Consider the following 56354-nt stretch of genomic DNA (forward strand, 5'->3'; position numbering starts at 1 on the left):
GACCGCCTTGCGCGACCTGCTTGACCGCTGCAATCTTGAATTCCTCTGGATACCGCTTACCGCTCATATCTTCTCCTTGTGTCCGCTATTATGGCTCAGGAGTGTCTACGATAGTCGTGGCGATTCAATTTGACCTTTGAGCTCGACTCCGAGAACGTCTTCAACTCGCTCAAGTTCGACCGGTATGGAACTGGGAAGGAAGTATTCGACGGAACGGTGCGCAAGACGCTCAATCCCCTGAACGATAGGATTTCGGACCCCAAGCTTTTCTACGGATACAACATCGTGATCAGCACAAGGACTAAAAACTTTACGAAGGAATCCGATCCGGGCGAGCGGCTGAAGTACGAATTCATGATGCCGCAAGCAGCCGTGCGAAATTATAAGAACAAGGACATTTCGGGACAGAGGTTGATCGACGAATCAGTCGTGCTGTTGAACGACGAACGGATCGACCTGAAGTTCCAATAAGCGCCCCGCCCGGTTGGGCGCATTGCCAGGAGCTGGAAACCGTTCAGCTCCCGCTGATCTCCCGCTGCAGCTTCTTCGTCAACTTCCCGAACACCAGCTCATACGACCTGCGCAGCAACTGCGCCGCCTCCTCGTCGCCCAGCGCCTTCGCATCCTCGACATACACCCACTTGGCGCGCGCCAGGTAAGGCGCCGGAATGATCCCCGGACGGTCCGTCAGCTCCAGGAAGCGGTCGTCGTCGACCTTGAAGCTCATGCCGGTCGCCTCGCCCAGGTTGGTCACGGCGAACATCTTTTCGCCGATGGAAAAGACGAGGTCATTGTCCCACTTGGTGTCTTCGGTGACGCCGGGGAAGGAACGGCAGAGGGTCTTCGCTTCGTCGAAATTCATACGCAACTTTCCTTTTGCAGGGCAAGGGTGTGGACGGCAACGATTCTATATCGCCGCCATCCACTGCATGCATTTTGGAAAGAAAAAAGAAGTGCCCGTGCGGGATTACTGGGGCTTGCGCATCGCGTAGTTCGCTTCACGCTCGAGGTACATGGCGAAGTGCACGATCATTGCGCCGTTAAAACCCTGCGCCACGATGCGGCCGGTGACCCTGTCCTTGCCCGACATGCCCATCTCCAGCGCGCCCGAGAAGGCGCCGCTCTGCACGAACGGCAGCGTGATCTTCGCATTGCCGGGCGAGCCGTCGATCTTCAGGGCCGAGGCATTCGCGTCGGCCGCCTGTTCGACCGCATGGATGGTGATACTCGTGCCGCGCAGCTCCGCAGGCGTGAGGACAGCCTCTTCGTTCGGGCCGACGATGAATGAGGTGGAAAACAGAACTTCCTTGCCGTTGACTTTAACCATGATTCCTTCGATGACGTTATGCCGCGACTGTTCGCGTTAAGCAAATGCTAACACAGCAAGTGGATATTGCTGAGTTCCGCTGGCGTGCGGGATGGGGGGTGCAGCTTAGTGGAGGGCGGCGCTGCCATAGGTGCGGCGCTGGTCGGGATGGGCCAGGACGCGGCGGGCGACGGTGAAGGGGACGCCGGCTTCGAACAGGGAGCGGGCGGTGGCGTACATGCCGCGTGAACGGAGGTCGTTGATCGTGGTGTCGATCAGTTTGGCGGTTTGGTGGTCTCGGCGGGTGCGCATGGTTTATGAGGATGCGGACTGCATGGAGCGTTGGGTAAAAGATACGCGAAAATGGGTGGGGGGACAACTGGGGGGGAACTGCTGAGCGTGGGGAAATTGTTTTGGCCGGACGTCGATATCTCGGCTGATCATGCAGGAGGCGGAAAGGCAAAAAATCGCTGTGCGATTTTCCTTAGTCAGGCGAATCGGAGAGACTTTGCGCCCGGAGGCGCAAAGTCGCTCGCAGGCTCGCCGCTCGCGCGGCTCGAAATCCCTGCTCGCCCCGCGTCCGTACCGTCCGCAGGTCCGATTCCAGACGCCTAAACAACACCGTATAAAAAACACAGCCCCGCTGGCTTGCGCCAGCGGGACTGTGTTTTTTGTACGGTGGTGGAGGCGGCGGGAATCGAACCCGCGACAACTGAGCATTCATGCGGGTTTCAGCAGGTATGTTGTCCGCAGGTTGTCATTTAACAGCTTTTCACTCTTTTTTGGTTCCCGATCCGAAGAACGCAACAGCGCCTGCCTTTAAGCGGCCAGCCCATCATCATGTACCATACCTTAAGAACAATTTTTGGAGGCTCGCGTGCCGTCAGATCCGATAACAGCAGTAGCGGAAGCAGTGCAAGAGGTAGCGAAGGTGACCGGAAAGGGAATCGAAGCAATAACCGAACTAAGCCATTTCGTGTCTGAGTTCACGCGAGCGCCTTTGGCCGCTGGCTTCGGCATCGTTGCGGATAGGCTGACATTTATGCGCGCGGAACGGCAGCTTCGATTTCAGGTGCGCACACGGGAACTCTTGAGCGAATTGGGGATTGCGCATCCCACGCGCGCTGTCCCCTTGAAATTCGCAGTGCCGCTTCTTGAGCAGGCTTCACTCGAGGAGGACGATTCATTGCAGGATCTGTGGGCCCATCTGCTCGTGAATGCGGCGAATGCCAGCAGCCCGGTCGAGATGCGTCGAGCATTCATTTCTATTTTGGAACAGCTGACGTCGCTCGACGCCCTGATTCTTCTGAAGATCTACTCTCTGCTGCCAAACGAGAATCAGCGGGAAGGGGTAGTTACTGGCGAGTTGCCACAGCGTGCACGCAACTCCATCCCAGGTGAGACCGTTGACAACTGGGCGCAGCCGTCGCTAGACGTGAAGCTTTCGTTGGAAAATCTGGAGCGAGTCGGCTGTATCGATATCGGAGATACGTTCGGGGGGCCGAAGTTTTATCCAATGGTTCAGCCGACCGTGCTCGGACGTGCGTTCGTTGATGCCGTGACGCTGCATCGTGTAGCCGTGTAGCCCTGCAGGCCTTCCCCTGGCGTGGCCAGCTCGAAGCACGGCTGACTTGTAAGCGCTGGAGTATCATTGAACTCTAGAAAGGTCTTGAGCCAAGGTTCGAGAACCTGTCTCACAAAATTACAGGGTGAAAATGAAGGTAATTCAGAAAGACCTCGAGCGAGATCAGATTCTCCTTGGCGATCTGAACAATCTGGCCAAGCTCAAGGAGATTGTCAACCCAAGTCAGGACGACGTCAGGCTGTATGCATCTACAGTGCGGCGCCTTTTGCTAGACGGAGTGCTTCCATCAGCAGCTGGAAGCCGTCGAATGCCTCTTACCTTCCTCGTTCCTGATGTTAAGCCTATCGCCAGTGCAGCTAGAAATAGTCATGTGGTGTGCTTCATCTTGGGTGGTCTGAAGGCGTTTGGTGTTCAGATATCGCGAGGGGTGGTTTCGGTAGGTGCTCAAGCCCCAGCTATGGACTTCGACGCATCGAAGCTCATTCCTCTCAAGTTAGACAGTTTCCTTAAGCAAGTAGTTGGCTTCATTAACGGAACCGAGATAACTCGACGGGAGGTTATAAGCTACGTTGCTAATAAAGCTGGAGGAGTGCATTACGATATGACGCCCTCTAACTCGTTGCCTGAGAAGAAGCTTAAGGCTATGGGTCAACTTCGTCGCAGTTTGCGTCTTGGAATTCAGAACGGCGGGGCAATTTTCAACTGTGATATTTCGGGTTTGGAAGATCAGTCGGAACAATTCCGATATGAACCTGAGTTCCTTGACGCAGTGTTCATGGAATTCCTTGCTAGCATCCAATTTATTGTTGAGAGTCCAGATGTAAACAATTTGAAGGCCGCGATTATCCACGACCTGACGAAATAGCCAGACAGCCTTTCGATTTCTACCAGTCACCTCATGCGGCCAATGATGGTTGTCCGAAAACGGTTTCAGTACGGGAGCCAGCAAGCTGATCTGCGTCGGGCATCCATTTTCCATAAGTACGAGCAATCATCGTCCAATCTGCGTGCCACATCTGTTTTGCGACCCACATTGGGTGTTCGCCGGCGGAGAGCATCATGCTGGCGTAGGTGTGTCGCGTTTGGTACGGGTAGCGGTAGCGAACCCCGCCTTTCTTTAGTGCCCAGGTCCATAGCGTTTTGCGGATCGGCTGGTCGCCAGCCCATCGAGCCTTGGTCTGAGGATTTTGGAACACTTCAGCGCCTGCGAGCCAGGTGTGCGGCTTCTGTGCCTGTAGCGCCTCGAGCGCGCCGGCTAAGAGCTTGACCTCTCGCCGACCGGCGTCGGTCTTCGGCACCTCGGCAGTTTTCGATTGCTGCGTCATCGCGCGAGATACTACGGCGACGCCGCGGACGAAGTCGATGTCGCCCCAGTCGAGCGCAACCAGCTCGGACGTACGCATGCCGGTCCAGAAGGCGAACTGGATCAGGTTGCGGCCCTGGCCCTGCAGCTGCTGCAGGATGACCGCTTGCTCGTGCTTGGTGAAGGGGGCGATGGTATCGCGCTCCCTCATTTCCTCCCATCTTGGGCAGTAGGGTCAGCGTAGCAGGGTCAGGTCTGACATTCGGACACAAGCTCCGCGAGACACAGCACGAGAGAAAAAAGGCAAAGGCAAAAAATCGCTGCGCGATTTTCCTTAGTCAGGCGAATCGGAGAGCCTTTGCGCCCAGGGGCGCAAAGTCGCTCGCAGGCTCGCCGCTCGCGCGGCTCGAAACCCCTGCTCGCCCCGCGTCCGTGCCGTCCGCAGGTCCGATTCCCGACGCCTAAACAACGCCGTACAAAAAACACAGCCCCGCTGGCTTTCGCCAGCGGGGCTGTGTTTTTTGTACGGTGGTGGAGGCGGCGGGAATCGAACCCGCGTCCGCAAGCACTCTACAGACAGTTCTACATACTTAGCACTGCCATTTAATTTAACCGGTACAACGGGGACGTGCACCCTTTGTACAAGCGAGTTACCTTAAATTTCGGAAGCAACCAAGTAACCCGGTTGAGTCCTAGCCCCTGTAAATGACTCTACTGCCTTGCGGCCACCCCAGGGGCGAGGTGTTGTAGAGCTAGCAGCAATTAAGCTGCGAGTGCGTACGAGTTATCGTTTGCAGTTATTGATTTCTGGATGTATTTACGAGGTAACCAGTCCTCGGTATGCCCTGCGCTGCTTTGCAACCCACGTCGAAACCAGGTCGCCCCCAACGAAGAAGCTTCATTGTACTCCAATCGCGGCTCGTGTGCAGTGGCTTGGGTGGTCTCGAGCCGTTGCTGGCCCGTGGGGTTACGAAGTGTTGCAAATGCCTGTGAGGATGACGCCACAGGTGTTCTGGCGGTAAGACCGCGTGCGCATGAATGCGCACCCTGCGACGCCACGAAAAAAACCGCAGCCAGTCCTGCGCTGCGGTTCAACCAAAACAATCGGGGCTTACTGGCCGTTGCTGTTGCGCTTGGCGATTTCGTTGCCGAGGTAGCCGCCGCCGATGACGCCGGCGAGGGTGGCGAGCTTCTTGCCGTTGCCGCCGCCGACCTGGTTGCCGATCAGGCCGCCGACGACGGCGCCGGTAGCGATGCCGACGTAGCTCGGCTGGGACGGCGCTGGTGCCGGTGCCGGGGCGACAGGGGCCGGGGCAGGGCGGTAGCTTGGCTCTTCGTAGCGGGCCACCTGCTGGGTCGGGCGGTAGATCGGCTCTTCATGGCGCACGACCTTCTGCACAACCGGCTTCTGCACGACGACCGTTTTCTTGACGACTGGCGCCGGCTCCTGCTTGACGACCACGACCGGTGCGGAAGGGTGGTTGGCGGCTTGGACGTAGGTGGTCGTGCCGGGCGCGGCGCTGACCACCAGCGGAGCGGCGGCCGGTGCGGCTGCCGCGTACTGCTGCGCTGCCAGCGGCGGCACGGCGGTGGTTTGCACCTGGCCGGCTGCCAATGGTGCCGCCAGCGGCATGCCGGCGGTGGCCGGGGTGAGAGCCGGTTCCGCCGCGCCGCGCGAGGTCGGCAGGAGGCCGGTGATGGCGGCGGCGCCGGTCAGGCTGACGATGACCACCGATACGGCTGCAGCGGCCATCAGGGGATGAATGCGGGAAGCGGTTTGGGTGGTGGTGTTCATCTTTTGCTCCATCATTGTTGCGTTGTCGATGGGTGCAGATTACCGGCCGCTTCAGTTACACGATAGACAGAAGCCTGTTTCAGTTGTAATCAGTTGTTAATGCTATGCGTCAACAGTCGTAGCATGCGGCGCGAGCTTGCGCAGCACGTCCAGCAGCTCGAGCGGCGTATTGCAGAGGTAGTCGGCGCCCCAAGTGGTGGGGGCGATCTCGCCGCAGTAGCCCCAGCCACAGGCGACCGTCACCATGCCGGCAGCGCGGCCGGCTTCGATGTCGCGCAGGTCGTCGCCGACGTACCAGCACAGCTCAGGCGCGATGTCCAAACGTCGGGCTCCCTCGAGCAGCGGCGCCGGGTGCGGCTTGGCGTGCGGCATGGTGTCGCCCGAGACGATGCAGCCGGCGTGCGCCAGGCCGATCTGCGGGATCAGCGGGTCGGTGAAGCGCGCCGGCTTGTTGGTGACGACGCCCCAGGCCATGCCGGCCTCTTCGATGCCGTGCAGCAGTTGATCGATGCCTTCGAACAGGGTCGTTTCCGCGGCCATGTTCGATTGGTAGCGGTCGAACCATTGCAGTCGCAGTTCCTCGTAGCCTTCGTCGCCCGGCGCCAGGCCGAAGGCGGCGCCGATCATGCCGCGGGCGCCGGCCGAGGCGGTCGGGCGCAGCACGCTGTAGGGCGTCGGTTCGAAACCGCGCTCGGTGCGCAGCCAGTTGACGGCGGCGGCCAGGTCGGGAGCGGTGTCGGCCAGCGTGCCGTCGAGGTCGAACAGGACGGCACGCGGTGCCAGGGTGAAGGCAGGGGAGGTCATCGTGGGGCGCTTAATTCAGGCTTGGTTCAGAGAGGCTTGGAGCACGCCACCATGTAGTTCACATCGGTGTCGTTGTTGAGCGAATAGATCTTGGTCAGCGGATTGTAGGTCAGGCCCTTCATGCCGTCGACCTGCAGGCCGGCTGCGCGCATGAATTGCGACAGTTCGGCCGGCGTCAGGAACTTGCCGTAGTCGTGGGTGCCGCGCGGCAGCATGCGCAGCACGTATTCGGCGCCGATCACGGCCAGCAAATAGGCCTTCGGGTTGCGGTTGATGGTAGAGAAGAACAGCTTGCCGCCCGGTTTGGCCAGGGCGGCGGCGGCGCGCACGATCGAAGCCGGGTCCGGCACGTGCTCGAGCATTTCCATGCAGGTGACGACGTCGTACTGGCCCGGTTCCTCGGCGGCCATGTCTTCGGCGGCGATGAGCTTGTAGCGCACGTCGACGCCCGACTCCAGGCCATGCAAATCCGCCACTTTCAATGCCTTCTTCGACAAGTCGATGCCGGTCACTTTCGCGCCCTTGCGCGCCATCGATTCGGACAGCACGCCGCCGCCGCAACCGATGTCGATCACGTTCTTGCCCGACAGGGGGGCGCGCGCGTTGATCCATTCCAGGCGCAGTGGGTTGATCTCATGCAGCGGGCGGAACTCGGAAGTCGGGTCCCACCACCGGTGGGCCAGCTCGCTGAACTTGTTGATTTCTAAGGGGTCGGCGTTCGTATTCATAGGTCGGAATAATAGCGGGAAATAATAAGCTGCGACGGACAAAATATGCAGGACGCGCAAGGGCGAAAAAAAACCCCGCCGTAGCGGGGTTCTTTGTAACGCAGCAGGAATTACTGCTGGCGGGTGCGGGTACCAACCACTTCGATCTCGACGCGGCGGTTCTTCGCGCGGCCAGCCGAGCTCTTGTTGTCGGCGACCGGCTGCTTCTCGCCCTTGCCTTCGGTGTAGATGCGTGCGGCATCGACGCCCTTGCCTTGCAGGTAGGCCTTGACGGCTTCGGCGCGGCGGATCGACAGCTTCTGGTTGTAGGCATCGGTGCCGATCGAGTCGGTGTGGCCGACGGCGATGATGACTTCCAGGTTCATGTCGCCCAGCTTCGAGGTCAGCTCGTCGAGCGATGCCTTGCCGGCAGGCTTCAGGACGGCCTTGTCGAAGTCGAAGAAGGCGTCAGCCGAGTAGCTCACCTTTTCCGAGGTCGGGACCGGTGCCGGTGCAGGCGCTGGAGCCGGTGCTTCGGCCACTGGCGGCGGTGGTGGCGGTGGCGGCGGAGCGACGCACTTGCCGTTTTCGAGTTTTTCAGGTGGGACGCACAGCGGTGCGTCGCAGCCAGGGACCGCGTCGGCCGGGGTCCAGTAACCGGTACGCCAGCAGAGGCCGAAAGGATCGCGCGCGATCACGCCGCGGCTGTCCTGGACGTACGCGCTGTACGGCTTGTTCGCCTGGATGTCGGTCGTCAGCGGTGCATAAGGTGGTGCGCTTTGGGCAAAGGCACTCCCAGCCATCGCTGCCGACGCGGCCAGCATGAGGGTTGCAATCTTCTTCATCTTTTTCTTCCTTTCGGTTTTATATCTTTTCGTAGCGAAACGATTAGTCATTCGCGGTAACGTAGGCAGAATATTAACAGCGATGTGCCCGCGCCCGTTTCGCATTGCGAAACATGCAATTAACTTCTCGGCCATTTTGCCACATACGCCACATCTGCACGACCGCCTGAGTGCGCAATCGCCGTGCATGGCGTGGCGTCGCGTTGTTTCTGCGCAACAACGGATTAGCAGCGCACGCTAGCTTGACGAATGTTTATGACGCGCTTGTGTCAGATCAACAATTGTGTGCGGTCGAGGCCCCGGCGCGCTCTGCCTGTAAATGTCGCAGCGACTAGTGGTGCATGGTAGAATCATTGGCTGGAACTCATAACCATTAGCCTGAAAGCAGTCGACCCGCCCAATGGATCAATTCGCAAAAGAAACAGTCCCTATTTCCCTCGAAGAAGAGATGCGCAAGAGCTACCTCGACTACGCGATGAGCGTGATCGTGGGCCGCGCGCTGCCGGATGTGCGCGATGGCCTGAAGCCGGTGCACCGCCGTGTCCTCTTCTCGATGCACGAAAGTAATACGACGCACAGCCGCCCGTACGTGAAGTGCGCGCGCGTGGTCGGCGACACCATGGGTAAATACCACCCGCACGGCGACTCGTCGATCTACGACACGCTGGTGCGCATGGCCCAGGACTTCTCGCTGCGCTACACGCTGGTCGACGGCCAGGGCAATTTCGGCTCGATCGACGGCGACAGCGCGGCGGCAATGCGTTATACGGAGTGCCGCCTCGACCGCATCTCGAGCGAACTGCTGGCCGACATCGACAAGGACACGGTCGACTACCAGCCTAACTATGACGGCAAGGAAAAGGAACCGACGGTCTTGCCGACCCGGATTCCCAACCTGCTGATCAATGGTTCCTCGGGCATCGCGGTCGGCATGGCGACCAACATCCCGCCGCACAACCTGGCGGAAGTCATCAACGGCGCCCAGCACCTGCTGCGCAACCCGGAATGCAGCATCGACGAGCTGATCGAGCTGATCCCGGCGCCGGACTTCCCGACCGCCGGCATCATCTACGGCGTCTCGGGCGTGCGCGACGGTTACCGCACCGGCCGCGGCCGCGTGGTGATGCGCGCCAAGACCCACTTCGAAGAGTATGGCAAGGATGGCGGGCGCGTCGCGATCATCATCGACGAGCTGCCGTACCAGGTAAACAAGAAGTCGCTGCTCGAGCGCATCGCCGAGAACGTGCGCGACAAGAAGCTCGAAGGCATCAGCGACATCCGCGACGAGTCCGACAAGTCGGGCATGCGCGTCGTCATTGAACTCAAGCGCGGCGAAGTGCCGGAAGTGGTGCTGAACAACCTGTACAAGCAGACCCAGCTCCAGGACACCTTCGGCATGAACATGGTGGCGCTGGTCAACGGCCAGCCGAAGCTGCTGAACCTCAAGCAGATGCTCGAGTGCTTCCTGTCGCACCGCCGCGAAGTGGTCACGCGCCGCACCGTGTTCGAGTTGCGCAAGGCGCGCGAGCGCGGCCACATGCTCGAAGGCCTGGCCGTCGCCCTGGCGAACATCGACGACTTCATCGCCATCATCAAGGCCGCGCCGACGCCGCCAGTGGCGAAAGTGGAACTGATGCAGCGCGCCTGGGATTCGTCCCTGGTACGCGAAATGCTGCTGCGTACCGCCGAGGGCAACACCATCGGCGGCATCGAAGCCTTCCGTCCTGAGCACCTGCCGAAGCACTACGGCATGCAGCAGGACGGCCTGTACAAGCTGTCGGACGAGCAGGCCCAGGAAATCCTGCAGATGCGCCTGCAGCGCCTGACGGGCCTCGAGCAGGACAAGATCGTCAACGAGTACAAGGAAGTGATGGCCCACATCGCCGACCTGCTCGACATCCTGGCCAAGCCGGAACGCGTGACGACCATCATCAGCGACGAGATGGTCGCGGTCAAGAACGACTACACGGAAAACGGCAAGGACGCGCGCCGCTCGGCCATCGAGCACAACGCCAACGAGCTCGAAACCGAAGACCTGATCACCCCGCAGGACATGGTGGTGACGCTCTCGCACACCGGCTACATGAAGTCGCAGCCGATCGCCGAATACCGTGCGCAAAAGCGCGGCGGCCGCGGCAAGCAGGCGATGGCGACCAAGGACGAGGACTGGATCGACCAGCTCTTCATCGCGAACACGCACGACTACATGCTGTGCTTCTCGAACCGCGGCCGCATGTACTGGCTGAAGGTGTGGGAAGTGCCGCAGGGTTCGCGCAACTCGCGCGGCAAGCCGATCGTCAACATGTTCCCGCTGCAGGACAACGAGAAGATCACGGTCATCCTGCCGCTGTCGGGCGAAAACCGCACCTTCCCGGAAGACCACTACGTGTTCATGTCGACCTCGCTGGGCACGGTCAAGAAGACGCCGCTGCGCGACTTCAGCAATCCACGCAAGGCCGGCATCATCGCGGTCGACCTGGACGAGGGCGACTTCCTGATCGGCGCGGCGCTGACCGACGGCCAGCACGACGTGATGCTGTTCTCCGACGCCGGCAAGGCCGTGCGCTTCGACGAGAACGACGTGCGCCCGATGGGCCGTACCGCGCGCGGCGTGCGCGGCATGAACCTGGAGGACGGCCAGAACGTGATCGCGCTGCTGGTGGCCGAGAACGAGCAGCAGTCGGTGCTCACGGCCACCGAGAACGGCTTCGGCAAGCGTACCCCGATCACGGAGTACACCCGCCACGGCCGCGGCACCAAGGGCATGATCGCGATCCAGACCAGCGAGCGTAACGGCAAGGTGGTCGCCGCGACCCTGGTCGACGCCAACGATGAGATCATGCTGATCACGACCGGCGGCGTGCTGATCCGCACCCGCGTGTCCGAGATCCGCGAGATGGGCCGCGCGACCCAGGGCGTCACCCTGATCGCGGTCGAAGACGGCACCAAGCTGTCGGGCCTGCAGCGCATCGTCGAGACGGACCTGGAAGAGGTCGAGCTCGAAGCAGGGCCGCAATAAGCCCGATAAAACGCCACTCCTGCGGGGGTGGCGTTTTTTTTCGTACAATGGAACACTTCCGCCTACCTTTCCTCGCATGACCCAGGTATTCAATTTCTCAGCAGGACCCGCCGTCCTCCCCAAGGAAGTACTGCAGCAGGCCGCGAGCGAAATGCTCGACTGGCACGGCAGCGGCATGTCGGTGATGGAGATGAGCCACCGCGGTCCGGAATTCATCTCAATCTACAAGCAAGCCGAAGCCGACCTGCGCGAGTTGCTGGCGGTGCCGCCGAACTACAAGATCCTGTTCATGCAGGGCGGGGGACTCGGCCAGAACGCCGTCATTCCCCTCAACCTGCTGGGGCGCGTGCACGGTCGTGCCAATGAGCCGGCCACCATCGACTTCGTCCACACGGGCTCGTGGTCCGGCAAGTCGATCAAGGAAGCCGCGCGCTATGCCCGCGTCAACGTCGCCGCCTCCAGCCAGGCCGAGGGCTTTACGTATGTGCCGCCGCAGGACAGTTGGAAGCTGACCGAGGGCGCGGCCTACCTGCACGTCTGCACCAACGAAACCATCGACGGCGTCGAGTACAACTTCGTGCCCCGGCTCGATGGCGACGTGCCGCTGGTGGCGGACATGTCCTCGCACATCCTGTCGCGTGAAATCGACGTGTCGCAGTACGGCGTGATCTTCGCCGGCGCCCAGAAAAACATCGGGCCGGCCGGGCTGACCCTGGTGATCGTGCGCGACGACCTGCTCGAGCACGCGCTGCCGATCTGCCCGTCCGCCTTCCATTGGAAGAACGTGGCTGAGCACGAGTCGATGTTCAACACGCCGCCGACTTATTCGATCTATATCGCCGGGCTGGTCTTTGCGCACCTGAAACGCGAGGGTGGCGTGGCGGCCATGGAACAGCGTAATATTGAAAAGGCACGACTGCTGTATGCGGCGCTCGATGCCGACGATTTTTATTCGAATCGCGTGGATCCATCATGCCGCTCGCGCATGAATATCCCGTTTTATTTACGCGACGAATCACTGAATGAGCAATTCCTGGCCGGCGCGAAGGCGCGCGGGCTGCTGCAGCTGAAGGGCCACAAGTCCGTCGGGGGCATGCGGGCATCGATCTACAATGCGATGCCGATCGAAGGGGTGCAGGCCCTGGTCGATTATTTGAATGAGTTTGCGGGGCGTTGATGTTGCCGGCATAACGGCAACAGATGCGCTTGACCCGTAGGGTGGGCGGGTTTCCCGCCCACGCGTCCAAATTACGGTTGCGCAGACACGGTGCGATTTGCACGCGTTGTTTGAACGCGTGGGCGGGGAACCCGCCCACCCTACGTCCCTCCGGCAAACGATGGATGAACGCAGCCTCTCGTTAACTAAACCATGACAGACAAACTCACCCCCCTGCGCGAGCAGATCGATGCGATCGACGCGCAAATCCTCGCGCTCCTGAGCCAGCGCGGGCGCATCGCCCAGGAAGTCGGCCACGTGAAAGCCGAAACCGACGCCCCGGTGTTCCGCCCCGAGCGCGAAGCGCAGGTGCTGCGCGGCGTGGCCGAGCGCAACCCGGGTCCGTTGAAGAACCAGGACGTCCAGACCATCTTCCGCGAAGTGATGTCGGCCTGCCGCGCGCTGGAGAAGCGCGTCACGGTGGCCTATCTCGGCCCGGCCGGCACCTTCAGCGAACAGGCCGTCTACCAGCAGTTCGGCAGCGCCGTCGAAGGCCTTCCGTGTGCGTCGATCGACGAAGTCTTCCGCGCCACCGACGCCGGCACCGCCGACTTCGGCGTGGTCCCGGTCGAGAACTCGTCGGAAGGCGCGGTCAACCGCACCCTGGACCTGATGCTCGCCACCACCAGCGCGATCAGCGGCGAGGTGTCGATCCCAGTCCACCACAGCCTGATGAGCAAGACCGGCAGCATGGAGGGCGTCACCGTCATCTGCGCCCACTCGCAGGCCCTGGCCCAGTGCCAGGTCTGGCTCAACCTGCACCACCCGGGCATCGAGCGCCGCGCCGTGGCCTCGAACGCGGAGGCGGCCGTGATCGCCAGCCGCGATCCGTCGGTGGCCGCCATCGCCAGCGAGATGGCGGGCGAGCAGTACGGCCTCGGCGTGGTCCAGGCTCACATCCAGGACGACCCGCACAACCGCACCCGCTTCGTCGTGATCGGCGCCCTCGAAACGAATCGTTCGGGACGCGACCGCACCTCGATCGTGCTGGCCGTGCCGAACAAGGCCGGCGCCGTCTACAAGCTGCTGGCGCCGCTGGCGAAGCATGGCGTGTCGATGACGCGCTTCGAGTCGCGCCCGGCGCGCATCGGCACCTGGGAGTACTACTTCTACGTCGACGTCGAAGGCCACCGCCAGGACGAGCCGGTCGCGCGCGCGCTGGCCGAACTGCAGGACAACGCTTCCTTCTTCAAGCTGCTGGGCTCCTACCCGGTCGGTCTTTAACACCCTTTTTCGAGAATCCTTGAGGTTACCAATGTCGCAATTCGGTCCAGAGTACGTTCGTGCCATCGCCCCTTACCAGGCCGGCAAACCCATCGCTGAAGTCGCCCGCGAGTTCGGTCTCGACGAAGCCAGCATCGTCAAGCTTGCCTCCAACGAAAATCCCTTCGGCGTGCCCGAGTCGAGCAGGCAGGCGATGGCCCGGGCGGCGGCCGACCTCGGCCGCTATCCCGATGCGAACGGCTTCGAACTGAAGGCGGCCCTGAGCGCGCGCTACGATGTGCCGGCCGACTGGATCACCCTCGGCAACGGCAGCAACGACATCCTGGAAATCGCCGCCCACGCCTTCGTGCAGAAGGGCGAGTCGGTCGTGTTCGCGCAGTACTCGTTCGCTGTGTACGCGCTGGCGACGCAAGGCGTGGGCGGACGCGCGATCGTCGTCCCGGCCGTGAACTACGGCCACGACCTCGCCGCCATGGCCGACGCCATCGAGCCCGACACCCGCCTGGTCTACGTCGCCAACCCGAACAACCCGACCGGGACCTTCATTGGCGCGGCCGAGATCGAAGCTTTCCTGAACAAGGTGCCGGGCAACGTCATCGTGGTGCTCGACGAGGCCTACAACGAATACCTGGCGGCCGAGCACCAGTTCGAGTCCGCCAACTGGGTGCGCAAGTACCCGAACCTGGTCGTCTCGCGCACCTTCTCGAAAGCCTATGGACTGGCCGGCCTGCGGGTCGGTTTCGCCATCGCCCAGCCGGCCGTGACGGACCTGATGAACCGCATCCGCCAGCCCTTCAACGTCAATTCGCTGGCCCAGGCCGCGGCGATCGCGGCGCTTAACGACAAGGAATTCCTCGCCAAGGGCGCCGAGAACAACGCCCAGGGCTACCAGCAGCTGACCGCCGCCTTCGACGAACTCGGCCTGGAATACGTGCCGTCCTTCGGCAATTTCGTGCTGGTGCGCGTGGGCGAGGACGACGGCGCCGGCGCGCGCGTCAACCTGGCGCTGCTCAAGCAGGGCGTGATCGTGCGCCCGGTGGCGGCCTACGGCCTGCCGCAATGGCTGCGCATCTCGATCGGCCTGCCGCAGGAGAACGCCGCCTTCGTCGAGGCATTGAAGAAGGCCCTGGGCTAATGCTCGGCAAGGTCGTCATCGTCGGCACCGGCCTGATCGGCGGCTCCTTCGCGCTGGCGCTGAAAGCAGCCGGCGCCGCGCGCCAGGTGGTCGGCATGGAGCGCTCGCCCGAAGCCTTGGAGCGGGCGCTGGCGCTGGGCATCGTCGACCAGATCACGACTTCCGCCCGGGAAGCGATGGAGGGCGCCGACCTGGTGCTGCTCGCCGCGCCGGTGGCGCAGACCGGCACTATCCTGGCCGCGCTGCTGCCCTACCTGGAACCGGGCACCGTGATCACCGATGCCGGCAGCACCAAGGGCGACGTCGTCGCGGCCGCACGCAAGGCGCTCGGCAGCAAGGTGAACCAGTTCGTCCCGGCGCACCCGATCGCGGGGCGCGAATCGAACGGGCCGGACGCCGCCCTGGCTGAGCTCTACCGCGGCAAGAAGGCGGTCCTCACGCCGCTGCCGGAAAACGCCCACGGCGACGTCGGCCTGGTGGCGGCCGCCTGGCGCCTGTGCGGCGCCATCGTCCACACCCTCACGCCGGACGAGCACGACCGGGTCTTCGCCGCGGTCAGCCACCTGCCGCACCTGCTGGCCTACGCACTGGTGGACGACATCGCGAAGAAGCCCCATGCCGAGCTGCTGTTCCAGTACGCCGCCAGCGGCTTTCGCGACTTCACGCGCATCGCCGGCTCCTCGCCCGAAATGTGGCGCGACATCAGCCTGGCCAACCGGGATGCACTCCTCGGCGAGCTCGATGCATATCTGGCACAATTGAACGCATTACGGACGCAGCTTGCGCTCGGTGACGGCCCGGGGCTGGAGGCGGTCTACGCCAATGCCCAGCGCGCCCGCCGCGCCTGGAGCGAGGCCATCGAGACGGCCGAGCCGCCGCCACGTCCGAACCAGGAAACCGAATGACGCAATCCAAGCAGTCCAAGCACTACCCGCAGCACATCGACCTCGAACCCGTCATGCACGTCGAGGGCACGGTGCGCCTGCCGGGATCGAAGAGCATTTCCAACCGCACGCTGCTGCTCGCCGCACTGAGCGAGGGCACGACCCTGATTCACGACCTGCTGGCTTCCGACGACACCATGGTCATGCTGGGCGCGCTGCGCTCGCTCGGCATTGCATGGGAAGAAATCGACGAGCGTACGGTCCGCGTGCACGGCAACGGCGGCACGCTGCCGAACCACGAAGCCGACCTGTTCATGGGCAATGCCGGCACCGCGATCCGCCCGCTGACCGCGGCGTTAGCCGTGATCGGGGGCAACTACACCCTGCACGGCGTCTCGCGCATGCACGAGCGCCCGATCGGCGACCTGGTCGACGCTTTGAACGAAGTCGGCGCCCAGATCGAGTACACGGGCGAACCGGGCTTCCCGCCGCTGCACATCAAGCGCGGCCACATCCACGCCAACCGCATGTCGGTGCGCGGCAACGTCTCGAGCCAGTTCCTTACCGCGCTCCTGATGAGCGCGCCGCTGATGGCGCGCGGCCACGCGGTCACCATCGACGTGGTCGGCGAGCTGATCTCCAAGCCCTACATCGAAATCACCCTCAACCTGATGCGCCGCTTCGGCGTGACGGTCGAGCAGAACGGCTGGGCTTCCTTCACGGTGCAGCCCGGCCAGCGCTATGTGTCGCCGGGCAGCATCCACGTCGAGGGCGACGCCTCGTCCGCCTCCTACTTCCTGGCGGCCGGCGCGATCGGCGGCGGCCCGGTGCGGGTGGAGGGGGTGGGGCGCGACAGCATCCAGGGCGACGTGCGCTTTGCCGATGCGCTCGAACGGATGGGCGCCATCATCGAGCGCGGCGACAACTGGATCGAAGCCAGGTCGGGCGGCAACGGCGTTTTGAAAGCCATCGATGCCGACTTCAACCACATTCCCGATGCCGCCATGACGATCGCGGTGGCCGCGCTGTATGCGGACGGCCCGAGTACCCTGCGTAACATCGCCAGCTGGCGCGTGAAGGAAACCGACCGCCTGTCCGCGATGGCGACCGAGCTGCGCAAGGTCGGCGCCACCGTGGAGGAGGGCGCCGACTACATCCGCATCACGCCGCCCGAGGAGCTGCAGCCGGCCACGATCGACACCTACGACGACCACCGCATGGCGATGTGCTTCTCGCTGGCGGCGCTCGACGGCAAGGCGCGGCGCGGCAACGCCATGCGCATCAACGACCCGAAGTGTGTCGCCAAGACCTTCCCCGACTATTTCGAAGCGTTCGCATCCATCGCGCGCAACGAACTGTTTTAACCACGCTTACCAAGCGTACTTGAGGTACATCCATGCCTAACTCCCACATCCCCGTCATTACCATTGACGGTCCTACCGCCTCCGGCAAGGGCACCGTCGCGGCGCGCGTCGCCGAACGGCTCGGCTTCCACCTGCTCGATTCGGGCGCGCTCTACCGCCTGACGGCCCTGTCCGCCATCCGTGCGGGCGTCGCGCTGACCGACGAGCAGGGTGTGGCGAAGCTGGCCGAGGCCCTGCCGGCGCGTTTCGCGAACGGCGACATTTTCCTGGGCGAGGAAGAGGTGGGGGCGGCGATCCGGGCCGAGGAAGTGGGCAACAGCGCATCGAAAATCGCGGCCCTGCCGAGCGTGCGCCAGGCGCTGTACGACCTGCAGCTGGGCTTTCGCCAGGCGCCCGGCCTGGTGGCCGACGGGCGCGACATGGGCACGGTGATCTTCCCGAATGCGAAGCTGAAAGTGTTTTTGACGGCAAGTGTCGAAGCACGTGCCGAACGCCGATATAAGCAATTGATTGGCAAAGGAATTTCTGCTAACATGGACGATCTGCTGGCGGATTTGCAGGCGCGCGACGAACGCGATACCCATCGCACCGTCGCCCCGCTGGTCCCGGCAGAGGGCGCGTACATCCTCGATACGTCGGATATGTCGGTCGATGAAGCCGTGGAGCAAGTTCTCCATTGGCACGCGCTGTTGTAAAGAGCAACAAGAGTGCCCCTGTGGGTTTTCCGCCCTGGGGGTGTTGTTTTAACCTGACCCAGTTCAGAACCGCACCATCGACGGTCCTGCTGGCTAACATGTAAATCACCTATGTCTACTGCAACCACCCAAGATACCGGCATGGAAAGCTTTGCCGCCCTGTTTGAAGAGTCGCTGTCGCGTCAAGACATGCGCTCGGGCGAAGTCATCTCCGCTGAAGTCGTGCGCCTGGATCACAACTTCGTGATCGTCAACGCCGGCCTCAAGTCGGAAGCTTTCATTCCGGTCGAAGAATTCAAGAATGACCAGGGCGAACTGGAAGTCCAGATCGGCGACTTCGTTTCCGTGGCCATCGAATCGCTGGAAAACGGTTTCGGCGATACCATCCTGTCGCGCGACAAGGCCAAGCGCCTGGCATCGTGGCTGGCTCTGGAAAAAGCAATGGAATCGGGTGAGATCGTCACCGGTACCGTCAACGGTAAAGTCAAGGGCGGCCTGACCGTCCTGACCAACGGCATCCGCGCATTCCTGCCGGGTTCGCTGGTCGACACCCGTCCGGTCAAGGACACCACCCCGTTCGAAGGCAAGACCCTGGAATTCAAGGTCATCAAGCTGGACCGCAAGCGTAACAACGTCGTCCTGTCGCGCCGCGCCGTCATCGAAGCTTCGATGGGCGAAGAGCGCCAGAAGCTGATGGAAACCCTGAAAGAAGGCACCGTCGTCACCGGCGTCGTCAAGAACATCACCGACTACGGCGCGTTCGTCGACCTGGGCGGCATCGACGGCCTGCTGCACATCACCGACCTGGCATGGCGTCGCGTGCGTCACCCGTCGGAAGTGCTGTCGGTTGGCCAGGAAATCACCGCCAAGGTCCTCAAGTACGATCAGGAAAAGAACCGCGTCTCGCTGGGCGTCAAGCAGCTGGGCGACGATCCATGGACCGGCCTGTCGCGTCGTTACCCGCAAGGCACCCGCCTGTTCGGTAAAGTCACGAACCTCACCGACTACGGCGCATTCGTCGAAGTCGAGCAGGGCATCGAAGGCCTGGTGCACGTGTCGGAGATGGACTGGACCAACAAGAACGTTGCTCCGAACAAAGTCGTGCAGCTGGGCGACGAAGTCGAAGTCATGGTCCTGGAAATCGACGAAGAGCGTCGCCGTATCTCGCTGGGCATGAAGCAGTGCAAGGCGAACCCATGGGACGACTTCGGCATGACCCACAAGAAGGGCGACAAGGTCAAGGGTTCGATCAAGTCGATCACCGACTTCGGCGTGTTCATCGGCCTGCCAGGCAACATCGATGGCCTGGTGCACCTGTCGGACCTGTCGTGGACCGAAGCCGGCGAAGAGGCAGTGCGCCGCTTCAAGAAGGGCGACGAGCTGGAAGCCGTTGTTCTGGCCATCGACGTCGAGCGCGAGCGTGTTTCGCTGGGCGTCAAGCAGCTGGAAGGCGACCCGTTCAACAACTTCGCAGCCCTGAACGACAAGGGTTCGCTGGTGACCGGTACGGTCAAGTCGGTTGAGCCGAAAGGCGCCGTCATCGCCCTGAACGAAGAAGTCGAAGGCTACCTGCGCGCTTCGGAAATCTCGCGTGACCGCGTGGAAGACGCCGGCACCCACCTGAAAGTGGGCGACAAGGTCGAAGCCCTGGTCATCAACATCGATCGCAAGGCTCGCAGCATCCAGCTGTCGATCAAGGCGAAAGACAATGTCGAGACCCAGGAAGCGATGAGCAAGCTGGCTTCGGACAACAGCGCAGCGACCGGCACCACCAGCCTGGGCGCCCTGCTGAAGGCCAAGTTCGATAACAAGAACTAAGCAAAGGCTAATTTAGTCTACTGAGGCGACCAGATGACCAAGTCCGAGCTGATTGCACGACTGGCTGAGCGTTATTCTCAGCTGGTCGCCAAGGATGCCGAGTATGCTGTCAAGACCATCCTCGACGCGATGACGAACGCCCTGGCGACCGGCCAGCGCATCGAGATCCGTGGTTTCGGCAGCTTTGCGCTCAACAGCCGTCCGCCCCGTATCGGCCGCAACCCGAAGTCGGGCGACAAGGTGATGGTGCCCGAAAAACGGGTCCCGCACTTCAAGCCCGGCAAGCAGTTGCGCGAACGGGTCGACGCGATGGTCGGGCAACCGATCATCGAAGACTGACGTCGTCTGCCACGTGCAGGCAATGGAACGGCACCCGCGAGGGTGCCGTTTTTCGTTGGGTGGGCACCCCCGTGCCCACGCGGAACTGTGCGTATTGTTGGCCGTATTTCAAGCGGACCCGATCGCGTCCGTATCAACCTTTATCTCTGTGCATTTTCTCCTGCAAACACTATGCAAGCGTCCGCGTGGGCACGAAGCGCGTAACGGAGGCCCCCGGCCTCCGTTACCCCACCCTACGTCTTTGAAATAAACTTGCAGATATGCGACACTGCGCCTTTGCACTCCCCACCGCCAGGCCCACCTGATGAAATTCGTCTCCACCATCGCGGGATTTATCCTCTTCGTCCTGTTTTTCGGCTTCGCACTGAAGAACACGCAGGAAGTCGACCTGAACTTTTTCCTCGGTTACGAACTGCGCGGTCCGCTCGTGCTGATGCTGCTGGCCTTCTTCATCGCCGGCGCCGCCCTCGGCATCCTGGCCATGTCGCCGACCGTGTTCCGCCATCGCCGCGAGGCCTCGCAGCACAAGAACACCATCCAGGCGCTGCAGAGCGCGGCCGGTACCGGCGTGGCCCAGCCGACCGTCGACGCGGTTCCCATCAGCCCGCGCTAAGCGCATCATTACTCAACAATAAGAACTCCATGGAATTTGAAATCTGGTGGCTGCTGGCCGTTCCCGTCTTCTTTGGCCTCGGCTGGATCGCCGCCCGGGTCGACATCAAGCAACTCCTGTCCGAATCGCGCACCTTGCCGCGGGCCTATTTCAAGGGCCTGAACCTGCTGCTTAACGACCAGCCGGACAAGGCCATCGACGCCTTCATCGAAATCGTCACGCTCGACCCGGAAACGGCCGACATGCACTTTGCGCTCGGCAACCTGTTCCGCCGCCGCGGCGAGATCGAGCGCGCCATCCGCGTCCACCAGAACCTGCTGGCCAGGCCCGACCTGCCGCTCGAGCAGCGCACCCACGCCCAGTACGAACTCGGCATGGACTACCTGAAGGCCGGCCTGCTCGACCGCGCCGAGGAAACCTTCAATGGCCTGGTCGACAGTTCCTACAGCGTGCAGGCGCGCCGTTCGCTGCTGGAAATCTACCAGCGCGAAAAGGAGTGGGGCCGCGCCATCGAGGCCGCCACCGGCCTGCAGGCCTCGGGCGCCGGTGCCCGCCAGAAGGAAATCGCCCAGTTCTATTGCGAACTGGCCGACGACGCCCTGGTGCGGCGCGACATCCCGGACGCCATGGCGCTGCTGGACAAGGCCTTGCACGCCGACCGCAACAGCGTGCGCGCGACCATGCTGCTGGGCGACGCGCTGCTGGCCCAGGGCGACCCCGAGGCGGCGATCACGACCTGGAAGCGGGTCGAACAGCAGAGCGTGCCGCACGTGGCCCTGGTCGCCGGGCGCCTGATGGACGGTTACCGCCGCGTCGGCCGGCCGCAGGAAGGCGTCAACCTGCTGCGTTCCTACCTGGCCGAAGCGTCCTCGATTGACCTGATCGAGGTGGTCTTCAAGGCCGTCATTGAACTCGACGGCGTGGACGCTGCCAAACAGCTGGTGGTCGACGAGCTGCGCCGCAACCCGACCCTGCTTGGCCTGGACAAACTGCTCGAAGCGCGCCTGATGGACGCCCCGGCCCACATCTGGGAAGAGCTGTCGATGGTGAAGAACCTGATCCACGGCTACACGGCCAAGCTGGCGCGCTACCAGTGCGGGCATTGCGGCTTCAAGGCGCGCCAGTATTACTGGCAATGCCCGGGCTGCAACCACTGGGAAACCTATCCGCCGCGCCGCACCGAAGAACTGAACGTCATGAACTGACGCGTTGCACGTACCTGAAGAATCGAACATGAGCATTGATACCCCAAGCCGCCTGCTGTCGGGCGCAGACTACCTCCACGCGGCCGCCCCGCAGCTCGACAACGTCCGCATGCTGGTGGTCGGCGACGTCATGCTCGACCGCTACTGGTTCGGCGACGTCTCGCGTATTTCCCCGGAAGCGCCGGTGCCGGTGGTGCGCATCGAGCGGCGCGAGGAACGCCTCGGCGGCGCCGCCAACGTCGCCCGCAACGCGGCCGCGCTGGGCGCCCACAGCGGCCTGCTTGGCGTGGTCGGGGCCGACGAAGCCGGCGCTTCGGTCGAGGCCCTGCTGCGCGACTCGCAGATCCACAGCTACCTCAAGCGCGACGAGGCGATCTCCACCATCATCAAGCTGCGCGTGATCGGCCGCCAGCAGCAGATGGTGCGCATCGACTTCGAGGATGCGCCCACCGAAACCGTGCTGCGCGACAAGCTCACCCAGTTCCGCGCGCTGCTGCCCGACTACGACGTGCTGATCTTCTCCGACTACAACAAGGGCAGCCTGGTCAACGTCGCCGAGATGGTGCGCGCCGCGCGCGAGGCCGGCAAGATCGTGATGGTCGACCCGAAGGGCGACGATTTCTCGCCCTACGCCGGTGCGACCATCCTCACGCCGAACAAGTCCGAACTGCGCCGCATCGTCGGCAACTGGAAGACCGAAGAGCAGCTGACCACGAAGGCGCAGGCGCTGCGTGTCGAGCTGGGCCTGGAAGCGCTGCTGCTGACGCGCTCGGAAGAGGGCATGAGCCTGTACACCGAACACGAGGTGCTGCACGTACACGCCGACGCACGCGAGGTGTTCGACGTCTCGGGCGCGGGCGACACCGTGATCGCGACCATGGCCGCCATGCTGGGCGCCGGCGCCCCGCTGGACGTGGCGCTGGCGACGGCGAACCGGGCAGGGGGAATTGTGGTTGGGAAGCTGGGTACGGCCACGGTCACGCGCGAGGAATTGTTCCCGGGATAATCGGTTCAATTCTCACATTAACAACACCTCCGCATCATCCGGCAACACCAGCCTGCTCGCCGCCGGATACCTTTCCTCCCCATTGAAACTGCGGCAAAACACCGTCTGGTTCGCATAATTGCGCAATTCCTCGCTGGCCGGCAGCGTCGCCACCACGTGTTCGCCATCGACCAGGGTGACGGCCGCGTCGCGCATGCGGCTGCAGACGGACACGCTGAGCTTGCGCGTCACCGCCCACACCACCGGCTTCTGGTACCACGGCAGCAGCCTGCCGACCGAGCCGCGCGCGTCCTGGAGCAGGCTGCGCACGCCGCCGATGGTCCAGCCGTCCGGCGCGAGCAGGGGCACCAGCACCAGGTTGACCGACAAATCTTCCTTGCGCTTGTTGATGAGGAAGTGTCCTTTTTCAGTTGCCACCTGGTCGATGACGGGCACCACGAAGACGCCGCTGCGCTCGGGCCGCACCGCCACCGTGTCGTGCTCGCCCTCGAGCCAGATCTCGAGGTCGTCGGTGCGCACGCCCTGGCGCGTGCCGCGCAGTTGCACGGCCAGCGCGGCGCGGCCGCCGAGCGCCTGCTGGACCGCCTTGGCCATCGGGTAGAACAGGTCGGCGTAGGGGACGAGACGGGTGCGCGTGCCGGTCACCTGGACCTGCTGGATGGGACCGTCGGGCGCCTCGGCCCGTGCCGGGGCCTCACCCAGGGCGAGCAGGAAGACCAGCAGGGTGACCGGCAGGAAGGCCGGCAGGGAGCGGACTCGGCGCATGATGGACGGGGATCGCGAGGCGTGATCCGTCATCCTTTCACGCTTTTGCAAAAAGCTCAACAGCTGGCAGCGCAGCTGTCTTTTTCCCCGCACAGTCTCGCTTGACGACGCTCAAACGTGAGGCGTCAACAAGCCCGGCCGTGGACCGTTAAGCGCAGGTGGCCGGCATCCGCCGTCCGCTTTTCGTACATGGAGAGATTCGATGATCAAGAAACTGATGCTTGCCCTTGCCACGCTGGTCGCGTCGACCGGCTTCGCCTTTGCCCAGGTCGATATCAACAAGGCTGACGAAGCCGCGCTCAACGGTGTGAAGGGCGTTGGCCCGAGCATGTCGAAAGCGATCCTGGAGGAGCGCAGCAAGGGCGGGTTCAAGGACTGGGCTGACTTCCAGAAGCGCGTCAAGGGTGTCGGCGAGAAGAAGGCGGCCAAGCTGTCCGAAGCGGGCCTGCAGGTGAACGGCAAGGGCAAGGAAGGCGCGGCTGCCGCCACGGCCGAGAGCAAGCCGGCCAAGACCGCCGCCACCAAGGAAGCGAAGGCCAAGCCGGCCGAAGCCAAGGCCGCGATGTAAGGAAAGGTAGGAAAGGCCGGGCCGGCGGATGTCGCGCCGACCGGCCAGCCACAGGCTCTTCAAGGAATTTTTGCATGTAAATACTGCAAGAGACGGGGTATGCATGAGAAGATGTGCTGCTTGATTGAAGCGCAACGATTCCAGGAATTCTCATGCCTCCACTCCGCATCACCGCCGGCCTGATCGCCGCACTGTTCGCCACCGGCGCCGCCGCAGCTACCCCTGCCGCAGCTGCCGGATCCGCCGGCCCTGACGTCACCCGCCAGCAGGCCCAGATCAAACAGATCGTCGCCGAGATTTCGCCCAAGCGCATCGAAGCCTATGTGCGCAAGCTGGTCAGTTTTGAGACGCGCCACACGATGTCCGACACCGTTTCCGAGACGCGCGGCATCGGCGCCGCCCGCCGCTGGATCAAGGCCGAGCTCGAGCGCTGCGGCGCCGGCACCGCGCTGCAGGTCGCCTTCGACAGCCACGTGGCCCCGGTCTCCGCGCGCATTTCGAAACCGACCGAAATCGTGAACGTCGTCGCCACGCTGCCGGGCACGCAGGAAGCGTCGAAGGACCGCATCTACGTGACGAGCGGCCACTACGACTCGCGCAACACCGACGTGATGGACGCCAACGGCGCCGCGCCGGGCGCCAACGACGACGCCTCGGGCACCGCCGCCGTGATGGAGATGGCCTGCGTGATGGCCAAGCACAAGTTCGACGCGACCCTGGTCTTCATGGCGGTCGCCGCCGAAGAGCAGGGCCTGCTGGGCGCGGGCCACTGGGCAAAGCAGGCGCGCGCCAACAACCTGAACGTCGCCGGCATGTTCACCAACGACATCATCGGCAGCTCGCGCGCCGACGACGGCCGCATCGACAACAAGCAGGTGCGCCTGTTCTCGCAAAGCGTCCCGGCCACCAAGGAAATGAGCGAAGCCGTGCGCGCCCTGCTGGCCACCGGCGGCGAGAGCGATTCGATCTCGCGCCAGCTCGCGCGCCACACCAAGGAGCAGGGCGAGCGCTACGTGAAGGGCTTCAAGGTCAGCGTGATCCACCGCCACGACCGCTACCTGCGCGGCGGCGACCACATGCCTTTCCTGGAACAGGGCTATGCGGCGCTGCGCTTCACCGAGCCGAACGAGGACTTCGCGCACCAGCACCAGAACCTGCGCACCGAAGACGGCAAGGTCTATGGCGACCTGCTCGAGTTCGTCGACTACGACTACACCGCCAAGGTGGCCAAGGTGAACGCGGCGACGCTCGCCTCGCTGGCCCTGGCGCCGGCCGCGCCCCAGCAGGTCAAGGTGCGCACCGACAAGCTGACCAACGACACGACGCTGGTCTGGCAGCCGAACGCCGAACCCGACGTCGCCGGCTACCGCGTCGTCTGGCGCGAGACCACCGCGCCGGTGTGGCAAGGCTCGAAGTTCGTCGGCAACGTCAACGAAGCCACCATCAAGCTGTCGAAGGACAATTATTTCTTCGGCGTGCAGGCGGTGGACAAGGATGGCAACGTGAGCGTGGCGACGTATCCGCTGCCGCTGCGCTGATCGTAGGGTGGACGGCTCTGCCGTCCACGCGTTCAATTACCGGTTGCACATCATGATGAACGTTTCATACGTTTGCTGAACGCGTGGACGGGGAACCCGTCCACCCTACGCACCTCGGCCATAAGGCCGCCCAATACGCCCAATTGCTTCTCGGATTAAAATGGCAGCTTAAAGAACTGCATGAGAGCAACCATGGCCTACAAGACCATCGAAGACACGATCGGCAATACCCCGCTGGTGCAGCTGGTACGCCTCCCCGGCGCCGACGCTGCGGCGCGCAACAACATCATCCTCGGCAAACTCGAAGGCAACAATCCGGCCGGTTCCGTGAAGGACCGCGCGGCGATGTCCATGCTCAAGCATGCTGAAGAGCGCGGCCAGATCAAACCGGGCGACACCATCATCGAGGCCACCTCGGGCAATACCGGCATTGCGCTGGCCATGGCGGCTGCCATCCGCGGCTACAAGATGCTGCTGCTGATGCCCGACAACCTGTCGATCGAACGGCGTCAGAGCATGGCCGCCTACGGCGCCCAGATCGTGCTCACGCCCAAGACGGGCGGCATGGAATACGCGCGCGACATGGCCGAGCAGATGCAGAAGGAAGGCAAGGGCATCATCCTCGACCAGTTCGCCAACCAGGACAACCCGCGCGCCCACTACGAAACCACCGGGCCGGAGATCTGGCGCGACACCGAGGGCCGCATCACCCACTTCGTCAGCGCCATGGGCACGACCGGCACCATCATGGGCGTGTCGCGCTACCTGAAGGAACAGAACGAGGCGGTGCGCATCGTCGGCGCCCAGCCGGAGGAGGGTTCGTCGATCCCCGGCATCCGCAAGTGGCCGCAAGCCTACCTGCCGAAGATCTACGACAAGGCGCGCGTGGACCAGGTGGAAAACGTCAGCCAGGCAGCCGCCGAGCAGATGGCGCGCCGACTGGCGGCCGAGGAGGGCATCTTCTGCGGCATTTCCGCCGCCGGCGCCTGCGAAGTGGCGCTGCGCATTTCCCAGACCGTGGAGAACGCGACCATCGTGTTCGTCGTCTGCGACCGTGGCGACCGCTACCTGTCGACGGGCGTGTTCCCGGCCTGATGCAACCGGAAACGTAATAGGAAAGGGGCGATCGAATCGCCCCTTTTCGCTTTTACGCGCTTCCCGCAACCTTTCCGTCACAGCCGCATAGGTGCCGGCTGTGCAAGAATGCGTGAGGATTACTCGCCGCTCGATGCCGGTGCTGCGCCTTCTTTCGGCTTGAACTGCTTGTCGCTGATACGGAACTTGTTACGACGGTCGCCCATCAGGTAACGCAGGTCACGGATCGACAGGTCGCTTACTTCGTGCATGCGGATCAGCAGCGAAGCACCGACCGGCAGACGGTGGTGGCGGATCTTGGAGATGACCGGCGGCGCCACTTCGAGCGCACGCGACAGGGCGGCGTCGTTCTTCAGGCGCAGGTTCTCGATCAGGGTGTCCAGCAGACGGTTCGGGTTGTATTGCAACAGTTCATCCGACTCCGCATCGCTGTTCATATCAATGCCGACTTGGTTTGTCATGATTTCAAAAATTCCTATGTGGGTTACGGAAAGTCGCTAGCGGCGTTTCGATTCCGGAAGTTCTTTCGAAAAAATCTACTCAATTGTACAACTATTTTGAGCTCTAGTACTTATGAGCAATAGAATTCGGTGCGAAGCCTTGACTCTGTTGTCTAATCGCAACAATAGCCGCAATGCAATTCTCTCACAAACTCACTGAAAAAATAATTGTTTTTTCGTTAAATTGAAGTTTAAGAGAAACACGTGTTGCGCGCCGCACGTTTCAGAACGATATGCTTAAATGACAAGATATGAGGGGGTATGCGGCGTGCCTGAATGTTTCCATAGAGTACAGAAACAGGACGGGAACGGGTACACCGGGGGAGTACCCGCCCAGTGGCGGGTATCGAGGCTGCTGCACTGCGGCAGAAGTTGCTGCAGGCGGTTACACGCTGTTACAACATTTCTGTCGTTATAAGACCGGGGAGGTCTGCGCCGCACGGGCTTCGCGCACGGCGCGCCCGAGGTCGATGACCGACATGGCGTAGAAATAACTGCGGTTGTACTTGGTGATGGCAAAGAAATTATCGGTCGCCGCCCAGTACTCGGTCGCATCGGCGCCGTTTTGCAGGTCGACCAGGCCGTACAGGCGGTTCGGCGCCAGCGGGATATCGGTCACCACGCCCGCCGACTGCAGCTCGTCCGGGCGCAGGGTGGCGGCCAGGCCGCGGCCGAGCAGGCTTTCCCAGACGCGGTGCGGCGCCACGTCCGCCCGCACCACTGCAGGGCCGGTATCGCGCGGATTCCAGCCGTGTTCGATCAGGAAGTTGGCGACGCTGCCGATGGCGTCGCTCGTCGAGTTGCGCAGGTCGACGTGGCCGTCGCCGTCGAAGTCGACGCCGTATTTCAGGATGTTGCCGGGCATGAACTGCGGCAGTCCGACCGCACCGGCAAACGAGCCGAGCAGGGTGAACGGGTCGATCTTTTCGTGGCGCGCCAGCAGCAGGGCGTTCTCGAGCTCGCTGCGGAAGAACACGCTGCGCGCGGCCTGGTTCGGCGCTTCCGGATAGGCGAAGGCGAGCGTGGTCAGGGTGTCGATCACCCGGAAGCGGCCGGTGTCGCGGCCGTACACGGTTTCCACGCCGATGATGCCGGCGATGATCTCGGCCGGCACCCCATAGGTCGCTTCGGCGCGCGCCAGGGCGTCGGCGTTCTCGTTCCAGAAGCGCACGCCGGCATTGATGCGGATCGGCTCGATGAAGCGTTCGCTGTAGGCCTGCCAGTTCTTCGGCTTGCCCGGCGGCGCAGGCTTGACCAGCTGCACCGCCGATTCGACGAAGCGCACCTGGCGCATCAGGTTCTCCAGCTCGGCGCGGTCCAGGCCATGCTTGACGACCATCTCGTCGATGAAGTCGCGCACCGCCTGCCACTCGCTGAAATTGACCTGTTCGCCGGCGTAGTCGATGGCGGCGACTGCGACCACTGGCGCCATGACCTTGGCGGCGACCGGGGCGGCCTTGACGGGCTTGGCCTTGGCGGCCTTGGCCGGCTTCGCCTTGGCTGCCTTGGCCCCCTTGGCTTTCGCCGCCCTGGCCTTGTCGGCCCTGGTCTTGGCCGGCTGGTTCTTGGCGGCCGCGGCGGCGTCGGGGAGGGGTGCTGCTGCGAGGAAGATTGCTGCGAGAAGTGGTACGAACGATTTCATCTAACGTGCGAAAGTAAGCGCTTCAGGGTCGCGGCGAGACGGTCGTGCTGGCGAGGCGGCGCATACCGCCAGGCGCCGTAGCGGGCGAGGAACTCGGCCGTCGCCGCGGCTGCCGGCGGCGCCAGCTGGCCCGATGCCGCAATCCGCGCGGCATACGCGGACGGGCTCTCATCTGCCGAGCGCGCCAAACCCAACCGGGCCAGGCGCGCGCATAGGGCCGAGTATAGCGCATCGATCGGATCAATTTCCCGGCGGCGCCTTAAAGTTCGCACGAGCAGCAACACAGTTGCCAGGACGGCCAGACCGACCGGCATGCGCCAGTCCAGCATCGAGGACTGCACGCTGTCGACGAAGCTGCGCTGGCGTTGCGGCGAGTAATTCAGCACCCACTGGTTCCAGCCATTGTTCACGGCGCCGACCGCGTAGCGCATCTGCGCCAGCCACGGGTTGCTGTCGGCGTCGAGCCGGATCAGGCGCCCGAGTCCCTCGAGGCCGAAGGGCGGCGGCGGCGGGATCGCCTCGTTCAGGCCGCTGCGCACCCGCTCCGGGGCAACCGCCGCCGTCGGGTCGACCCGCACCCAGCCGCGCCTGGGCAGCCACACCTCGGCCCAGGCGTGGGCGTCGGATTGGCGCACGGTGACGAAGCCGTCGATGGGATTGAGGTCGCCGCCCTGGTAGCCCGTCACCACCCGCGCCGGCACCCCGGCCGCGCGCATCAGGAACACGAAGCTGCCGGCGAAATGCTCGCAAAAGCCGGCGCGGCTGCCGTACAGGAAATCGTCGACCGCGTGGCGCCCGAGCAGCGGCGGGTTGAGCGTGTAGACGTAGTTCTCGCGCCGGAAGCCGTTGAGCACCGCCACGACGCGCTTGCGCGGATCCGGTTCCGAGCGCAGCGACAGCCCGGCCATCAGCGCGCGTGGATTGCTGTCGCCGGGCAGTTGCAGCCACTGGCCGCTGTCGTCGGGCAGGCCGGGCGCCTCCAGCCGGTAGTCGAGGAAGGAAGCGAGCCGGTAGCGCAGGCGCGCCGCGACCGGGAAGGCAGCGGTGAGTTCGAAGTCGTTCGATACCCGGGCGATGTTGCCGTCCAGTTCAGGCAGGCGCTGCGGCATTTCGAGGGCGAACAGCCAGCGGCTGTTCGAAGGTTCCAGGGTGATTTCGTAGCCGACCGGCTTGCCGCTGACCGACAGCGCCGGCAGGGAAGATGGCAAGGACGGGCTGGACGCCGAGCGGCCAGCCCTGGTACGGGTCCAGGTGCGCCCGTCGTAGTCGCCCAGCACCGGGCCGCGCCAGTAGAGCTGCTCCTGGGACGGCATGGGACCGTCGAAGCGCACGCGGAAGGCCGTCTCGCCGGACTGCGCCAGGTGCGCCATCGTGCCCGGCGCCATGGTCTCGGACATCCCCGAGCGCGCGCTGTTGGCGTCGCCCGGCATGCCCCACAGCGGGCCTTCGATGCGCGGGAACAGGAAGAACAGGGCCAGCGCCAGCGGCGCCGCCAGGCCCAGGATGCGCGCGCTCATCAGGAAGCGCTGGCGCAGCGGCGGCACCGCGCCGCTGAACTGGAAGCTCATCTGGGCTGTGAGGAGCGCGAGCACCGAGGCCGCCATCAGCAGCGCCGTGCCGATGCCCTGCTCGTAGAAGAAGTTGGTCAGCACCAGGAAGAAGCACAGGAAGACCACCACGAACAGGTCGCGCCGCGCGTGCATCTCCAGCATCTTGAAGGCCACCAGCAGCACCAGCATCGCCACCCCGGCGTCGCGCCCGAGCAGGGTCTGGTAGCTGTGGGCGACGCCGGCCATGGCGGCGGCCGCCAGCGGCAGCAGCAGGACGGACGAGGGCATGCGCTTGCCCTGCAGCGTGATCGCCGCCCGCCACAGCAGGGTCAGGGCGCACAGCGCGGAGACCCACGGCGGCAGGTGGGCCGTGTGCGGCGCCAGCACCAGCAGGGCGCTGAAGAGCAGCAGCAGGGTGTCGGCCTTGTCGCGCGGCAGGGCGGCAAGACGGGCCAGCAGCGCCTTCATCGCGCGCCCCCGCCGTACAGGGCCAGCGCGCGCAGGCAGGCGGCCGCGTGGGCGGCGCCACTGGCGGCGGGGTAGCTGGCGTCGCCAAGGCGGAAGGCGTAGGGCAGGGCCCGTCCTTCGGCGTCGAGCACCCAGCGCGTCATGCGCGACAGGCGCAGTTCGAGGTCGAGCTGCGGGGGCAGCTGGGCCAGGTCGAACACCAGTTCGTCGCGCGCGCCGCCCTCGAAATGCTTGGTGGCGAGCTGGCCGCCGTCGAGCGGGTCGAGGCGGGCGATCTGGCGCCAGGCCAGGCGGCGCAGCGGGTCGCCCGGCTGGTAGGGGCGCACGCCGGCGAAATCGTCTTCGCCCGCGCGGCCGCCGGCGTCGCCTCGCGCGCTTGCGCCGGTATCGCGCGGCAGCGGCGGCGCACCTTCCTCGGGGAAGGGGTAGACCAGGGCCTGCAGGTCGGGACGCCAGTAGCTCCAGGCGCGGAACAGCCCGAGCGGGAAACGGGTGGACAGGGTCAGGCGCGGCGCCTCCAGCCAGCCGCGCCTGTCGGTGGGCAGGGCGATGCGCACCGTCGTGCTGCCGAGCGCGGGGACGTCGGCCGCGTGGCGCGCATCCCCCGTGTCGGCGACGTCGATCCAGATGGCGTAGCGCTCGCGCGCCGTCGTGTTCACCAGCTGCAGCTCGAAGACGGCTTCCTGGCCCGCGAACACGGGCGCGGCGCGCACCGGTTTCAGGCGCAGGTGGGCCAGGTTGCGCCAGGTGAGCGCCATGTCGACCAGCGCGCAGGAGAGCGCCAGGAAGGTCAGCCCGAAGCCGAGGCCGAGGTTGTAGTTGATCGAGCCGATCAGGAGCACCAGCAGCAGGGCGCCGAAGCCGAGGCCGGGCCCGGTCGGCAGGATGTAGATGCGGCGCTGGCCGAGGAAGAGCTCGCCCTTGTCGCTCCGCGCGGAGCGGCGCCACCCCATGCTGCGGCGGCGGAACCAGTCGCCGACCGGCCCGGCCGTCGTGTGCGCCTGCGCGAGGGGCTGGTCCAGCGGCTGATCCAGGCGCTGATTCATGAGCGGGCCCTTACACCGGCACCGATTTTTGCAGCTGCAGCACCAGGTCGCGGCTGGCCAGCGCCATGCCCTGGGCCGACTTGAGCGGACGCAGGCGGTGCGCGCAGACCGGCACCAGCACCGCCTGGATATCTTCCGGCAGCACGTGGTCGCGGCCCTCGAGCGCGGCCCAGGCGCGCCCGGCCTGCAGCAGCGCGATCGCGGCGCGCGGCGACAGGCCTTCGGCAAACAGGTTGCCGCCGCGCGAAGCCTGGGCCAGCGCCTGCACGTAATCGATCAGTGCGCTCGACGCATGGATGCCGCGCAGCGCTCCCTGCGCGTCGATCAGCTCGAGCGGGCTCATGGCAGGCGCGAGTTCGCGCAGCATGGCGCGCCTGTCTTCGCCCATCAGCAGCGCGCGTTCGGCGGCGGCGTCCGGGTAGCCCAGGGACAGGCACATCAGGAAGCGGTCGAGCTGCGACTCGGGCAGCGGGAAGGTGCCGACCTGGTGCGCCGGGTTTTGCGTCGCGATGACGAAGAAGGGTTCGGGCAGGGGACGCGTCTGGCCGTCGATGCTGACCTGGCGCTCTTCCATCGCTTCGAGCAGGCCCGATTGCGTCTTGGGCGTGGCGCGGTTGATTTCGTCGGCCAGCAGCACCTGGGTGAAGATCGGTCCCGGGTGGAAGGTGAAACCGTTCTTCTCGCGCTCGTACACCGAGATCCCGGCCACGTCGGCCGGCAGCAGGTCGCTGGTGAACTGGACGCGGTTGAACTTGAGGCCGAGCGAGAGGGCGAGGGCGTGCGCCAGGGTGGTCTTGCCGACGCCCGGCACGTCCTCGATCAGGAGGTGGCCGCCGGCAAGCAGGCAGGTGAAGGCGAGGCGCACCTGCTGGTCCTTGCCGACCACGACCTGGTTGACCTGGCGGGCGGCGGCGTGCAGTTTGTTGAACATGATAGGTTCCGATAGCGGGTAGCGGGTAGTGCCGGACGCTGAGCGACATGGTAGATTAGCGCCATTGGCAAGCTTTCTTTCTACGCCGCGGCAAGCCGTCCGGATGATTCTATGCGAGAACGGCAGATCCCGGTGTATGGCTGAGTTATATTCGAGAAACAGCGTCAAGAAACAGCGCACCACCACCGCACCCATCGGCACCCCATGAGCACAGCAATCTACAGCCATCCCGACTGCCTGAAACACGACATGGGCGACTGGCATCCCGAGTCGCCGTCCCGCCTGCAGGCGATCGAAGACCAGCTGATCCTGGCCCGGCTCGACGGTCTGCTCGAGCGCCGCCTGGCGCCGCTCGCGGAGATCCCGGCCGTCCTGCGCAACCACACCGAAGGCGCGCTGGCGCTGGTGCGCGACAATACGCCGAAGGAGCCCGGCACGGTCTATCCGCTCGACGGCGACACCCTGCTGTGCCACGCGAGCTACGACGCCGCCCTGCGCGCCGCCGGCGCCGCGCTGGCCGCCACCGATGCGGTATTGGCCGGCGAGATCGACAACGCCTTCTGCTCGACCCGCCCGCCGGGCCACCACGCGCGTCCGAACGAGCCGATGGGCTTCTGCTTCTTCAACAACGTGGCGATCGCCGCGCGCCATGCCATGGAAAGCCATGGCCTGGAACGCGTCGCCATCGTCGATTTCGACGTCCACCACGGCAACGGCACTGTCGACGCCTTCCGCGACGACCCGCGCGTGCTGATGGCCAGCTTCTTCCAGCACCCGTTCTATCCCTACACCGCGCCCGAACCGATCACCGCCACCTGCGTCAACGTGCCGGTGCCGGCCGGCAGCGGCGGCGACGTCGTGCGCCAGGTGGTGCAGGAATACTGGCTGCCCGCGCTGCATGCGCACCGCCCGCAAATAATCTTCATTTCGGCCGGCTTCGACGCCCACCGCGACGACGACATGGGCGGCATGGCACTGGTCGAGGCCGACTACGCCTGGATCACGCGGCAGGTGATGGCGGTGGCGCGCGAGCACGCGCAGGGACGCATCGTCAGCTGCCTCGAGGGCGGCTACGACCTGTCGGCGCTCGGCCGCAGTGTCGTTGCACACATAAAAGTTCTTTCGGAACTTGATTAAAAGCAAACTTTATTTGCATTAGCGAATAAACAACAAAATCTTCTTCATTCTTCCAATCGTGCGTGACTGGTAGCAAGCTCAGGCATACAGTCGAGCCAGCCGCAGGAAGCGGCTGCGCCTGCGTCAGCCGGGCAGCGGTGGCCGGTCGACGGGCGTCCACTCAAAACAGGAGGAGAATGTGAAGAAAGCACTACAGATGGTATTGGCGGTCTGCCTGATGGCAGTCTCCGGGCTGGCTGCAGCGGCGAACTACACGCTGTGGATCAACGGACGCACGGGCGGCGGCGTCGTCGGCAACTACAACAGCTGGACCTACTGGGGGCCGGGCACCACGGCCGCCGGCGTCAACAAGAAGTCGGTCAACTGGGACGGGCGCAGCAGCATCGCTTCGCAAAGCGGCAAGATCCGCGATGCCCTCGACTGCTTCTGCACGGGCACCAACTGGTGCTACGTCGCGACCCACAGCGCGGGCGACCTGATGATGGGCTACACGCTGGCCAACTACGGCGGCTCGGCGCGCATGAAGAAGAACGCCTCGCCCGGTTCGACCGGCGTGTGCGGCAATTCGGACGGCAGCTCGCAGACCGGCTGGAACATCAAGTGGGTGCGCGCCGCCTCGGGCGCCGCCGGCGGCTCGGAGCTGTCGGACGCCGGTTTCTGGACCACCTCGGAGCCGCTGGTGCAGGACCTGAAAACCACCACCGCGCGCGCGATGTACAACCACAACACCACCCGCAACGTCTGGTTCTACATGTACGCGGGCGCCAAGGGCACGGCCTACTCGGGCATCCTGCCGGGCCAGGACGACGAGGCCGTGGCCTACCACAGCACGGGCGGCGTGGCCGGCAGTTCGGGCGGCTCCTGGTGCAACCCGAGCGACTGGCTGTGCAACGACCTTACCCTGGGCACGGCGGCCAACGAGGGCGGCGCGCTGAAGTGGAGTTACCACTCGGTGAGCTTCCGCGACGATAACGAGGCCTACAACCACTACGCCAACGCCAATTGGGCGGGGATCGTCGGCGTGGTACGCAACGCCGTGGTGAACAGTGCCCTCTGAGCGTCCACGGCAGGGAAGGGAGGCGGCCTGGCGCCGCTGGTTGCCACTGGCGCTGCTGGCGGCGCTGGTGGCGGCCATCGCCTGGCTGGCGCTGCGCGGCGATGGCCAGCCCGCGGCACCTGCCACGGCCGCCGCCGCGCCGGCGCCCGCCCAGGGCCGGCAGTTCTTCGGCCAGGTCGGGGGCGAGATGGGTCCGCCGGCCGGCGACGAACGCGCGCGCCGGCGCCAGCAGCTGGTGGAAACCTTCCAGCTGGCCGACCACAGTTACTGCAGCTACCGCGAGGGCAGCAAGTACCCCGCCAGCTCGCGCCCGATGTCGCAGAATCCCGACCAGGCCTATCCGAACCAGCCGGTGACGGAAACGACCCCGATGCGCGGCGACGACCGGCGCAGCAATCCCAACATCCTAATCCAGAGCTCGCAGTCGCGCGTCTACCTGGCGGCCGGCGAATCGGTCGCGTTCTCGCTGCGCGCGGTCGCGCCGGACGGCACCGTGATTCCGCTGGTGGTCACGCGCTCGATCGCGGCCGGCATTACCACTGTCGGCACCCGCCCGACCACGCAGGTGCCGCTCGCCTTTGCCGACGACGGCAGCGGCGCCGATCCGGTGGCGGGCGACGGCGCCTTCGCCGCCGTGCTGACACCTGCGCAAACCGGGCTGGCGGGCTTCCATGGCACGATCCGCACCGAAGTGCGCTACACGGCGGGCGGCAAGAACGGCGCGCTGGTCTTCGACGTAATTTATTCGCCCAAGGTGCCGGCGATCTGGGCGGGGGCGCCGCGCGAGGCGCTCGAGGACGGTTCGCTCGCCTTCATCCTGCGCGTCGACGTGCGCCAGGCCGGACGCTACGTCGTCACCGGCCGCATCGACGACGCCAGCGGCAAGCCGTTCGCGCTGGCCACCTTCAACGAGGTGCTGGGGCCGGGGCCGAACGACATCAAGCTGGTCGCCTTCGGCAAGCTGATGCATGATGGCGCGCCGAAGCTGCCGCTGACCCTGCGCGACGTGGACGGCTACCTGCTGAAGGAAAACACCGACCCCGACCGCGAGCTGATGGCGCGCCTGGAAGGGACTGTGCTGACCAGCCGCACGCGCTCGCTCGACGGCATCGCCGACACCGAGTGGACCAGCGAGGAGCGCGAACGCTACCTGACGGAGTTCGCCAAGGACCGCAGGCAGGCGCACGCGGAACTGGCAAAATTCGATCCGGCCGGGCCGATGCCGGCCAGCGCCTGCGGGCCGGTAAAATAAAACGCGGACGGGCGCCGCAGCCGGCGCCCGTTTTTATTTGCCGGGTAAGGATTCGTCTCCGGGCACGGCTGCCCGCCACTGTTCGGTATCCTCCACACGACTCGGCCGCACATGCGGATTGACGCACAGTCCCTCTTGTCGCAAAAATATGAACACGCGGTCGGCCGCCTGCAACCCACGCCACTGCAACCCATCAGACGGAGGATGACATGCGACGTTCCGCGCGCCTTGCGCTCTCGCTGTGCCTGCCTGGCCTGCTCGCCGCCGGCGTGGCCGGCGCCACCGACTACAGCCTGTGGATCCACGGCCGCACCGGCGGCGGCGCGATCGGCAACTACAACGACTTCACCTATTTCGGTCCGAACGCCACCCCTGCCGGCATCAACAAGAAGTCGGTCAACTGGGACGGGCGCAGCAGCGTCGCCTCGCAAAGCGGCACCATCCGCTCCGCGCTCGACTGCTTCTGCACCGGCGGCAACTGGTGCTATGTCGCCGTGCACAGCGCCGGCGACATGCTGATGGGCTACACGCTGGCCAATTACGGCGGCTCGGCGCGCCCGGTGACGAATGCCCAGCCGAATGCGGCCGGCGTCTGCACGGCCGGCACCGGCGGCACCCAGACCGGCTGGAACATCAAGTGGGTGCGGGTGGCCGCGGGTTCGGCCGGCGGCACCGAGCTGGCCGACATCGGCTCCTGGACTACCAGCGAACCGCTGGCCCAGCAGCACAAGGTGGCGACCGCGCGCGCGCTCTACAACCACAACGAAACGCGCAACATCTGGTTCTACATGTACGCGGGCGCGGCCGGCACCCTGTACTCGTTCACGCTGCCGGGGCAGGACGACGAGGTCGTCGCCTACCACAGCTCGGGCGGCGTCTCGGGCAGCGGCGGCAGCTCCTTCTGCAATCCGGGCGACTGGTTCTGCAACGACCTGAGCCTCGGCAGCGGACCGAACCAGGGCGGGCGGACGAAGTGGGCCTTCCACTCGGTGGTGTTCCGCGACGATGGGGAGGATTACGGGCACTACACGGGGCGCAACTGGGGTGGGGTGACGTCGCTGGTAAGGCGCGATATGGAAGCCCTGGCGAGATAGCTGAACAGACACGTAGGGTGGGCAGGTCTCCTGCCCACGCGTTCAACTCTCTCTTGAGTATAGAAGACAGTCGCGGCGCCCTCGATGACCGATCAGAGAGCTAGCCTTGACTGAACGCGTGGACGGGAGACCCGTCCACGCTACGAAATCACCCCGACCGGTCGAGCTTGCGCTTTTCCGCCGCGCTCAGCCGCTTGGCGGTCACATACACCACATACATCGGCTGCGCCCCTGGCGGCTGCGCCAGCTCGGTCTCGGCCACCGCGCTCACGGGCGCAGCGGGCAGCGGGCGGTCCGATTGCCCGCTCAGGCAGGCGGCCAGGACGAGTCCCCCGAAAGCCCCAAAAATCCATACCTCGACGTTGCGCGCGATGTCCATGATCTCCTCCGTGATGTGATCCCTGCGCGGCCGGGAGCGGCCGTGCTGTCATCGTGCCCGTCCGGGATGACTCGATATTGCAACGAATCAAGCCAAAACAATTCCGTAAGGAAACTTTGCAACAACGCGTCGGGACGCCGTTCCCGATAGCCGCGTAAAATACCGCCTCGTTCGCAGAATTTTGAAAGCACAGCATGTCGATACAATGGTTCCCGGGCCACATGAACTCCGCCAAGAAGCAGGCGGAGGAGCAGATGGAAAACACCGATCTGGTGATCGAGGTACTCGACGCGCGCCTGCCCGAGGCCAGCTGCAATCCGCTGGTCGACCGGATGCGCAAGTTCCGCCAGCGTCCGGTGCTCAAAATCCTGAACAAGATCGACCTGGCCGATCCCGAGGCGACCGCCGCCTGGAAGGCGTATTACGATGCCTTGCCCGGCGTGACGGCCTATCCGATGACGACCAAGCGGCCGGCCGACGTCGCGCGCATCCCGGCGCTGGCGCTCTCGCTGGCCCCGCACCGCGGCGTGCCGACCAAGCCGCTGCGCATCATGATCATGGGCATCCCGAACGTCGGCAAATCGACGCTGATGAACGCGCTCCTGAAAAAGCGCGTGGCCAAGGTCGGCGACGAGCCGGCGGTGACCAAGACCCAGCAAAAGCTGTATCTCGACAAGCACACGGTCCTGGTCGATACCCCGGGCCTGATGTGGCCGAAGATCGAGATGCCGAGCGATGGCCTGATGCTGGCCGCCAGCCACGCGATCGGCACCAACGCGCTGATCGAGGAAGAAGTGGCCTTCTTCCTGGGCGACCTGCTGCTCGAGCGCTACCCGCAGCTGCTCAGCGCGCGCTATGGCTTCAAGACCGAAGGACTGGACGGCATCGGCGTGGTCGAGAACGTCGCGGCGCGCCGTGGCTTCCGCGTGCGCGGCGGCGAATTCGATGTCGAGAAGGCGGCCCACGTGCTGCTGCACGACTACCGCAGCGGCGCCCTCGGCCGCATCAGCCTGGAAACGCCGGACAGCCGCGCCCAGCGCCTGGCCGCGCACAAGGCGGAGGTGGAAGAGAAGGCGCGCATCGCGGCCGAGAAGGCGGCGTTAAAAGCCGAGGAAGCAGCACGGGGCAAGCGCGGTACGTGAGGGGACCTCGACAAACCTACTGCGCGTCGGATTGTCGCCCTGCGATGCTCGCTGTACCAAAGTACAGCTGCGCTTCTCGAACGACACTCCTTCCGCTCGCTACGGTTTGTCGAGGCCCCGAAACGCTAGCTCTGTGCATACAGGCGTAGATTTCGTAGGGTGGGCACTTGTGCCCACGCAGTCTGACGACACGCACATCCGCGCCATCACCAACGCCCGTTGGTGAACATTTCCCTTGCCACGTATATAATCACCCCCGTTCTGGTGCCCGCGTGCGCAATCTGCGCGCGCAGTTAAACGGGAAACACGACGCCCCAGCGCCTCCGGCGCGCGGCCAACGTGTGCTGCCCCCGCAACGGTAAACAAGCGTCGCCCCACGGCGACTGGCCGCTTCGAACACCACTGTGCCCGGCATAGGAAGGTGAAGCGGTCCGACTTGCTAGCCCGGATACCGGCCAGGACAGGGGGGCACTGCTCGATCCACAGCGATCGGGCAGCGTCCGTTGAATCCGGCTTGCGGGGACGCAGGCCGGGTGCACATTCATTTCAAAAGAACCAAAACATGAGCTTTGCTGTTGTCCCGAACAGCGCGCCGGTACTCAAGCCGCTCGCGCTGGCCTGCGCTTTCTCCCTTTCCCTTTTCGCCGGCGCTGCCGGCGCCCAGGAACAGGCCATCTCCACCGTCCACGTGACCGGCTCGCGCTTCCCGGCCGATGCCGCACTGCCCACGGTGGGCGCCACCGTCATCACCGCCGACGAAATCCGTAACGCCGGCGTCACCGACGTCAACCAGGCGATCCGCAAGATCGGCGGCGTCTACGGCCGCCAGAGCCTGGACGGCTCGCCCGACTTCGGCCTCGACCTGCGCGGCTTCGGCACCAACAGCAGCCAGAACATGGTGGTGCTGGTCGACGGCGTGCGCATGAACGAGAACGAACTGGCCGGCGCCGTGCTGTCGACCATCCCCGTCGACACCGTCGAGCGCATCGAGATCGCCCGCGGCGGCAGCAGCGTGCTGTATGGCGAAGGCGCGACGGGCGGCGTCATCAACATCATCACCAGACGCGGCGCCCAGGCCGGCTACCACGGTTCCGTCAGCCTCGAAGGCGGCCGCTTCGACCAGCACGATGCACGCGCCTCGCTGCGCCATGGCGAAGGCGCGCTCTCCTTCGACCTGGCCGCCGCCCACCAGGGCACCGACAACTACCGCGACAACAACGAGTTCCGCCAGAAGACCGTCAGCGGCGGCGTCCAGTGGGCGCGCGGCGACAGCCGCCTCGGCCTGCGCGTCGAATCGGCACGCCAGGAATCGCGCTTCCCGGGTTCGCTGAGCCTGGCCCAGTTCGAGGCCAACCCGCGCCAGAGCCTGACCCCGAACGACTTCGGTTCGCTCGACAGCGACCGCGTGACCCTCTCCGGCGCCCACCGCATCGGCAGCGTCGAACTGGCGGCCGAACTGTCGCACCGCGAGCGCGAAACCCTGGGCCACTACGAATCCGAATTCGGCACCAGCGACGTCGCCAACCGCAGCCGCCAGACCCAGTTCTCGCCGCGCCTGCGCCACCTTGCGCGCCACAATGGCCTGCTCAACGAATTCGTCGCCGGCGTCGACCTGCTGGAGTGGGAGCGTGTCTCCACCTTCGGCGGCGCCTTCGGCGTCTCGGGCAACGATGCGAAGCAGGACGCGCGCGCCTTCTACCTGCGCGACGAAGTGCGCTGGAACGAGGCCTACAACGCGCGCCTGGCCGTCGGCGCCCGCCACGAGACGTTCGAGAAGGATTACGCCGACCCGTTCGCCAGCGTGCCGCAGGAAAGCAGCAGGCAGTCGCAGAACGCCTGGTCGGTCGAAGGCAGCATCGATCCGGTGCCGGGCGTGACCCTGCATGCCAAGGCGGGCGAGAGCTACCGTATCCCGAATGCCGACGAGAACAGCTACCGCTCCAGCGTCCAGGTGCTCGACGTGCAGACCTCGCGCGACCTCGAATTCGGCGTGACCGTGGGCAGCGAAGCGCGCCGCATCTCGGCACGCGTGTTCCGCCACCGCCTGCGCGACGAGATCTTCTTCGATCCGACGCTCGCCTTCGGCTTCGGCATCAACACCAACCTGGATCCGACCCGCCGCCAGGGCATCGAAGTCGACGGCCACCTGGACCTGCCTGCCAACCTTCGCCTGAGCGGCCACGTGCAGCACGTGAAGGCCGAGTTCACCGACGGCCCGAACCCCGGCCGCGAGATGGTGCTGGTGCCGAAGAACGTGGTCACCGCGCGCCTGGCCTGGATGCCCCGGAATGGCCACAGCGCCGACATCGGCGCCCAGTACGTCTCGAACCAGCGCTACGGCAGCGACTTCGACAACAGCTGCGCCGCGCGCATCCCGTCCTACACGACGATCGACGCGCGCTACGCGCTGAAGGTCGGCGCCTGGGAGTTCGCCGCGACCGGCCTGAACCTGGGCGACCGCCGCTACTTCAGCCAGGCCTTCGGCTGCCGCAGCGGCATCTACCCGAGCGACGCGCGCCAGCTGAAGCTGTCCGCCCGCTACGAGTTCTGATGCCATGAGGGTGCTGCCAGCCGCGTCCCGTCCCCGCCAGCATGCCGTGCTGGCGCTGCTGGGCGTCTGCGCGCTGCTGGCGCTGGCCGGGGCGGGGCTGGCCGGTTCGGTGCCGCTGGTCTTGCAGGAACTGCCCGACGCGCTGGCCAGCCTGGCGGCGGGCGCCCCGGAAGGGATGACGGCAACCCTGCTCGACCTGCGCCTCGGGCGCGCCAGCAGTGCGTTCGCCACCGGCGCCGCGCTGGCGCTGGCCGGCGTCATGATGCAGGCGCTGGTGCGCAATCCCCTGGCCGATCCCTACGTGCTGGGCGTGTCGGCCGGCGCCGCGGTCGGGGCGCTGGCGGCGCTGCTGTTCGGCGCGGCCCTGTGGGCGGTCGACCTGGGCGCCTTCGGCGGGGCGATCGGCATCTCGCTGCTGCTCTACCTGCTCGCGCGCAGGGATCTCGGCGGCGGGCGCGGCGCGGCGCGCACCGGCGAGTCCGGCGTGCTGCTCCTGACGGGCGTGGTGCTGGCCTCGGCCTGCATGGCGCTGGTCACCCTGATGCTCTCGGTCGCCCCCGAATCCCGCCTGCGCGGCATGGTGTTCTGGATGATCGGCGACCTCGCCGGCACCTCCTGGCGCCTGCTGCCCTGGCTCGTGCTGGGTGCGGCGCTCCTGCTCGGCTTGCGCCGTGCAAGGGCATTGAATATCCTGGCGCTGCACACCGACGCCGCCGTCACCCTCGGGGTCGACGTCGCCGCGCAGCGCCGCTTCCTGTTCGTCTGTTCCGGCCTGCTGACCGCCTGCGCCGTGACCACCGGCGGCAGCATCGGCTTCGTCGGCCTGGTGGTGCCGCACGCCTGCCGCCATGCTTTCGGGCCCGATCACCGCATCCTGCTGCCCGCCGCCGCGCTGGCCGGCGGCAGCTTCCTGGTGCTGGCCGATACCCTGGCGCGCACCGTGCTCGCGCCCCAGCAGCTGCCCGTCGGCGTGCTGACCTCGCTGATCGGCGTGCCGGTCTTCCTGTTCCAGCTCCACCAACTGCACCTGCGCCGCCGATGATCCACGCTCCCCTCATGCAAGCTCCCATCATCCAGACCCAGGACCTCACCCTGTGCGCCGACGGCCGCGTGCTGGTGGCAGGCCTGGACTGGCGCGTGCATGCCGGCGAAAGCTGGTGCGTGATCGGCCCCAACGGCGCCGGCAAGAGCACGCTGCTGCGCACCGTGGCGGGCCTGCGCGCGCCCGACGGCGGCAGCGTGCTGATGAAAGGCCGGCCGCTCGCCCAGTGGCCGCTGACGGCGCTCGCGCGCGAACGCGCCTACCTGGCGCAGGCGCGCGGCGACGCCTTTGCCTACCGCGTCATCGAAACCGTCCTGATGGCGCGCCATCCCTATCACGCCGACCGCTACTGGGAAGGCAGCGACGACCACGCCGCCGCCGAGTACGCCCTGCGCAGCCTGGACGTGCTGCACCTGGCCGAGCGCGACGTGCGCACCCTGTCGGGCGGCGAACGCCAGCGCGTGGCGCTGGCGGCATTGCTGGCCCAGGAAACACCGCTGCTCCTGCTCGACGAGCCGGCCAATGCCCTCGACCTGGCGCACCAGGTGGCGATGACCGGGCTGCTCGCGCGCCTGTGCCGTGAGGAGGGCAGGGCGGTAGTCAGCGTCGGCCACGACCTGAACCTGGCCTGGAGCGGCGCCACCCACGCGCTGCTGCTGATGGGCGGGGGCGGCTGGCACGCCGGCCCCGTCGCCGAGGTGATGCGCGCCGACCTGCTCGGCGCCTGCCTGGGCCATCCGATCGCCGCCGTCCAGCACGGCGGGCGTACCATCTTCCTGCCCGACGCGGCCGAAGTCAAAGCCGAAGCCGCGCCGGTCATTCCTGTCAGGAGAACTTTTTGAGCATGTCCCGCTTCTTTCTGACGGCGCTGCTGGCGCTGTCCACCCGGTTCGTCCACGCCGCCGTCAGCGTCGTCGACGACAGCGGCCAGCGCGTCACCCTGGCGCGCCCGGCCCAGCGCGTGATCTCGATGTCGCCGCACGTGACCGAACTGCTGTTCGCGGCCGGCGGCGGCGCGCGCATCGTCGGCGCCATGAACTACAGCGACTTCCCGGAAGCCGCGCGCAAGATCCCGCTCATCGGCTCGAACAGCCAGATCGACCTCGAACGCGTGGTCGCCATGAAGCCGGACCTCCTGATCGTCTGGCGGAGCGGGAACACCGCGCGCCAGATCGCGCAGCTGCAAAGCCTGGGCATTCCGGTCTTCCACAGCGAGCCGCGCAGCTTCGAGATGGTGGCCGACAGCCTGGTGCGCTTCGGCCGCCTGCTCGGAACCGACGCGACGGCGAATGCCGCGGCCGCCGGGTTCCGCGGCCAGGTGGCGGCGCTGCGCACGCGCTACGGCAAGCGCCCGCCCGTCACCGTGTTCTACCAGGCCTGGGACAATCCGCTCTACACCCTCAACGACGAGCAGATCGCCAGCGATGCGATCCGCCTGTGCGGCGGACGGAACATCTTCGGGCACCTGAAGACGATCGCGCCGCAGGTGGGCATCGAGGCGGTGGTGCAGGCCGACCCGGAAGCCATCGTCGGCGGCGAACTCTACACGCCGCAGGACCGCGGCCTGTCGATCTGGCGGCCCTACCGCGGCATGACGGCGGTCAAGCGCGGCAACCTGTTCACCCTGGACGAGGAATTGCTGACCCGGGCCGGGCCGCGCATCGTCCACGGCGCGGCGCGGCTGTGCGAGCGGCTCGAGATGGCGCGGGCACGGCGGCCGTAAGCGCGTAACGGGAATAGTTACAGGGGAATCGTTACAGCGGTAAGCAAATGCAAAAAAACGCTCCGTGCCCCGAAGGAAGACGAAAAAAGTGGTAATCTCGCGGTCGTTTTCTTCACCTTTTCAAACAAGAAGGATTTATATGCGCCGCTCCCTGCGTTTCGCCCTCGTCGCCGCCAGCCTGGTCGCCAGCACCGCCTACGCTTCGCCCACCAATCCGCAAAACGGGGTGGAGTACACGACGCTGTCCGCGCCGCAGCCGGTGCAAGCAGTCGGCAAGAAGGTCGAAGTCATCGAATTCTTCGCTTACCACTGCCCGGCGTGCAACATGCTGGAACCTGGCCTGAACGAATGGGTCAAAAAGCAGGGTGACAAGATCGTCCTGCGCCGCGTTCACGTGCCGTTCCAGGGCGCGACCGATCCGGAAGCCCACCTGTTCCTGACGCTCGAAGCGATGGGCCGCCTCGACATGCACAGCAAGGTCTTCCATGCGGTCCACGTCCAGCGCGTGCGCCTGATGAAGGACGAGCAGATCATCGACTGGGTGGCGAAGAACGGCATCGACCGCGCCAAGTTCCTGGAAGTCTGGAATTCGTTCGGCGTGATGACCAAGCTGCGCCGCCTGCCGCAGGTGAGCACCGCCTACCAGGTGAGCGGCACCCCGACCATCGTCGTCGACGGTAAATACCAGACCTCGCCGGGCCTGATTTCCGAAAAACTGAAAATCCGCGACACCAACCAGATCCTGCAGGCGCACTTCCAGGTCCTGGACGCACTCGTGGCAAAGGCAGCAGCAACGAAATGAGCGATGTAGAACGCAAGGTCCTCGAAATGTACGAGGGCGCCCGCCCTCGCGAAGAGGACCTGTTCGAGACCAGCAACGTGAACCACCTTGCCTGGTCGCTTGCCGTCATCTTCGGCGGCATCGCCATCTGGCTCTGCATTGCGCTCGTCAATGCGGAGAACCAGCGTTACGCGCTGCTAACGAACAAGTGCCCGGACCCGGTGTTCAAGGGCGGCGTCGACAAGGCCTGCCTCTACACCGTGCGCTCGCGCGACCACTGGTGGGAACACCTGTGGTACGCCTTCACGCACGTCAAGCCGGAAGTTGCAGGCAAGTAAGGTTTTCGTAGGGTGGGCTCTCGAGCCCACGCTGTACGAATCCGGATCATCCCAACCGCAACCGAGGGTTGCGCTCCCAAACACTACCCCGGCAAGCCCACCACGAACCGCGCTCCCGCCAGCCCCGAGCGCTCCACCTGCACGCTCCCCCCGTGCAGCAGCACCGCCTTGCGCACGATCGACAAGCCCAGCCCGAAGCCCCCGGTGGCCCGGTCGCGGCTGCGGTCGAGCCTATAGAAGGGTTCGAAGATGCGCTCGCGCTCGTCCTCGGGAATGCCCGGCCCGTCATCCTCGACGGCGATCGTCACGCGATTGCCCTCGCGGCGCGCCGTCATCTCGATGGCGCCGGCTGCATACTTCTGCGCATTGCGCAGCAAATTCGACAGCGCCCGCCCCAGCAGGCGCGGATCGGCCTCGATGCTGCCCACGTCTGGCGCGCAGTCGATCGCCAGCAGGGCTGAGCCCGGGGGCAGGGAGGCGGCGACGCTCTCCAGCAGGCCGGCCAGCTCGACCGGCTCGCGCTGCAGGGCCTGCCCGCTGTCGAGCCGTGCCATGCCGAGCAGTTCGTTGACCAGGGTGTTCAGTTCCGACAGGTCGCCTTCCATCGCCGCGATCCGCTTGTGCAAGGCCGGGTCGTTCGCTTTGGCGTCGAGCAGTTCGAGCGCGAACTCGAGGCGGGCGATTGGCGTGCGCAGTTCGTGCGACACGGAATGGAGCAGGGTCTTCTGCGAGTGCAGCAGGTTCTTCTGCGACACCAGCAATTCCTCGATCCGGTCGGCCATGTGGTCGATCCGCTCGGCCAGCGGATAGATGCTGCTCGACGGCTGCATGCGCGCCCGCGCCGACAGCTTGCCGGCGCCGAACTCGTCGGCCACGCGCGAGAGCGACTGCAGGCCCTGCCAGTGCGTGCGCGACCAGAGCAGGATGGGCAGCAGCAGCGCCAGCGCCACGATCACGTAGCGCACCACCTCCATCTGCAGCGCCAGTCCTACGTCGATCGGCAAGTCCTGGGCATGGATGACTTCCGCCTCGCTGCCGATATAGCGCTCGCCCTTGAGGTCGACGCGCCGGAAGAAGGCCTTGCCCTCGACGTCGAGCACGACCTCGCCGCGGTCGAGCGCGCCGAGGCTGGCGGCCGGCAGCAGCGAGCGCGCCTTGTTCAGCATGATGAGGTCGAAGCGGGTGTCGGACACCTCGCGCACCCGGTTCAGGCGCACCAGCCACTCGTCGGTCGGCGCCTCGTCGACGTATTGCTCGATCAGGAAGATCTGGGCCGAGGCCTGGCGCCGGGCGATGTCGTCGAGCGGGTCGCCGAACAGCCGACTCATCGCGAAATAGATGACGAAGGTCGCGGCGGTGATCGACAGCATCACCAATACGAAAAAGCGGAAGAAGATCCGGTTCACCCGGCGCCTCCCGCCATTCGTCCCTGTCCCGCCTGTGTCCGCAACCGTCGCAACATCTTTTTTCTCCTTTCGACATTGTAACGGAGCAAACTTTATCCCGGTTATTACAAAATTACGACAAATAGGCTACAAGTGCTGTACGACTGGAAAGTTGTTGCCGACTAAGATGATGGGAATGGAGTAGATCAGCAGCTTTTCCGTTTGCCCACTCGGCATGCGAGTGTCGGTGGGCTTTTTTATTTCGGCCGCCCTTCAGGTGCGGCCATCCCCAGGGGTACGGGCAGGCTTCAGGCCGCCGGCCCGCTGCAGGAACGACAGGGACATCACGAGATTTGGGAGCTGGGCTTGCCTCAACGTAAAATACTGGCACCTGCGTTTTCGCTACCCCGACCATGACCATCTTTCTCGTCCTCGCTGCAGTTGTCTTCGGCGCCGCCGCTTCCAGCGCCGCCGCCCAGACGCCGGCGAACAATCCGATGCCCGACGGCAGCCGCGACATGTATGTCGGGCTGGGCGTAGTGTCGAAGCCGCGCTACGAGGGGAGCAGGGACAGCGAGCGTTCCGCCCTGCCGGTCATTCAATTTCAATGGAGTAACGGCGCCTTCGTGTCCGGCCTGAGCGCCGGCATCCACCTGTCGCGCACGCCGCAAGTCGAGTTCGGCCCGCTGCTCGAAGTGCAGCCGGGGCGCGACGCGTCCGGCAGCGGCGCCGGGCCCGTCGGCATCGAAGGAAGCATGTTCGCCATCCGCGCCGCACCGGACAGCATGCCTCCATCCTTTCCCGCGACCGGACCCGAGAACCGCCTGGCCGGCATGCCCGAGATCCGTACCCGGCTGCAGGCCGGCGGCTTCCTGAACATCTACCTGACGCCCTCGTGGCGCCTCACCGGCAGCGCCCTGTACGGCGCCGGCAACGCGCACAACGGTACCCGCGTCGACCTCGGCGTGCAGCGCCTCGCGATGGACATCGGCGCGCGCCACCGGGTGACGCTGGGCGCTGGGCTGACGCTGGTCAGCCGCAGCCATAACGCCGCCTTCTTCGGCGTCAGCCTGGAGGACAGCTTCAGCAGCGGCAACCCGGTGTACGCGCCCGGCGGCGGCCTGCGCGACGTATACCTGGGCGCCCGCTGGAACTGGACGCTGACGCCGTCCTGGATGCTGACTTCGCAGCTGCAGGCGCGCCGCCTGCAGGAAGACGCCCGCCATAGCCCGCTCGTCGAGCGGCCGACCAACGTGACGGTTTCCACCGCCATCGCATACCGGTTCTGACGATGCCCCTGGCCCGCCACCTCACTGCCTGTTGCGCCCTGTCGCTGGTCGCGTCCTGTGCCGATGCACAGGTGCGTTCGGGCGAATGGGTGAGTTATCGCGACGCCTACCGGGCGATGGTGGTCTTCGAAAAATACGGCGGGCCGAAAACCTACCTGCAGAGCCAGCTCCAGGTGGCGCCGCAGGACAAGGCCGCTTCCTTCGACACCCTGCAACTGACGCTGGCGGGCAAGACCAACCAGGTCAACCTGCCGCTCGACCCGCTCGGGCGCACCATCTTCCCGCTATTGAAGGCGGCCTACGACGAGAACGTCCCCCTGCTGCTGAGCCGCAAGATCGGCGCCTTCACGGTGCGCCCGCGCATCTCGATCGCGCTGCAGGCCGACGGCGTGTACGAGGATGCCGAGCTGCGCACGGCCTGCGAGCAGGCGCTCGGCTTCGCGCGCTACGGTGACGGCTCGCTGCGCAACCGCCAGTGCGGCGGCGTGCGTTTCGTGTTCGCCAAGCGGGCAGGGGAAGCTGGCGTGCGCCTGCAGCGCGCCGACGGCAGCGACGTTGCGCTGGCGGTGGCCGGCGGCGTCGCCTTCCAGGGCGACCTGGACGACACCTTCCCGACGGTGCTATACCGATTCGGCAATGCCGAGCGTGCGCAGCTGATCACCGTGCATCCTCCGCTGGCGATCGTGCCGCTGTTCGAGTAGTCGTGTAGCGCCGCTCAGCTCCAGGCCGAGGGCGAAAACAAATAGCCTTCGCCCCAGACGGTCTTGATCTTCTCCGACTTGGCGTCGTCGAACTTGCGGCGCAGCTTGGAGATGCAGTTGTCGATGCTGCGGTCGAGTCCGTCGAACTCGATGCCGCGCATCTTCTTGAGCAGCTCGTCGCGCGACAGCACGCGCCCGGAGGCCTCGGCCAGCACCATCAGCAGCTTGTATTCGGTATTGCTCAGCACGCACAGTTCGTCGCGCCAGAACACGGTGCGGTCGGCGCCGACGATGCGCAGGGCGCCGAACACGAGTTCGCCGGAATCGGGCGCGGCCTTCGGCTGGGTGCGGCGCAGCAGGGCGCGCAGGCGCGCCAGCAGCACGCGCGGCTGCACCGGCTTGTTGACGAAGTCGTCGGCGCCCTGCTCGAGGCCGGAGACCTCGTCATACGAATCCTCGCGCGCCGTCAGGATCAGGATCGGCACTGCGGACAGGTCGCGAATCTGGCGGCACACGACCATGCCGTCCAGGCCCGGCAGCATCAGGTCGAGCACGACGATGTCGGGCGCACAGGCCTGGAAGCGCGCCAGCGCCTCGTCTCCGCGCGTCACCAGTTCGACCGCGAACTCGTAGTTCGACAGGTATTCCGTGACGAGTTCGGCCAGCCGCGCGTCGTCTTCCACCAGTAATAATCGATACATGCTTCCCCACCCGTGGTTTTTACCCTCGCCCGTTATTGTATAGATGCAATCGGCTGGAGGCACGATTACTACACTCTGACTACAGACCGATACATTTTCCGGACAAATCGACAAGGGCAAGGGGGATAAAACAAAAGCCGCGCGAGGCGGCTTTTGCGGGGGATGCAGGTCCAGCCGGCGAATCAGGCCATCTTGCGGCTCAGGTCGTACATCGCCGCCACCAGCCGGTCGATATCGTCCACGCTGGTCCACAGGTGGGTCGAAATCCGCATCACGTAATGGTCGCTCGGCGCGCCGACCACCGGCACGTTGACGTTGCGGATCACGAAGCCCGGGCTGTAGTCGCTCAGCATGCGCGCCACGAACTGGCCCGACTTGGCGCTGTCGAGGACGTCGGTGGCGTTGACGAAGGGATTGAACGAGGTCAGCGCGGAGACCAGTTTCGGGTCGTCCTTCGGAGAATACAGGCGGTCGACGCCCCAGATCTCGGCGATGCGCTCCTTCAGGTAGGCCGACAGGGCCAGGTCGTAGGTTTCGACCTTCTTGCGGCCGAGCTGGTCCCAGACGCCGCAGGCCGACACCAGGGCGTGGAACATCGGGGTGTGCAGGCTGCCGCAGGAGGTGATGACGGAGCCGATATCGTAGGTGGCCGTGCCGTTGGTGGTGCGCGGGCGCGGCGTCCAGCTGCTGGTGTGGATCGGGTACCAGGCCGGCAGCGGCAGCGGATTCGAGGCGCGGATCTTGTTGCGCACGACCAGGATGCCGGTCGAGCCGGGACCGCATTGCCACTTGTGCCCGGCACCCGACATGAAGTCCATGCCGAGGTCGGCATAGTTGTAGGCCATCATCCCGGGCAGGTGGGCGCCGTCGACGATGCTGATCAGCTCATGCCGCTTGGCCACTTCCATCAGGTCGGCGATCGGCAGCATCGTGCCGGTCTTGTAGGTCGGCGCCGAGAACATCATCGCGCGCACGCGCCGGCCCTGGGTGCGCAGCGCGCGGATCTGGTTGTCGAACAGCGTCACATAGTCGGCCGCCGTCTGGTTGTTGCCGACCGGGAGCGCCACGCGCGAGATCTCGATGCCGTAGCGGTTGGCGGCGATCGCCAGCGGCACGTCGCCGCCGGGGTGCTCGTGGTTGGTGGTGACGACGACGTCGCCCGCGTTCCACTGGATGCCGAGAATCGCATGGCACATCCCGGAGGAGGTATTGTAGGAAAACGCCAGCTCGTCGGGATCGACGCCGAAACCCGGCGCCACCTGGGTGCGCTCGGTCAACAGGTTGCCGTAGCCGCTCAGGCAATCGGCCGCCTTGGCGCGGTTTTCCTGGTCGAACAGGTCGAGCGACAGCTTCGGCATCGAGCCGGCCGTGCCGACGTTCATGAAACGCCGGGCCGGATTGAGCGGGAACAGGGCGTTGGCTTCGGCCCAGAAGCGCTCGTCGGCCACCAGCTGGCGGCGCAGCTCGTCGGTCAGGCTGCTGGCCTGGCCCTGGCTGCAGCCGGCCAGCGGGGCGAGCGTGGCGGCGAGGGCGCCTGAACCGAGGATGCGCAGGAAATCGCGCCGGTTGCGGCTCCAGTGTTCGGGAGCATCGGTCGTGGATGGGGAAGCAGCCGCCGCGTCATCGCGCGTCTTCAGATCGTGCATGGTGGTCTCCTGTGGGTGGATGGACGGCTCAGCGGCGTGCCGCGATCACGGCGATTTCGATCTTCGCGTTGCGCGGCAGGCGTGCTACCTCGAGCGTTGCGCGGGCCGGCGGATCTTTCTTGAAATACTGGCCGTAGACGGCATTCATGGCCGCGAACTCGTTCAGGTCCTTCATGTAGACCGTGCTCGTCAGGACGTCCTCGTAGGTCAGGCCCTGCGAAGCGAGCTCGGCGCCGATGTAGTCGAGCACCAGCCTGGTCTGTTCCTCGATGGTCGTGCCCTGGATCGCGGTGCCCGCCTTGTTCAGCGCAATCACCCCCGAGAAATAGATCACCCTGCCGTGCCCGATCATCTGCGAGTACGGCCCGATCGCCGGATAGATCTGGTCGGTCGACAGCACCACCTTGCCTCCGCCTCCGCCGCCCGGCACGGCGCAGCCCGTCGCTGCCATCGCGACGGCAACGAATCCTGCAACGGTCATCCCTTTTTTGATGTTCACGTGTTCTTCCTTGTCAAATGAATCACAGACTCTGGTTTATGTCAGGAAATACAGCGGAACCATTTAACGCCGCATTCGGCAGGGCCATGGCGCATCGGCAGCAAGGCTTGCAGTCGATCAACTTTGGCGAGAGGGAAGTGTTGTGCTTACGCACAGGAGGGCGGCCGGGAGTGGCGGAGGGCACAAAAAAACGGCCCGCTGAGAGCGGGCCGCGAGGCAGGCGGTTCCGGGCTGGGCCGGAAACAGCGTTGGCGTATTACGCCATGTTCTTGTTCACGAATTCCCAGTTGACCAGGTTCCAGAACGCTTCGACGAACTTGGCGCGGGCGTTGCGGTAGTCGATGTAGTAGGCGTGTTCCCAGACGTCGCAGGTCAGCAGGGCCTTGTCGTCCGATGCCAGCGGGGTGTGGGCGTTCGAGGTGTTGACGATGTCGACGCCGCCGTCGGCCTTTTGCACCAGCCAGGTCCAGCCCGAGCCGAAGTTGCCGATGGCCGACTTCGAGAACTCTTCCTTGAACTTGTCGAACGAACCCCACTTGGCGTTGATCGCGTCAGCGACCGGGCCGGTCGGGGCGCCGCCGCCGTTCGGGCTCATGCAGTTCCAGAAGAAGGTGTGGTTCCACACCTGGGCCGAATTGTTGAAGATGCCGCCCGAGGACTTCTTGACGATTTCTTCCAGTGACATGTTTTCGAACTCGGTGCCCTTGATCAGGTTGTTCAGGTTCGTCACATAGGTGGCGTGGTGCTTGCCGTAGTGGTATTCCAGCGTCTCAGCAGAGATGTGCGGCTGGAGGGCGTCTTTTGCGTACGGCAGCGGTGGCAGAGTATGTTCCATGTCTTGTTCCTTGATTGGTTGGAAGCGGTTGAATACGTCCGAAACGGCGCATATTCTAAACCGGATGGGCAGACGTTGCATGTTTGCTGCGTAATCGATTGTCTATCCGAGTTGGCAAGCCGGGCGCGGGCTCATTCCAGCCGGGCCTGCACGCTCGATACCTTCACCTCGGCGCTGCCCTCGGCCAGGCGCACCGTCAGCGTCTGGCGCGCCTTGATCTCGCCGGGCGCGCGCAGGGCATGGCCCTCGGCATTGCTGACGATCGCGTAGCCGCGCTCGAGCGTGCGCTGCGGGTTGAGCAGTTCGAGCTGGGCCGCCAGGGCGCCCAGCGCATCGCGTTGTCCTTTGACCAGCGAACACACGCTGGCGTTCAGGTGGCGCTGTTCGGCAAGGATCTGGGCGCGCAGGGTGCGCAGGTCCGGCCGGTGGCGCGCCCAGCGCTGCTGCAGCTGGGCCAGCAGCACGCTGGCGCGGCCCTGGGGCACGCGCACCGCGTGGGTGAGCCCGGCCGCCATGGCGCGCAATTTGAGGCGCTGGTGCGCGACCTGGGCCGTCGGGCTGAGCAGGCGGCGGCTGGCGTTGTCCAGGCTCTGGCTCGCCTCGGACAGCTGGCGCCGCATCGCGCGCCGCAGGTCGGTCGCGTCCGCCTGCAGCGAAGCCATCCAGTCCTCGCGCGGGGTGGCGGCCAGCTCGGCCGCCGCGGTCGGGGTGGCGGCGCGCAGGTCGGCCGCGAAGTCGGCGATGGTGACGTCGGTCTCGTGGCCGACGCCGGAAATCACCGGCATGCTGCAGGCGGCAATCGCCCGCGCCACGGGTTCCTCGTTAAAACTCCACAGGTCTTCGATCGAGCCGCCGCCGCGGCACACCAGCAACACGTCGACCTCGGCCCGCTCCGACGCGGTCATGATCGCCTCGGCAATCTTCTGGGCAGCGAACTGTCCCTGGACCGGCGCCGGGTACAGCACGATGCGCACGTGCGGGGCGCGCCGCCCGAGGGCGGTCAGGATGTCGCGCAGCGCCGCCGCCTGCGGGCTGGTGACGATGCCGATGCTGCGCGTGAACAGGGGCAGGGGGCGCTTGCGGTCGGCGTCGAACAGGCCCTGGCTGGACAGCTTTTCCTTGAGTCGCAGGAAAGCCTCGTACAAGGCGCCGACGCCGGCGCGGCGGATGGTCTCGACGTTGATCTGGTAGTCGCCACGGGCGCCGTACAGGGTAACCAGAGCCCGTACCTCGACCTTGTCGCCTTCGCGCGGATTGAAGCCGGCATACTGGGCGCGGCTGCGGAACATGACGGCGCGCACCTGGGCCGCGTCGTCCTTCAGCGTGAAATACCAGTGGCCGGAACTGGCTCGGGTGAAATTCGAGATTTCGCCGCCGATCCAGACCAGCGGAAAGGAACGCTCGAGCAGGCGCGCGACCTGGCCATTGAGCGCGGTGACGGTCAGGACCGGGGGCGGGGTATAGGCGGTATCGGTGTCGGAATCGGAATAATTAAGCATGGCGTGTCCACAACGTAAGCGGGAAGCTTATGGCATATCCCTGCCTTCAGGACAAGGGGTTTCGAAACAAATCGCCGTGTTGTGGACAGCGCCTTTTTTGCTGGCAGTCCAGGGTGAGTTGTTTTAAATCAATGACTTGGGATGGGGTAATCCCACTTGGGCACAATGTTATCCACAAAAAATGTGGGGAACTCGGCAGCAGTGGTAATCACGGTGCCAAAAAAGCGGGCAGGGCAATTAACTCCTTTGAAATCAACGACTTGATAACTAAGAAATAGCCTTGCGCACATTGTTCTCCACAGTTTGTGTGAAGAATGAAGGTTTTGCGGACCTTTCCCCAGAAAGTTGTTGTCTTGATCAAGCTTTCAGTCCGGTCTGCCCGTTTTTCGGTCCCACATGCCCTGATGCGAGAAATTTGAGCAGCCCAACTTTTCTCTTTGAAATCAAGGTACTTGCGTTATCTCAATACGCTTCCTCACAATTTTGTCCACAGAAAATGTGGGGAAACGCACAGGGCGCCGAAGGCGCCTACCAGCCGCAGGTCTTGTCCCGTCCGGGCGCCGTATGCCGTGCCGATTCCAGGGCCGGGCAGGGTACGGATGTCTCCCGAGGCTAACGGGAATAATTGCGCCGTCCCATGGACGAACCGATCAGCCAATCCGGCACGGCGTGCTCAGACGGCATTGTGGATATGGTTGCGCCTGCCTAAAAAGCAGGCGCAACAGTAAATTCATTTGGAATCAATGGCTTACCGATGAGGGGCGGGCCTTGCGCACATTCTTTTCCACAGAAGGTGTGCATAGCATGCCCAGCTCGCGTCTGACCACCGATTCGGTCAAACCTGAATGGTCCAGCCTGGCACTTGTCCGCAAAGTATTGATACTGCTCAATTTTAGGACAGAACAACATTCCCGTTTAAAAACAGTCACTTGAGCAGGGGCGATGGCGCTTGCGCACAATTTTGTCCACAGTAAATGTGGGAAACCATGGGCCGCGAGTGCTGGCGGGAAAGCGTGAGAGACTGCGCCTGCTTTTTCATCGGCCAGATATTGTTGAGATAAATCAATGGCTTACCTATCGCGCGGGACCATTACGCACAATTTTATCCACAGAAAATGTTTACAAGTGAAGAGGCCGCCCAGCTGGCGAGCTTTCCCGGAAAACAGGCGGGGAGGGCAATATTGCCCACCGTGCTAGTTTCTTGCGCAGAGGAAAAATTCTGTTAAGAATCAACGCACTTGGCATCAGCATGGGTCCTTGCGCACAATTTTATCCACAGAACTTGTGCAGAACTACTCTTGCCGCATTGCTGCCAACTTGCTACATTGCCGAATTCGTTTCCATTTGTCAGGAGTTCACTTGCTCGCCATTCTTCAAGCCGCAGGCTGGCCCATTTGGCCGTTGCTGATTGCTTCCATCGTCGCCCTGGCCTTGATCATCGAACGCCTGATTTATCTGCGCCGTGAAAAAATCTTGCCAAAGCAATTGCTGGGCGAGGTCATCCAGGTCCACCGCAACAATAAAGTTACCCCGGACATCATCCATACGCTCGAGCAGAACTCGCCCCTCGGCACCGTGCTGGCCGCCGCCCTGCGCAATGTCGATGCGCCGCGCGACGTCATGAAGGAGTCGATCGAGGAAGCCGGCCGCGGCGTCGCCCATACGCTGGAACGTTTCCTCACCACGCTCGGCACCATCGCTTCGCTGGCGCCGCTGATGGGCCTGTTCGGCACCGTGGTCGGCATGATCGAGATCTTCGGTTCGCAAAACGCGACCGGCGGCGCCAATCCGGCCCAGCTCGCCCACGGCATTTCGGTGGCGCTGTATAACACCGGCTTCGGCCTGGCGATCGCCATGCCGGCCCTGGTCGCCTACCGCCACTTCCGCGCCCTGGTCGACAGCTTCATCATTGACATGGAACTGCAGGCCGTGAAATTCGTCGACGTCGTCCACGGGGCACGCAAATGATGGATTTCCGCCGCGGCCAGAAGCGCGAGGATCCGGAGATCAACCTGATCCCCTTCATCGACGTGCTGCTGGTCGTGCTCATCTTCCTGATGGTGTCGACCACCTACAGCAAGTTCACCGAGCTGCAGATCACGCTGCCCACGGCCGACGCCGAACAGGTGGCGAACAAGCCCTTCGAGATCAACGTCACCATCGATGCCAAGGGTAACTACACGGTGAACAACACGCCGGTCTCGTTCAGCAGCGTGGCCGGCCTGGCCGACGACTTGCGGGCGGCCGCGCGCAGCGGCCCCGACGGCAAGCCGGTGGCCGACCCGGTCGTCATCGTCAACGCCGACCAGTTCGCGATGCACCAGATGGTGATCAACG

Annotated in this window: 54 protein-coding genes, 1 other RNA gene and 1 riboswitch (1 of these 56 running past the window's edge); of the genes, 33 read left to right on the forward strand and 22 right to left on the reverse strand. The window is 64.8% G+C overall.

Annotated features, from left to right (window positions below):
• Positions 1-129: 129 nt before the first annotated feature.
• A complete protein-coding gene (locus ACWCIA_RS08920; RefSeq protein ID WP_454162486.1) occupies positions 130-471 on the forward strand; it encodes a hypothetical protein in 342 nt (113 codons plus the stop codon).
• A 43-nt stretch (positions 472-514) separates the two neighbouring features.
• On the opposite strand, the gene ACWCIA_RS08925 is transcribed toward ACWCIA_RS08920, so the two are convergent.
• The 3 genes from ACWCIA_RS08925 to ACWCIA_RS08935 form a co-directional block, all read right to left on the reverse strand.
• Positions 515-862: an MmcQ/YjbR family DNA-binding protein gene (locus ACWCIA_RS08925; protein ID WP_454162488.1), complete on the reverse strand. Its 348-nt coding sequence runs from the start codon at positions 860-862 to the stop codon at positions 515-517.
• A 105-nt stretch (positions 863-967) separates the two neighbouring features.
• The gene (locus ACWCIA_RS08930) at positions 968-1327 is read right to left on the reverse strand and encodes a hypothetical protein (RefSeq protein WP_454162489.1); all 360 of its coding nucleotides are present in this window, start codon (positions 1325-1327) and stop codon (positions 968-970) included.
• Positions 1328-1432: 105 nt separating this feature from the next.
• Entirely contained in the window at positions 1433-1618 is a 186-nt protein-coding gene (locus ACWCIA_RS08935; protein ID WP_454162491.1) for a hypothetical protein, read from the reverse strand.
• Between the two features lie 565 nt (positions 1619-2183).
• Between ACWCIA_RS08935 and ACWCIA_RS08940 the strand changes: the two genes are divergently transcribed.
• Both ACWCIA_RS08940 and ACWCIA_RS08945 read left to right on the forward strand, forming a co-directional pair.
• On the forward strand, positions 2184-2891 hold the full coding sequence (locus tag ACWCIA_RS08940) for an Abi-alpha family protein (protein ID WP_454162493.1): 708 nt from the start codon (positions 2184-2186) through the stop codon (positions 2889-2891).
• Between the two features lie 124 nt (positions 2892-3015).
• A complete protein-coding gene (locus ACWCIA_RS08945; RefSeq protein ID WP_454162495.1) occupies positions 3016-3756 on the forward strand; it encodes a hypothetical protein in 741 nt (246 codons plus the stop codon).
• 31 nt (positions 3757-3787) lie between these two features.
• Here the strand turns inward: ACWCIA_RS08945 and ACWCIA_RS08950 are convergent, their stop codons facing one another.
• The 6 genes from ACWCIA_RS08950 to ompA form a co-directional block, all read right to left on the reverse strand.
• On the reverse strand, positions 3788-4405 hold the full coding sequence (locus ACWCIA_RS08950; RefSeq protein ID WP_454162497.1) for a site-specific integrase: 618 nt from the start codon (positions 4403-4405) through the stop codon (positions 3788-3790).
• A 318-nt stretch (positions 4406-4723) separates the two neighbouring features.
• Positions 4724-5080, reverse strand: a transfer-messenger RNA (tmRNA) gene (ssrA, locus tag ACWCIA_RS08955).
• Between the two features lie 225 nt (positions 5081-5305).
• The gene (locus ACWCIA_RS08960; protein ID WP_454162499.1) at positions 5306-5989 is read right to left on the reverse strand and encodes a glycine zipper 2TM domain-containing protein; all 684 of its coding nucleotides are present in this window, start codon (positions 5987-5989) and stop codon (positions 5306-5308) included.
• 102 nt (positions 5990-6091) lie between these two features.
• On the reverse strand, positions 6092-6793 hold the full coding sequence (locus tag ACWCIA_RS08965; RefSeq protein WP_454162501.1) for an HAD family hydrolase: 702 nt from the start codon (positions 6791-6793) through the stop codon (positions 6092-6094).
• 26 nt (positions 6794-6819) lie between these two features.
• Positions 6820-7521: a bifunctional 2-polyprenyl-6-hydroxyphenol methylase/3-demethylubiquinol 3-O-methyltransferase UbiG gene (gene ubiG, locus ACWCIA_RS08970; protein ID WP_454162503.1), complete on the reverse strand. Its 702-nt coding sequence runs from the start codon at positions 7519-7521 to the stop codon at positions 6820-6822.
• 110 nt (positions 7522-7631) lie between these two features.
• On the reverse strand, positions 7632-8345 hold the full coding sequence (gene ompA, locus ACWCIA_RS08975) for an outer membrane protein OmpA (protein WP_454162504.1): 714 nt from the start codon (positions 8343-8345) through the stop codon (positions 7632-7634).
• A gap of 400 nt (positions 8346-8745) precedes the next feature.
• Between ompA and gyrA the strand changes: the two genes are divergently transcribed.
• The 12 genes from gyrA (at position 8746) to rfaE1 (ending at position 22863) form a co-directional block, all read left to right on the forward strand.
• Positions 8746-11364, forward strand: a complete 2619-nt coding sequence (gyrA, locus tag ACWCIA_RS08980) for a DNA gyrase subunit A (RefSeq protein WP_454162506.1) — start codon at positions 8746-8748, stop codon at positions 11362-11364.
• Between the two features lie 76 nt (positions 11365-11440).
• On the forward strand, positions 11441-12541 hold the full coding sequence (gene serC / locus ACWCIA_RS08985; protein WP_454162508.1) for a 3-phosphoserine/phosphohydroxythreonine transaminase: 1101 nt from the start codon (positions 11441-11443) through the stop codon (positions 12539-12541).
• Positions 12542-12733: 192 nt separating this feature from the next.
• Entirely contained in the window at positions 12734-13804 is a 1071-nt protein-coding gene (gene pheA, locus ACWCIA_RS08990; RefSeq protein WP_454162510.1) for a prephenate dehydratase, read from the forward strand.
• 31 nt (positions 13805-13835) lie between these two features.
• Positions 13836-14939: a histidinol-phosphate transaminase gene (hisC, locus tag ACWCIA_RS08995; protein ID WP_454162512.1), complete on the forward strand. Its 1104-nt coding sequence runs from the start codon at positions 13836-13838 to the stop codon at positions 14937-14939.
• Positions 14939-15844, forward strand: coding sequence for a prephenate dehydrogenase (locus tag ACWCIA_RS09000; protein ID WP_454162514.1), 906 nt, complete (start codon positions 14939-14941; stop codon positions 15842-15844). Before hisC ends, ACWCIA_RS09000 begins: the two co-directional genes overlap by 1 nt.
• On the forward strand, positions 15841-17187 hold the full coding sequence (gene aroA, locus ACWCIA_RS09005) for a 3-phosphoshikimate 1-carboxyvinyltransferase (RefSeq protein WP_454162515.1): 1347 nt from the start codon (positions 15841-15843) through the stop codon (positions 17185-17187). The genes ACWCIA_RS09000 and aroA overlap by 4 nt, the downstream gene beginning before the upstream one ends.
• 32 nt (positions 17188-17219) lie before the next feature.
• The gene (gene cmk / locus ACWCIA_RS09010) at positions 17220-17882 is read left to right on the forward strand and encodes a (d)CMP kinase (protein ID WP_454162516.1); all 663 of its coding nucleotides are present in this window, start codon (positions 17220-17222) and stop codon (positions 17880-17882) included.
• Positions 17883-17993: 111 nt separating this feature from the next.
• Complete coding sequence (gene rpsA / locus ACWCIA_RS09015; protein ID WP_454162518.1) at positions 17994-19700, forward strand: 30S ribosomal protein S1; 1707 nt, start codon at positions 17994-17996, stop codon at positions 19698-19700.
• A 33-nt stretch (positions 19701-19733) separates the two neighbouring features.
• On the forward strand, positions 19734-20039 hold the full coding sequence (locus ACWCIA_RS09020) for an integration host factor subunit beta (protein ID WP_056344442.1): 306 nt from the start codon (positions 19734-19736) through the stop codon (positions 20037-20039).
• Positions 20040-20343: 304 nt separating this feature from the next.
• Positions 20344-20652 carry a LapA family protein gene (locus ACWCIA_RS09025; RefSeq protein ID WP_454162521.1) on the forward strand — a complete coding sequence of 103 codons (309 nt, stop codon included), beginning with the start codon at positions 20344-20346 and terminating at the stop codon, positions 20650-20652.
• A 29-nt stretch (positions 20653-20681) separates the two neighbouring features.
• A complete protein-coding gene (gene lapB, locus ACWCIA_RS09030) occupies positions 20682-21857 on the forward strand; it encodes a lipopolysaccharide assembly protein LapB (RefSeq protein ID WP_454162523.1) in 1176 nt (391 codons plus the stop codon).
• 28 nt (positions 21858-21885) lie between these two features.
• A complete protein-coding gene (rfaE1, locus tag ACWCIA_RS09035) occupies positions 21886-22863 on the forward strand; it encodes a D-glycero-beta-D-manno-heptose-7-phosphate kinase (protein WP_454162525.1) in 978 nt (325 codons plus the stop codon).
• Between the two features lie 12 nt (positions 22864-22875).
• On the opposite strand, the gene ACWCIA_RS09040 is transcribed toward rfaE1, so the two are convergent.
• Positions 22876-23628, reverse strand: a complete 753-nt coding sequence (locus ACWCIA_RS09040) for a hypothetical protein (protein ID WP_454162526.1) — start codon at positions 23626-23628, stop codon at positions 22876-22878.
• Positions 23629-23830: 202 nt separating this feature from the next.
• On the opposite strand from ACWCIA_RS09040, the gene ACWCIA_RS09045 reads away from it, so the two are divergent.
• From ACWCIA_RS09045 to cysM, 3 genes are all read left to right on the forward strand, one after another.
• Positions 23831-24196: a ComEA family DNA-binding protein gene (locus ACWCIA_RS09045; RefSeq protein ID WP_454162528.1), complete on the forward strand. Its 366-nt coding sequence runs from the start codon at positions 23831-23833 to the stop codon at positions 24194-24196.
• 152 nt (positions 24197-24348) lie between these two features.
• On the forward strand, positions 24349-25734 hold the full coding sequence (locus ACWCIA_RS09050; protein WP_454162529.1) for a M20/M25/M40 family metallo-hydrolase: 1386 nt from the start codon (positions 24349-24351) through the stop codon (positions 25732-25734).
• Between the two features lie 192 nt (positions 25735-25926).
• The gene (cysM, locus tag ACWCIA_RS09055; RefSeq protein WP_454162531.1) at positions 25927-26829 is read left to right on the forward strand and encodes a cysteine synthase CysM; all 903 of its coding nucleotides are present in this window, start codon (positions 25927-25929) and stop codon (positions 26827-26829) included.
• A 119-nt stretch (positions 26830-26948) separates the two neighbouring features.
• Here the strand turns inward: cysM and ACWCIA_RS09060 are convergent, their stop codons facing one another.
• The 5 genes from ACWCIA_RS09060 to ACWCIA_RS09080 form a co-directional block, all read right to left on the reverse strand.
• Positions 26949-27290 carry a hypothetical protein gene (locus ACWCIA_RS09060; protein WP_454162533.1) on the reverse strand — a complete coding sequence of 114 codons (342 nt, stop codon included), beginning with the start codon at positions 27288-27290 and terminating at the stop codon, positions 26949-26951.
• A 451-nt stretch (positions 27291-27741) separates the two neighbouring features.
• Entirely contained in the window at positions 27742-28971 is a 1230-nt protein-coding gene (gene mltB / locus ACWCIA_RS09065; protein ID WP_454162535.1) for a lytic murein transglycosylase B, read from the reverse strand.
• Positions 28968-30989: a transglutaminase TgpA family protein gene (locus ACWCIA_RS09070; RefSeq protein ID WP_454162537.1), complete on the reverse strand. Its 2022-nt coding sequence runs from the start codon at positions 30987-30989 to the stop codon at positions 28968-28970. The genes mltB and ACWCIA_RS09070 overlap by 4 nt, the downstream gene beginning before the upstream one ends.
• Positions 30986-32035: a DUF58 domain-containing protein gene (locus tag ACWCIA_RS09075; protein WP_454162539.1), complete on the reverse strand. Its 1050-nt coding sequence runs from the start codon at positions 32033-32035 to the stop codon at positions 30986-30988. The genes ACWCIA_RS09070 and ACWCIA_RS09075 overlap by 4 nt, the downstream gene beginning before the upstream one ends.
• Before the next feature lie 10 nt (positions 32036-32045).
• Positions 32046-32966 carry an AAA family ATPase gene (locus ACWCIA_RS09080; RefSeq protein WP_454162541.1) on the reverse strand — a complete coding sequence of 307 codons (921 nt, stop codon included), beginning with the start codon at positions 32964-32966 and terminating at the stop codon, positions 32046-32048.
• A 204-nt stretch (positions 32967-33170) separates the two neighbouring features.
• On the opposite strand from ACWCIA_RS09080, the gene ACWCIA_RS09085 reads away from it, so the two are divergent.
• From ACWCIA_RS09085 to ACWCIA_RS09100, 4 genes are all read left to right on the forward strand, one after another.
• Positions 33171-34103, forward strand: coding sequence for a histone deacetylase family protein (locus ACWCIA_RS09085; protein ID WP_454162542.1), 933 nt, complete (start codon positions 33171-33173; stop codon positions 34101-34103).
• Positions 34104-34281: 178 nt separating this feature from the next.
• Positions 34282-35160: a hypothetical protein gene (locus ACWCIA_RS09090; RefSeq protein ID WP_454162543.1), complete on the forward strand. Its 879-nt coding sequence runs from the start codon at positions 34282-34284 to the stop codon at positions 35158-35160.
• 40 nt (positions 35161-35200) lie between these two features.
• Entirely contained in the window at positions 35201-36412 is a 1212-nt protein-coding gene (locus tag ACWCIA_RS09095; protein WP_454162545.1) for a choice-of-anchor X domain-containing protein, read from the forward strand.
• Between the two features lie 209 nt (positions 36413-36621).
• The gene (locus tag ACWCIA_RS09100; RefSeq protein WP_454162547.1) at positions 36622-37506 is read left to right on the forward strand and encodes a hypothetical protein; all 885 of its coding nucleotides are present in this window, start codon (positions 36622-36624) and stop codon (positions 37504-37506) included.
• Positions 37507-37654: 148 nt separating this feature from the next.
• Here the strand turns inward: ACWCIA_RS09100 and ACWCIA_RS09105 are convergent, their stop codons facing one another.
• Positions 37655-37885, reverse strand: a complete 231-nt coding sequence (locus ACWCIA_RS09105; protein WP_454162548.1) for a hypothetical protein — start codon at positions 37883-37885, stop codon at positions 37655-37657.
• 194 nt (positions 37886-38079) lie between these two features.
• Between ACWCIA_RS09105 and ylqF the strand changes: the two genes are divergently transcribed.
• The 7 genes from ylqF (at position 38080) to ACWCIA_RS09140 (ending at position 45462) form a co-directional block, all read left to right on the forward strand.
• The gene (ylqF, locus tag ACWCIA_RS09110; RefSeq protein ID WP_454162550.1) at positions 38080-39027 is read left to right on the forward strand and encodes a ribosome biogenesis GTPase YlqF; all 948 of its coding nucleotides are present in this window, start codon (positions 38080-38082) and stop codon (positions 39025-39027) included.
• 245 nt (positions 39028-39272) lie between these two features.
• Positions 39273-39501: riboswitch (cobalamin riboswitch) on the forward strand.
• Between the two features lie 88 nt (positions 39502-39589).
• Complete coding sequence (locus ACWCIA_RS09115; protein WP_454162551.1) at positions 39590-41578, forward strand: TonB-dependent receptor family protein; 1989 nt, start codon at positions 39590-39592, stop codon at positions 41576-41578.
• 4 nt (positions 41579-41582) lie between these two features.
• Positions 41583-42620, forward strand: coding sequence for a FecCD family ABC transporter permease (locus ACWCIA_RS09120; RefSeq protein WP_454162552.1), 1038 nt, complete (start codon positions 41583-41585; stop codon positions 42618-42620).
• 14 nt (positions 42621-42634) lie between these two features.
• Entirely contained in the window at positions 42635-43462 is an 828-nt protein-coding gene (locus tag ACWCIA_RS09125; protein WP_454162554.1) for an ABC transporter ATP-binding protein, read from the forward strand.
• Positions 43463-43464: 2 nt separating this feature from the next.
• The gene (locus tag ACWCIA_RS09130) at positions 43465-44343 is read left to right on the forward strand and encodes a cobalamin-binding protein (RefSeq protein ID WP_454162556.1); all 879 of its coding nucleotides are present in this window, start codon (positions 43465-43467) and stop codon (positions 44341-44343) included.
• Positions 44344-44482: 139 nt separating this feature from the next.
• Positions 44483-45145, forward strand: a complete 663-nt coding sequence (locus tag ACWCIA_RS09135; RefSeq protein WP_454162557.1) for a thiol:disulfide interchange protein DsbA/DsbL — start codon at positions 44483-44485, stop codon at positions 45143-45145.
• Positions 45142-45462, forward strand: a complete 321-nt coding sequence (locus ACWCIA_RS09140) for a hypothetical protein (RefSeq protein ID WP_454162558.1) — start codon at positions 45142-45144, stop codon at positions 45460-45462. The genes ACWCIA_RS09135 and ACWCIA_RS09140 overlap by 4 nt, the downstream gene beginning before the upstream one ends.
• An 83-nt stretch (positions 45463-45545) precedes the next feature.
• Here ACWCIA_RS09140 and ACWCIA_RS09145 read toward each other — a convergent pair whose 3' ends face one another.
• Positions 45546-46868: an ATP-binding protein gene (locus tag ACWCIA_RS09145; protein WP_454162560.1), complete on the reverse strand. Its 1323-nt coding sequence runs from the start codon at positions 46866-46868 to the stop codon at positions 45546-45548.
• A gap of 392 nt (positions 46869-47260) precedes the next feature.
• Here ACWCIA_RS09145 and ACWCIA_RS09150 point away from each other — a divergent pair, with 392 nt between their 5' ends.
• Together ACWCIA_RS09150 and ACWCIA_RS09155 are read left to right on the forward strand one after the other, a co-directional pair.
• On the forward strand, positions 47261-48136 hold the full coding sequence (locus ACWCIA_RS09150) for a MipA/OmpV family protein (RefSeq protein WP_454162561.1): 876 nt from the start codon (positions 47261-47263) through the stop codon (positions 48134-48136).
• 2 nt (positions 48137-48138) lie between these two features.
• Entirely contained in the window at positions 48139-48837 is a 699-nt protein-coding gene (locus ACWCIA_RS09155) for a hypothetical protein (RefSeq protein WP_454162563.1), read from the forward strand.
• Between the two features lie 14 nt (positions 48838-48851).
• On the opposite strand, the gene ACWCIA_RS09160 is transcribed toward ACWCIA_RS09155, so the two are convergent.
• The 5 genes from ACWCIA_RS09160 to xseA form a co-directional block, all read right to left on the reverse strand.
• Positions 48852-49538 carry a response regulator gene (locus ACWCIA_RS09160; RefSeq protein ID WP_454162565.1) on the reverse strand — a complete coding sequence of 229 codons (687 nt, stop codon included), beginning with the start codon at positions 49536-49538 and terminating at the stop codon, positions 48852-48854.
• A 182-nt stretch (positions 49539-49720) separates the two neighbouring features.
• Positions 49721-51184: an aminotransferase class V-fold PLP-dependent enzyme gene (locus ACWCIA_RS09165; protein WP_454162567.1), complete on the reverse strand. Its 1464-nt coding sequence runs from the start codon at positions 51182-51184 to the stop codon at positions 49721-49723.
• 28 nt (positions 51185-51212) lie between these two features.
• Positions 51213-51635, reverse strand: coding sequence for a Rid family detoxifying hydrolase (locus ACWCIA_RS09170; protein WP_454162888.1), 423 nt, complete (start codon positions 51633-51635; stop codon positions 51213-51215).
• 304 nt (positions 51636-51939) lie between these two features.
• Positions 51940-52518 carry a superoxide dismutase gene (locus ACWCIA_RS09175; protein ID WP_454162569.1) on the reverse strand — a complete coding sequence of 193 codons (579 nt, stop codon included), beginning with the start codon at positions 52516-52518 and terminating at the stop codon, positions 51940-51942.
• Positions 52519-52649: 131 nt separating this feature from the next.
• Positions 52650-54017, reverse strand: coding sequence for an exodeoxyribonuclease VII large subunit (gene xseA / locus ACWCIA_RS09180; protein ID WP_454162571.1), 1368 nt, complete (start codon positions 54015-54017; stop codon positions 52650-52652).
• 1359 nt (positions 54018-55376) lie between these two features.
• Here xseA and ACWCIA_RS09185 point away from each other — a divergent pair.
• Both ACWCIA_RS09185 and ACWCIA_RS09190 read left to right on the forward strand, forming a co-directional pair.
• Positions 55377-55985, forward strand: coding sequence for a MotA/TolQ/ExbB proton channel family protein (locus ACWCIA_RS09185; RefSeq protein ID WP_454162573.1), 609 nt, complete (start codon positions 55377-55379; stop codon positions 55983-55985).
• Positions 55985-56354: the 5' portion of an ExbD/TolR family protein gene (locus tag ACWCIA_RS09190; RefSeq protein WP_454162889.1), read on the forward strand. Its footprint extends 71 nt past the window's final position; the window shows 370 of its 441 coding nt (coding positions 1-370); its start codon is at positions 55985-55987; its stop codon lies beyond the right edge, outside the window. Before ACWCIA_RS09185 ends, ACWCIA_RS09190 begins: the two co-directional genes overlap by 1 nt.

The organism is Massilia sp. SYSU DXS3249 (genome assembly GCF_053668055.1).

Coding starts and splice junctions, on each gene's coding strand:
- ACWCIA_RS09175 (WP_454162569.1), bottom strand. CDS start 52,518: ATGGAACATACTCTGCCACCGCTGCCGTACGCAAAAGACGCCCTCCAG.
- ACWCIA_RS09160 (WP_454162565.1), bottom strand. CDS start 49,538: ATGTATCGATTATTACTGGTGGAAGACGACGCGCGGCTGGCCGAACTC.
- ACWCIA_RS09050 (WP_454162529.1), top strand. CDS start 24,349: ATGCCTCCACTCCGCATCACCGCCGGCCTGATCGCCGCACTGTTCGCC.
- ACWCIA_RS08965 (WP_454162501.1), bottom strand. CDS start 6,793: ATGACCTCCCCTGCCTTCACCCTGGCACCGCGTGCCGTCCTGTTCGAC.
- cysM (WP_454162531.1), top strand. CDS start 25,927: ATGGCCTACAAGACCATCGAAGACACGATCGGCAATACCCCGCTGGTG.
- gyrA (WP_454162506.1), top strand. CDS start 8,746: ATGGATCAATTCGCAAAAGAAACAGTCCCTATTTCCCTCGAAGAAGAG.
- ACWCIA_RS08950 (WP_454162497.1), bottom strand. CDS start 4,405: ATGAGGGAGCGCGATACCATCGCCCCCTTCACCAAGCACGAGCAAGCG.
- ACWCIA_RS09130 (WP_454162556.1), top strand. CDS start 43,465: ATGTCCCGCTTCTTTCTGACGGCGCTGCTGGCGCTGTCCACCCGGTTC.
- ACWCIA_RS09060 (WP_454162533.1), bottom strand. CDS start 27,290: ATGACAAACCAAGTCGGCATTGATATGAACAGCGATGCGGAGTCGGAT.
- ACWCIA_RS09120 (WP_454162552.1), top strand. CDS start 41,583: ATGAGGGTGCTGCCAGCCGCGTCCCGTCCCCGCCAGCATGCCGTGCTG.
- ACWCIA_RS09105 (WP_454162548.1), bottom strand. CDS start 37,885: ATGGACATCGCGCGCAACGTCGAGGTATGGATTTTTGGGGCTTTCGGG.
- ACWCIA_RS08925 (WP_454162488.1), bottom strand. CDS start 862: ATGAATTTCGACGAAGCGAAGACCCTCTGCCGTTCCTTCCCCGGCGTC.
- ACWCIA_RS09000 (WP_454162514.1), top strand. CDS start 14,939: ATGCTCGGCAAGGTCGTCATCGTCGGCACCGGCCTGATCGGCGGCTCC.
- serC (WP_454162508.1), top strand. CDS start 11,441: ATGACCCAGGTATTCAATTTCTCAGCAGGACCCGCCGTCCTCCCCAAG.
- aroA (WP_454162515.1), top strand. CDS start 15,841: ATGACGCAATCCAAGCAGTCCAAGCACTACCCGCAGCACATCGACCTC.
- ACWCIA_RS09075 (WP_454162539.1), bottom strand. CDS start 32,035: ATGAATCAGCGCCTGGATCAGCCGCTGGACCAGCCCCTCGCGCAGGCG.
- ACWCIA_RS09115 (WP_454162551.1), top strand. CDS start 39,590: ATGAGCTTTGCTGTTGTCCCGAACAGCGCGCCGGTACTCAAGCCGCTC.
- hisC (WP_454162512.1), top strand. CDS start 13,836: ATGTCGCAATTCGGTCCAGAGTACGTTCGTGCCATCGCCCCTTACCAG.
- ACWCIA_RS09100 (WP_454162547.1), top strand. CDS start 36,622: ATGCGACGTTCCGCGCGCCTTGCGCTCTCGCTGTGCCTGCCTGGCCTG.
- rfaE1 (WP_454162525.1), top strand. CDS start 21,886: ATGAGCATTGATACCCCAAGCCGCCTGCTGTCGGGCGCAGACTACCTC.
- ACWCIA_RS09045 (WP_454162528.1), top strand. CDS start 23,831: ATGATCAAGAAACTGATGCTTGCCCTTGCCACGCTGGTCGCGTCGACC.
- ACWCIA_RS09040 (WP_454162526.1), bottom strand. CDS start 23,628: ATGCGCCGAGTCCGCTCCCTGCCGGCCTTCCTGCCGGTCACCCTGCTG.
- ACWCIA_RS09135 (WP_454162557.1), top strand. CDS start 44,483: ATGCGCCGCTCCCTGCGTTTCGCCCTCGTCGCCGCCAGCCTGGTCGCC.
- cmk (WP_454162516.1), top strand. CDS start 17,220: ATGCCTAACTCCCACATCCCCGTCATTACCATTGACGGTCCTACCGCC.
- ACWCIA_RS09140 (WP_454162558.1), top strand. CDS start 45,142: ATGAGCGATGTAGAACGCAAGGTCCTCGAAATGTACGAGGGCGCCCGC.
- ACWCIA_RS09165 (WP_454162567.1), bottom strand. CDS start 51,184: ATGCACGATCTGAAGACGCGCGATGACGCGGCGGCTGCTTCCCCATCC.
- lapB (WP_454162523.1), top strand. CDS start 20,682: ATGGAATTTGAAATCTGGTGGCTGCTGGCCGTTCCCGTCTTCTTTGGC.
- ACWCIA_RS09150 (WP_454162561.1), top strand. CDS start 47,261: ATGACCATCTTTCTCGTCCTCGCTGCAGTTGTCTTCGGCGCCGCCGCT.
- pheA (WP_454162510.1), top strand. CDS start 12,734: ATGACAGACAAACTCACCCCCCTGCGCGAGCAGATCGATGCGATCGAC.
- ACWCIA_RS09025 (WP_454162521.1), top strand. CDS start 20,344: ATGAAATTCGTCTCCACCATCGCGGGATTTATCCTCTTCGTCCTGTTT.
- xseA (WP_454162571.1), bottom strand. CDS start 54,017: ATGCTTAATTATTCCGATTCCGACACCGATACCGCCTATACCCCGCCC.
- ylqF (WP_454162550.1), top strand. CDS start 38,080: ATGTCGATACAATGGTTCCCGGGCCACATGAACTCCGCCAAGAAGCAG.
- ACWCIA_RS08935 (WP_454162491.1), bottom strand. CDS start 1,618: ATGCGCACCCGCCGAGACCACCAAACCGCCAAACTGATCGACACCACG.
- ACWCIA_RS09085 (WP_454162542.1), top strand. CDS start 33,171: ATGAGCACAGCAATCTACAGCCATCCCGACTGCCTGAAACACGACATG.
- ubiG (WP_454162503.1), bottom strand. CDS start 7,521: ATGAATACGAACGCCGACCCCTTAGAAATCAACAAGTTCAGCGAGCTG.
- ACWCIA_RS09170 (WP_454162888.1), bottom strand. CDS start 51,635: ATGGCAGCGACGGGCTGCGCCGTGCCGGGCGGCGGAGGCGGAGGCAAG.
- ACWCIA_RS09020 (WP_056344442.1), top strand. CDS start 19,734: ATGACCAAGTCCGAGCTGATTGCACGACTGGCTGAGCGTTATTCTCAG.
- ACWCIA_RS09070 (WP_454162537.1), bottom strand. CDS start 30,989: ATGAAGGCGCTGCTGGCCCGTCTTGCCGCCCTGCCGCGCGACAAGGCC.
- ompA (WP_454162504.1), bottom strand. CDS start 8,345: ATGAAGAAGATTGCAACCCTCATGCTGGCCGCGTCGGCAGCGATGGCT.
- mltB (WP_454162535.1), bottom strand. CDS start 28,971: ATGAAATCGTTCGTACCACTTCTCGCAGCAATCTTCCTCGCAGCAGCA.
- ACWCIA_RS09155 (WP_454162563.1), top strand. CDS start 48,139: ATGCCCCTGGCCCGCCACCTCACTGCCTGTTGCGCCCTGTCGCTGGTC.
- ACWCIA_RS08960 (WP_454162499.1), bottom strand. CDS start 5,989: ATGAACACCACCACCCAAACCGCTTCCCGCATTCATCCCCTGATGGCC.
- ACWCIA_RS08930 (WP_454162489.1), bottom strand. CDS start 1,327: ATGGTTAAAGTCAACGGCAAGGAAGTTCTGTTTTCCACCTCATTCATC.
- ACWCIA_RS09125 (WP_454162554.1), top strand. CDS start 42,635: ATGCAAGCTCCCATCATCCAGACCCAGGACCTCACCCTGTGCGCCGAC.
- ACWCIA_RS09080 (WP_454162541.1), bottom strand. CDS start 32,966: ATGTTCAACAAACTGCACGCCGCCGCCCGCCAGGTCAACCAGGTCGTG.
- rpsA (WP_454162518.1), top strand. CDS start 17,994: ATGTCTACTGCAACCACCCAAGATACCGGCATGGAAAGCTTTGCCGCC.